This is a genomic window from Cyanobacteria bacterium FACHB-DQ100 (genome assembly GCA_014695195.1).
Lineage (GTDB): Bacteria > Cyanobacteriota > Cyanobacteriia > Leptolyngbyales > Leptolyngbyaceae > Leptolyngbya.
In genome coordinates, this window is the sequence record JACJNW010000022.1 from 113,618 (window position 1) to 171,288 (window position 57,671).

The 57,671-nt window shown below is 48.9% G+C and carries 51 protein-coding genes and 2 pseudogenes (1 of these 53 cut by a window edge); 32 read left to right on the forward strand and 21 right to left on the reverse strand.

What is annotated here, in order from left to right; translation table 11 throughout:
- Nucleotides 1-409: the 3' portion of an acyl-CoA thioesterase gene (locus H6F51_07370; GenBank protein ID MBD1822315.1), read on the forward strand. Its footprint begins 8 nt before the window's first position; only the last 409 of its 417 coding nucleotides appear in the window; its start codon lies off the left edge, out of view; it ends in the stop codon at nucleotides 407-409.
- A gap of 57 nt (nucleotides 410-466) precedes the next feature.
- Here the strand turns inward: H6F51_07370 and H6F51_07375 are convergent, their stop codons facing one another.
- Genes H6F51_07375 through H6F51_07390 form a run of 4 tightly spaced genes read right to left on the reverse strand, consistent with a single transcriptional unit; the run spans nucleotide 467 to nucleotide 2,781 of the window.
- Nucleotides 467-961: an ATP-binding protein gene (locus H6F51_07375; GenBank protein ID MBD1822316.1), complete on the reverse strand. Its 495-nt coding sequence runs from the start codon at nucleotides 959-961 to the stop codon at nucleotides 467-469.
- Nucleotides 962-983: 22 nt separating this feature from the next.
- Entirely contained in the window at nucleotides 984-1,673 is a 690-nt protein-coding gene (locus H6F51_07380; protein MBD1822317.1) for a hypothetical protein, read from the reverse strand.
- 13 nt (nucleotides 1,674-1,686) lie between these two features.
- A complete protein-coding gene (locus H6F51_07385; GenBank protein ID MBD1822318.1) occupies nucleotides 1,687-2,013 on the reverse strand; it encodes a DUF2488 family protein in 327 nt (108 codons plus the stop codon).
- A gap of 45 nt (nucleotides 2,014-2,058) precedes the next feature.
- Nucleotides 2,059-2,781 (reverse strand): pyridoxine 5'-phosphate synthase, encoded by a 723-nt coding sequence (locus H6F51_07390; GenBank protein MBD1822319.1) that lies wholly within the window; start codon nucleotides 2,779-2,781, stop codon nucleotides 2,059-2,061.
- A gap of 209 nt (nucleotides 2,782-2,990) precedes the next feature.
- Here H6F51_07390 and H6F51_07395 point away from each other — a divergent pair, with 209 nt between their 5' ends.
- From H6F51_07395 to H6F51_07415, 5 genes are all read left to right on the forward strand, one after another.
- Nucleotides 2,991-3,677 (forward strand): cytochrome bc complex cytochrome b subunit, encoded by a 687-nt coding sequence (locus H6F51_07395; protein MBD1822320.1) that lies wholly within the window; start codon nucleotides 2,991-2,993, stop codon nucleotides 3,675-3,677.
- Nucleotides 3,678-3,739: 62 nt separating this feature from the next.
- Nucleotides 3,740-6,352 carry a chloride channel protein gene (locus tag H6F51_07400; GenBank protein ID MBD1822321.1) on the forward strand — a complete coding sequence of 871 codons (2,613 nt, stop codon included), beginning with the start codon at nucleotides 3,740-3,742 and terminating at the stop codon, nucleotides 6,350-6,352.
- Nucleotides 6,353-6,515: 163 nt separating this feature from the next.
- On the forward strand, nucleotides 6,516-7,760 hold the full coding sequence (locus tag H6F51_07405) for a BMP family ABC transporter substrate-binding protein (GenBank protein ID MBD1822322.1): 1,245 nt from the start codon (nucleotides 6,516-6,518) through the stop codon (nucleotides 7,758-7,760).
- A gap of 124 nt (nucleotides 7,761-7,884) precedes the next feature.
- Entirely contained in the window at nucleotides 7,885-9,396 is a 1,512-nt protein-coding gene (locus tag H6F51_07410; GenBank protein MBD1822323.1) for an ATP-binding cassette domain-containing protein, read from the forward strand.
- 5 nt (nucleotides 9,397-9,401) lie between these two features.
- Complete coding sequence (locus tag H6F51_07415) at nucleotides 9,402-10,436, forward strand: ABC transporter permease (protein MBD1822324.1); 1,035 nt, start codon at nucleotides 9,402-9,404, stop codon at nucleotides 10,434-10,436.
- Between the two features lie 88 nt (nucleotides 10,437-10,524).
- Here the strand turns inward: H6F51_07415 and dacB are convergent, their stop codons facing one another.
- Nucleotides 10,525-11,874 (reverse strand): D-alanyl-D-alanine carboxypeptidase/D-alanyl-D-alanine-endopeptidase, encoded by a 1,350-nt coding sequence (gene dacB, locus H6F51_07420; protein ID MBD1822325.1) that lies wholly within the window; start codon nucleotides 11,872-11,874, stop codon nucleotides 10,525-10,527.
- Between the two features lie 317 nt (nucleotides 11,875-12,191).
- Nucleotides 12,192-13,151, reverse strand: a complete 960-nt coding sequence (gene nadA / locus H6F51_07425) for a quinolinate synthase NadA (protein MBD1822326.1) — start codon at nucleotides 13,149-13,151, stop codon at nucleotides 12,192-12,194.
- 83 nt (nucleotides 13,152-13,234) lie between these two features.
- Between nadA and H6F51_07430 the strand changes: the two genes are divergently transcribed.
- On the forward strand, nucleotides 13,235-13,684 hold the full coding sequence (locus H6F51_07430) for a hypothetical protein (protein ID MBD1822327.1): 450 nt from the start codon (nucleotides 13,235-13,237) through the stop codon (nucleotides 13,682-13,684).
- Here H6F51_07430 and H6F51_07435 read toward each other — a convergent pair whose 3' ends face one another.
- The 3 genes from H6F51_07435 to H6F51_07445 form a co-directional block, all read right to left on the reverse strand.
- The gene (locus H6F51_07435; protein MBD1822328.1) at nucleotides 13,685-15,268 is read right to left on the reverse strand and encodes a hypothetical protein; all 1,584 of its coding nucleotides are present in this window, start codon (nucleotides 15,266-15,268) and stop codon (nucleotides 13,685-13,687) included.
- A gap of 125 nt (nucleotides 15,269-15,393) precedes the next feature.
- On the reverse strand, nucleotides 15,394-18,915 hold the full coding sequence (locus tag H6F51_07440) for an AAA-like domain-containing protein (protein MBD1822329.1): 3,522 nt from the start codon (nucleotides 18,913-18,915) through the stop codon (nucleotides 15,394-15,396).
- A complete protein-coding gene (locus H6F51_07445) occupies nucleotides 18,912-20,243 on the reverse strand; it encodes an AAA-like domain-containing protein (protein ID MBD1822330.1) in 1,332 nt (443 codons plus the stop codon). The genes H6F51_07440 and H6F51_07445 overlap by 4 nt, the downstream gene beginning before the upstream one ends.
- Nucleotides 20,244-21,320: 1,077 nt before the next feature.
- On the opposite strand from H6F51_07445, the gene H6F51_07450 reads away from it, so the two are divergent.
- Nucleotides 21,321-23,036, forward strand: coding sequence for an EAL domain-containing protein (locus H6F51_07450; GenBank protein MBD1822331.1), 1,716 nt, complete (start codon nucleotides 21,321-21,323; stop codon nucleotides 23,034-23,036).
- On the opposite strand, the gene H6F51_07455 is transcribed toward H6F51_07450, so the two are convergent.
- The 3 genes from H6F51_07455 to H6F51_07465 form a co-directional block, all read right to left on the reverse strand.
- Nucleotides 23,033-23,704, reverse strand: a complete 672-nt coding sequence (locus H6F51_07455; protein ID MBD1822332.1) for a DUF547 domain-containing protein — start codon at nucleotides 23,702-23,704, stop codon at nucleotides 23,033-23,035. The genes H6F51_07450 and H6F51_07455 overlap by 4 nt on opposite strands.
- A 2-nt stretch (nucleotides 23,705-23,706) precedes the next feature.
- Complete coding sequence (locus H6F51_07460) at nucleotides 23,707-25,599, reverse strand: ABC-F family ATP-binding cassette domain-containing protein (protein ID MBD1822333.1); 1,893 nt, start codon at nucleotides 25,597-25,599, stop codon at nucleotides 23,707-23,709.
- 97 nt (nucleotides 25,600-25,696) lie between these two features.
- Complete coding sequence (locus tag H6F51_07465) at nucleotides 25,697-25,978, reverse strand: HU family DNA-binding protein (protein MBD1822334.1); 282 nt, start codon at nucleotides 25,976-25,978, stop codon at nucleotides 25,697-25,699.
- 151 nt (nucleotides 25,979-26,129) lie between these two features.
- Here H6F51_07465 and H6F51_07470 point away from each other — a divergent pair, with 151 nt between their 5' ends.
- The 4 genes from H6F51_07470 (at nucleotide 26,130) to H6F51_07485 (ending at nucleotide 29,658) form a co-directional block, all read left to right on the forward strand.
- Nucleotides 26,130-26,705 (forward strand): Uma2 family endonuclease, encoded by a 576-nt coding sequence (locus H6F51_07470; protein MBD1822335.1) that lies wholly within the window; start codon nucleotides 26,130-26,132, stop codon nucleotides 26,703-26,705.
- Nucleotides 26,706-26,780: 75 nt separating this feature from the next.
- A complete protein-coding gene (locus H6F51_07475; GenBank protein MBD1822336.1) occupies nucleotides 26,781-28,103 on the forward strand; it encodes a carbohydrate-binding protein in 1,323 nt (440 codons plus the stop codon).
- Nucleotides 28,100-28,780 (forward strand): capsular biosynthesis protein, encoded by a 681-nt coding sequence (locus H6F51_07480; protein MBD1822337.1) that lies wholly within the window; start codon nucleotides 28,100-28,102, stop codon nucleotides 28,778-28,780. The genes H6F51_07475 and H6F51_07480 overlap by 4 nt, the downstream gene beginning before the upstream one ends.
- Nucleotides 28,777-29,658: a 50S ribosomal protein L11 methyltransferase gene (locus H6F51_07485; GenBank protein MBD1822338.1), complete on the forward strand. Its 882-nt coding sequence runs from the start codon at nucleotides 28,777-28,779 to the stop codon at nucleotides 29,656-29,658. Before H6F51_07480 ends, H6F51_07485 begins: the two co-directional genes overlap by 4 nt.
- Before the next feature lie 364 nt (nucleotides 29,659-30,022).
- Here H6F51_07485 and H6F51_07490 read toward each other — a convergent pair whose 3' ends face one another.
- A complete protein-coding gene (locus H6F51_07490; protein ID MBD1822339.1) occupies nucleotides 30,023-31,906 on the reverse strand; it encodes a cation:proton antiporter in 1,884 nt (627 codons plus the stop codon).
- A 221-nt stretch (nucleotides 31,907-32,127) separates the two neighbouring features.
- On the opposite strand from H6F51_07490, the gene H6F51_07495 reads away from it, so the two are divergent.
- The 4 genes and pseudogenes from H6F51_07495 to H6F51_07510 all read left to right on the forward strand — a co-directional run bounded on the left by H6F51_07495 (nucleotide 32,128) and on the right by H6F51_07510 (nucleotide 35,243).
- Complete coding sequence (locus H6F51_07495; protein MBD1822340.1) at nucleotides 32,128-33,096, forward strand: protochlorophyllide reductase; 969 nt, start codon at nucleotides 32,128-32,130, stop codon at nucleotides 33,094-33,096.
- A 330-nt stretch (nucleotides 33,097-33,426) separates the two neighbouring features.
- Nucleotides 33,427-33,633: a hypothetical protein gene (locus tag H6F51_07500; GenBank protein ID MBD1822341.1), complete on the forward strand. Its 207-nt coding sequence runs from the start codon at nucleotides 33,427-33,429 to the stop codon at nucleotides 33,631-33,633.
- Nucleotides 33,621-34,991 carry a hypothetical protein gene (locus H6F51_07505; GenBank protein MBD1822342.1) on the forward strand — a complete coding sequence of 457 codons (1,371 nt, stop codon included), beginning with the start codon at nucleotides 33,621-33,623 and terminating at the stop codon, nucleotides 34,989-34,991. Before H6F51_07500 ends, H6F51_07505 begins: the two co-directional genes overlap by 13 nt.
- 174 nt (nucleotides 34,992-35,165) lie before the next feature.
- Nucleotides 35,166-35,243: pseudogene (locus H6F51_07510) on the forward strand (flagellar assembly protein H).
- A gap of 47 nt (nucleotides 35,244-35,290) precedes the next feature.
- Here the strand turns inward: H6F51_07510 and H6F51_07515 are convergent.
- Together H6F51_07515 and H6F51_07520 are read right to left on the reverse strand one after the other, a co-directional pair.
- A complete protein-coding gene (locus H6F51_07515; protein ID MBD1822343.1) occupies nucleotides 35,291-36,166 on the reverse strand; it encodes a BMC domain-containing protein in 876 nt (291 codons plus the stop codon).
- A 133-nt stretch (nucleotides 36,167-36,299) separates the two neighbouring features.
- Nucleotides 36,300-38,549, reverse strand: a complete 2,250-nt coding sequence (locus tag H6F51_07520; protein ID MBD1822344.1) for an S-layer homology domain-containing protein — start codon at nucleotides 38,547-38,549, stop codon at nucleotides 36,300-36,302.
- Between the two features lie 463 nt (nucleotides 38,550-39,012).
- On the opposite strand from H6F51_07520, the gene H6F51_07525 reads away from it, so the two are divergent.
- From H6F51_07525 to H6F51_07555, 7 genes and pseudogenes are all read left to right on the forward strand, one after another.
- On the forward strand, nucleotides 39,013-39,423 hold the full coding sequence (locus H6F51_07525) for a DUF2231 domain-containing protein (protein ID MBD1822345.1): 411 nt from the start codon (nucleotides 39,013-39,015) through the stop codon (nucleotides 39,421-39,423).
- Complete coding sequence (locus H6F51_07530) at nucleotides 39,363-40,028, forward strand: DUF2231 domain-containing protein (protein MBD1822346.1); 666 nt, start codon at nucleotides 39,363-39,365, stop codon at nucleotides 40,026-40,028. The genes H6F51_07525 and H6F51_07530 overlap by 61 nt, the downstream gene beginning before the upstream one ends.
- A 6-nt stretch (nucleotides 40,029-40,034) precedes the next feature.
- On the forward strand, nucleotides 40,035-40,973 hold the full coding sequence (locus H6F51_07535; GenBank protein ID MBD1822347.1) for a cytochrome c oxidase subunit II: 939 nt from the start codon (nucleotides 40,035-40,037) through the stop codon (nucleotides 40,971-40,973).
- A 27-nt stretch (nucleotides 40,974-41,000) separates the two neighbouring features.
- Nucleotides 41,001-42,689 carry a cytochrome c oxidase subunit I gene (gene ctaD / locus H6F51_07540; protein MBD1822348.1) on the forward strand — a complete coding sequence of 563 codons (1,689 nt, stop codon included), beginning with the start codon at nucleotides 41,001-41,003 and terminating at the stop codon, nucleotides 42,687-42,689.
- Nucleotides 42,686-43,321, forward strand: a complete 636-nt coding sequence (locus H6F51_07545; GenBank protein ID MBD1822349.1) for a heme-copper oxidase subunit III — start codon at nucleotides 42,686-42,688, stop codon at nucleotides 43,319-43,321. Before ctaD ends, H6F51_07545 begins: the two co-directional genes overlap by 4 nt.
- Nucleotides 43,322-43,331: 10 nt before the next feature.
- Nucleotides 43,332-44,834, forward strand: a complete 1,503-nt coding sequence (locus H6F51_07550) for a GMC family oxidoreductase (GenBank protein MBD1822350.1) — start codon at nucleotides 43,332-43,334, stop codon at nucleotides 44,832-44,834.
- A 41-nt stretch (nucleotides 44,835-44,875) separates the two neighbouring features.
- Nucleotides 44,876-45,684, forward strand: a pseudogene (locus tag H6F51_07555) (Uma2 family endonuclease).
- Nucleotides 45,685-45,725: 41 nt separating this feature from the next.
- Here H6F51_07555 and H6F51_07560 read toward each other — a convergent pair.
- The gene (locus tag H6F51_07560; protein MBD1822351.1) at nucleotides 45,726-46,475 is read right to left on the reverse strand and encodes a DUF1868 domain-containing protein; all 750 of its coding nucleotides are present in this window, start codon (nucleotides 46,473-46,475) and stop codon (nucleotides 45,726-45,728) included.
- A gap of 167 nt (nucleotides 46,476-46,642) precedes the next feature.
- On the opposite strand from H6F51_07560, the gene holA reads away from it, so the two are divergent.
- Nucleotides 46,643-47,629, forward strand: a complete 987-nt coding sequence (holA, locus tag H6F51_07565) for a DNA polymerase III subunit delta (protein MBD1822352.1) — start codon at nucleotides 46,643-46,645, stop codon at nucleotides 47,627-47,629.
- On the opposite strand, the gene H6F51_07570 is transcribed toward holA, so the two are convergent.
- Nucleotides 47,626-48,423 carry a Uma2 family endonuclease gene (locus H6F51_07570; GenBank protein ID MBD1822353.1) on the reverse strand — a complete coding sequence of 266 codons (798 nt, stop codon included), beginning with the start codon at nucleotides 48,421-48,423 and terminating at the stop codon, nucleotides 47,626-47,628. The genes holA and H6F51_07570 overlap by 4 nt on opposite strands.
- A gap of 219 nt (nucleotides 48,424-48,642) precedes the next feature.
- Here H6F51_07570 and H6F51_07575 point away from each other — a divergent pair, with 219 nt between their 5' ends.
- Nucleotides 48,643-49,155: a DUF4168 domain-containing protein gene (locus tag H6F51_07575; protein MBD1822354.1), complete on the forward strand. Its 513-nt coding sequence runs from the start codon at nucleotides 48,643-48,645 to the stop codon at nucleotides 49,153-49,155.
- A gap of 111 nt (nucleotides 49,156-49,266) precedes the next feature.
- Complete coding sequence (locus H6F51_07580) at nucleotides 49,267-49,413, forward strand: hypothetical protein (protein ID MBD1822355.1); 147 nt, start codon at nucleotides 49,267-49,269, stop codon at nucleotides 49,411-49,413.
- A gap of 9 nt (nucleotides 49,414-49,422) precedes the next feature.
- Here the strand turns inward: H6F51_07580 and H6F51_07585 are convergent, their stop codons facing one another.
- Nucleotides 49,423-50,490 (reverse strand): threonine synthase, encoded by a 1,068-nt coding sequence (locus H6F51_07585; GenBank protein ID MBD1822356.1) that lies wholly within the window; start codon nucleotides 50,488-50,490, stop codon nucleotides 49,423-49,425.
- A 252-nt stretch (nucleotides 50,491-50,742) separates the two neighbouring features.
- On the opposite strand from H6F51_07585, the gene H6F51_07590 reads away from it, so the two are divergent.
- The 5 genes from H6F51_07590 to H6F51_07610 all read left to right on the forward strand — a co-directional run bounded on the left by H6F51_07590 (nucleotide 50,743) and on the right by H6F51_07610 (nucleotide 53,304).
- Nucleotides 50,743-51,012, forward strand: a complete 270-nt coding sequence (locus H6F51_07590) for a hypothetical protein (protein ID MBD1822357.1) — start codon at nucleotides 50,743-50,745, stop codon at nucleotides 51,010-51,012.
- Between the two features lie 106 nt (nucleotides 51,013-51,118).
- Complete coding sequence (locus H6F51_07595; protein ID MBD1822358.1) at nucleotides 51,119-51,718, forward strand: low-complexity tail membrane protein; 600 nt, start codon at nucleotides 51,119-51,121, stop codon at nucleotides 51,716-51,718.
- A gap of 96 nt (nucleotides 51,719-51,814) precedes the next feature.
- Nucleotides 51,815-52,054, forward strand: coding sequence for a hypothetical protein (locus H6F51_07600; protein ID MBD1822359.1), 240 nt, complete (start codon nucleotides 51,815-51,817; stop codon nucleotides 52,052-52,054).
- Between the two features lie 5 nt (nucleotides 52,055-52,059).
- Nucleotides 52,060-52,530, forward strand: a complete 471-nt coding sequence (locus tag H6F51_07605) for a GNAT family N-acetyltransferase (GenBank protein MBD1822360.1) — start codon at nucleotides 52,060-52,062, stop codon at nucleotides 52,528-52,530.
- An 18-nt stretch (nucleotides 52,531-52,548) separates the two neighbouring features.
- The gene (locus tag H6F51_07610; protein ID MBD1822361.1) at nucleotides 52,549-53,304 is read left to right on the forward strand and encodes a HEAT repeat domain-containing protein; all 756 of its coding nucleotides are present in this window, start codon (nucleotides 52,549-52,551) and stop codon (nucleotides 53,302-53,304) included.
- Here H6F51_07610 and H6F51_07615 read toward each other — a convergent pair.
- From H6F51_07615 to H6F51_07625, 3 genes are all read right to left on the reverse strand, one after another.
- Nucleotides 53,301-53,978 carry an ATP-dependent Zn protease gene (locus H6F51_07615; protein MBD1822362.1) on the reverse strand — a complete coding sequence of 226 codons (678 nt, stop codon included), beginning with the start codon at nucleotides 53,976-53,978 and terminating at the stop codon, nucleotides 53,301-53,303. The two genes, H6F51_07610 and H6F51_07615, sit on opposite strands and share 4 nt — an antisense overlap.
- A complete protein-coding gene (locus H6F51_07620; GenBank protein ID MBD1822363.1) occupies nucleotides 53,975-54,790 on the reverse strand; it encodes a D-alanyl-D-alanine carboxypeptidase family protein in 816 nt (271 codons plus the stop codon). Before H6F51_07620 ends, H6F51_07615 begins: the two co-directional genes overlap by 4 nt.
- Nucleotides 54,791-54,894: 104 nt before the next feature.
- On the reverse strand, nucleotides 54,895-56,175 hold the full coding sequence (locus H6F51_07625; GenBank protein ID MBD1822364.1) for a sorbosone dehydrogenase family protein: 1,281 nt from the start codon (nucleotides 56,173-56,175) through the stop codon (nucleotides 54,895-54,897).
- Between the two features lie 269 nt (nucleotides 56,176-56,444).
- Between H6F51_07625 and H6F51_07630 the strand changes: the two genes are divergently transcribed.
- A complete protein-coding gene (locus tag H6F51_07630) occupies nucleotides 56,445-57,587 on the forward strand; it encodes a sulfate ABC transporter substrate-binding protein (protein ID MBD1822365.1) in 1,143 nt (380 codons plus the stop codon).
- Nucleotides 57,588-57,671: the final 84 nt, after the last annotated feature.

The following is a 57,671-nucleotide window of genomic DNA, read 5'->3' on the forward strand; positions in this document are numbered from 1 at the left end:
GTCGATCGTCTACTCCGAAGACCGTGAAGTTCAACCGCAGCATTGCGATGTGCAAAATCACTTGAACAATGTGGTTTACGTACAATGGATTCAGGACATTGCGATCGCTGCTTATCGGTCTAAGGGCTATTCCCGCGAATTCGATGAGAACAATCACATCATCTGGTTTGTTCGGCGGCACGAAATTGACTATTTATCGCCTGCATTTGTGGGAGATGTCGTTCGATTAACGACTTGGGTGGAGGGTGGTACGCTATCGACCTTTTTCCGACGAGTTGAATTTGTGCGGGTTTCAGATCAAAAAGCGCTGTGTCGATCGCTCACCGAGTGGTGCTACTTTGATGCCAAACGCAACCGACCTGCGAAAATTCCAAGCGAAATCAAAGCTGTTTTTCTTCCAGAATATTGACCTCTTCCGAACCGCTTCTCTCGATCGTGCAAAACTTGCTATCTGTCTGTTGAAGAGTTAGGTGCGGTGATGATGGATAACATTGAAGGCTTCATCGTCCGAAGGTTCCTGAAAATACTTCGTAATCGCATCAAACTCAGTCTCACTCGTAAACGCTGAACCCTCAGGAAGTTCCTTGCTCCGCTCCCGTAACTGTCGCTTGCACAACTCGTCCGGCACATCGACGTAATGTAACTCATGATTGGCATTCGCAGCTTCAAACAACTCTCGAAACCAAGCCCGCTGCGTTCTCGTGTTACCAGGAAAGTCAAGCACAACCGATAAACCCTGTGAGAGCAGAGCAGAAATATGCCCTGTAAGCACGCTTCGTAGCCTGGATGAATATTTCACGAAACCAGGAATGTCTGTTATTTCGCCTGGAAACAACTGATCCAGCCACTCATCCTGCACCATCAGAACGGCATTCTCTCGCCGCGCGATCTCCTTTGCAAGGGTAGATTTTCCCGCCGCCATCTTTCCACAAAAGAAGAAAAGCTTTCCTGACTGCTCCATGTCCTTTGCCTCCTAAAACGTTTTACTGACCACTCATTCCAGGGTTAGTTTGAACCACCGGCGTGAGCAATGTCACTCGATCACTCCTCACCAGCATCGCCGCAAATCCGCGATCGTTTAATCGCCGCAAAATTGCAGCCGCAGTCGCACGATCGTTGGTATGGATCGCTAGGAGATAAGGACGCTGCTCAAAGGAAGCCAGCCCAATATTTCGATTCAACACTCGTTGAATTTGTGCAGCAACTTCAGGACGATTATTGTGATCGACAATCACAGCAAAACCCCCGCGCAAGCGTTGTGGATTAAAGGCTTGAGCAGGGGTTACGTCAGGTTGATCGACTTGTTGCGATCGGGGCGCTTCGGCTTGAGCAGCGATCGCCGCTCCGGGGGGAACTGCCACGAATGCTCTAACGCGAACTGTGTCATTGAGATAATTGACCCAAGATTGTGCCGTATCCGCATCTCGGTAGCCGCCAACTCGCGTAACGGTCTGACCGAGATAACTACAAACGGAGACTTCGGCAGTGCGAGAGACGACGCTACGAACACGGGCTTGGGATTCCGAAGTTGGGGTCACAATCAGAAGCAGGAATTCGTTCGATCGTGGCGCTCGGCAATTCGGGAGTTGGGCTTGAGCAGAAGAAATTCCGGTCAGCGTTAAAGCAAGTCCAGCGAGTCCTGTAAGAACCGATTGAAGCGTCGTCTGAGGCATAGAAGTTTAGGAACTAGGAAACAGGTTCCAGAGATCCAAGCGGGTTCGGAATCGCGTCCGACTGCTGGTACTCTCCGGTGATGACATATTCTAGACGCAGCTTCAGCCAAGTAATAAATTGTTTGTTGCTGGAGACGATCGCGACGCAAGGGCGCGGACATTTTGCTTTGATTTCTGCCATTTCTGGCGCTTCTAAGAAAGCAGGTTCTTTGATTACCCAGAAATCAATTTCCCTTTTCTTTTCTTCGTAGTCGCGATAGCGTTCCCGAAGAACCTCGTCCATCGGTTCTTCTTCCAGCAAAAATTTCTGGCTTGCCAAAACGTAGTAGTAAGTTGTCATGGGGTCTTCCTATTTGATCAGTCTTTGAGTGAAAAATCCGGAGCGTTAGAGTTCGCCGCGAATGGCTTGTTTCATTTCTCGCACTGCTCGTTCAAGTCCAACGAGAACGGCGCGACTAATGATCGTATGTCCAATATTCAATTCTTCCATGCCAGGGAGTCGTGCGATCGGATGAACATTCCAATAGGTCAAGCCGTGTCCAGCGTTGATGCGGAGTCCAGCAGCGAGCGCAATTTCACAGCCCTGCGCCAGAATTTCTAATTCTTTGGCTTGTCCTTCTTCGGAATATGATCCGGCATACTGTCCGGTGTGCAGTTCGATGAATTTTGCACCCGCTGCGGCAGAAGCATCGATTTGTTCCGGGTCAGCATCGATAAACAAACTTACAGGAATTCCGGCAGATTGCAGCGTACTCACGACTTCGGTCATGCGATCGAGCGCGCCTACAATATCGAGTCCGCCTTCAGTGGTAACTTCCTCGCGCTTTTCGGGAACGAGCGTGACGTAATCGGGTTTGAGATCGAGCGCGATCGACACCATTTCATCGGTCGCTGCCATTTCCAGGTTTAGATGTGTCCGCACGGTTTGCCGCAGCAATCGGACATCATGATCCTGAATATGGCGGCGATCTTCGCGCAGGTGAACGGTAATGCCATCGGCTCCAGCGAGTTCAGCGAGAACCGCAGCAGCGACGGGATCAGGTTCGATCGTGCGTCGGGCTTGGCGGATGGTTGCGATGTGGTCAATATTGACACCAAGAGTAGGCAAGGTCTTGTTCCCAAAGCTTCAGCCAATCATTTTACCGTGTTCGTTTGAGGTTCTGCGTTTAGACAGAGACCGAAGCGATCGAGAATGCGTAATCTGAGAGCAAGTTGCAATTCTTAATTCGTTCGATTAAAAATCGTTTCCGAACGTAAAGAGCTTCATTAAGATTCTCTTAATGAAAGCAAATAATTTACTCACCACAGAACCTTGTCATGCTTAATCCTGCTTTCATTCTGCGGCGGCTCTCGACGATTCTCGCCGTTGCCATCCTTACCCTGACGCTAGTTGGTGTCACTTCTGGAATCTTGCTTGCGTTCTACTACGTCCCGACAGCGGGTGGAGCATACGACTCGCTGCAACAGATTGATCAAAACGTGCCTTACGGTTGGTTAGTTCATACCCTGCACAACTTGGCGGGTAACTTTGTCATCGGGTTGGGTCTAGTGCAGATTGTGGTGATGTTTCTGGGTGAGCGATTCCGTCGCAGTTGGTTGACGGCTTGGATTAGCGGCATTCTATTTACCTTGAGCGCGATCGGTTTAAGCTGGACGGCGATGATTCTCAACTGGAATCAAATCGGCTTCTGGCGGCTGAAGATTGAATTGGGCACGATCGAAGCGATTCCCTTTATTGGTGCAACGTTGCGCGACATCATCACAGGTGGAGCAGTGGGAGGGCTGACGGTGGCTCATTTGTATACGCTGCACAGCTACGTCGTTTCGTTGGCTGCGGTTGGCTTGTCGATCGTGCATTTAGGTGGACTGCTGTTTCAGGAGAAAGAACTGCAAGCCGAGCGCATGGCTGCACCTGTGGCAAAACCTGTTCCGCCAGTTCAGATCGAGCAATCTCAAATCGAGCCGCCTGCAATGGCAGATTCAGAAGCTCAATTTCCAGCGTAAAAACCGTTTAATCATTTAACTCTCGGTTACGATCGATCTGCATTTTCCTTAGAAGCCTCCTCATGTGGCTATCGAGATTTAGACTGAGTGCGGTTTCACCCAAGCAGCTTGCGGTATTTGAAGCCTGTTTAATTGGATTAGTATCGGGACTCGCAGCGGTTGCCCTGAAGCGCGGGGTCGGTTGGCTGGGTCAAGAGCGACTTCAAATCGCGACGGTTCACCCTGCTTGGATTGTGCTGCCTGCGATCGGGACTGTAGCGGGACTGTTAGCAGGTAGCATTATTGAGCGGCTGGCACCGGAAGCCGCAGGCAGCGGCATTCCGCAAGTGAAAGCGGCTTTGGGGGGGGTGACGAGTGCGCTCAATCTGCGAGTTGCGATCGCAAAACTTGCGACCACCTTGCTTGCCCTGGGATCAGGATTAAGCATCGGGCGGCAAGGGCCTACGGTTCAGATCGGAGCCGCGATCGCGGCTCAGTTGAGCGATTGGGTTCCGACTTCTCCGATTCATCGGCGGCAGTTGATTGCAGCAGGAGCGGCGGCGGGATTAGCAGCCGGATTTAACGCGCCGATCGCAGGCGTTTTATTTGTCGTTGAAGAACTGTTACAGGATGTTTCTGGCTTGACGTTGGGAACGGCAATTTTGGCATCGTTTGTCGGTGCCGTGGTGTCGCGTCTGTTGGGAGGAGACGGACTAAACGGCAGAACAAACTCGTTGGAGATTATGACGAGTTTTAACCTGGAGGCGATTCCGGTCTTTTTAATCGTCGGCATTGCATCAGGCTTGCTTGGCTCTCTGTTCGTGCGGGGAGTTTTGTTCAGTCTGAAATTTAATAACAAAGTGATGAAGTGGAGTTTGCCCCTGCGGATTGCCTTTGCCGGGGGAGTTTCAGGAGCTGCGATCGCAATTCTTCCCGATGCGCTGCGGGGAAATGCGAGCTTACAAGAAGTTTGGATTACCAGTGAGTTTGGCTGGCGGATTACGGCAGTTATTTTCATTACGAAGTTTGTCTTAACCCTGGTGGCATTTGGGTCTGGTGCGCCGGGGGGATTGTTCGCTCCTTCGTTGATTTTGGGTTCAGCGTTAGGGTATCTCATTAGCTTTGCGGCTCAAAGTATTGAAAATGCGGGAGTTCCATTGGGGTTAGATCTGAGTGGGTCGCTCACGACTACGGCAGCACTCACTGGAATGGGGGCATTTTTTAGTGCAGTGACTCGTGGCCCGATTACCGCGATCGTCATCGTATTCGAGATGACCACAGACTTTAACATCGTGCTGCCGCTGATGATCGGGTCTGTGACGGCTTATTTAGTGGCAGAGAGTTTGTTTAGCGGATCGATCTATAAGCATCTACTCGCATCCAGAGGCATTCATCTGCAATCGAATCCAGACTTGGAAACGCGGCTGGCTGGCTTGACTGCTGCGGATTTGATGCAGCCACGAGTCGAAACTCTATCCAGTGAGATGAGATTGGATGAAGCGATTCAAGCGTTTTCACGATCGCATCATCGCGGCTTTCCGGTGATTGATAACGGCAGGTTAGTGGGAATTGTCACACAGACAGACTTAGGGCACATTGCAGAACGGCAGCTACAACATAGCCAGCCGCTCAGCGAAATTATGACTCCCCGCCCGGTCGCAGTCCATCCAGATGATCCACTCAGCCAGGTTTTGTATTTATTAAACCGCTATAAGATTAGTCGATTGCCCGTGGTGGATCGTCGGAAGTTAGTCGGAATTATCACAAGAGCAGACATTATTCGAGCGGAATCCGACAAACTCAGCGACACCGCAAAAGTCGGGCCGCGATCGGAGCCGTCGTTTGTGGTGTATCAAACTCGTGCCCCCGAAACCGGGAAAGGTCGGGTGCTAGTACCAATTGCCAATCCTCGAACTGCCGGACGACTCCTCCAGATGGCAGCAGCGATCGCGCACGAGCGCGACTATGAACTGGAATGTTTACAGGTGATTCCGATCGCCCGCCATCGCACTCCTGCTGAAACTGGGGTTTCAACCACAATCAGCCGTAAACTTTTAAAGCAAGCCGTCTACTTAGGCAAGCAATGGAATATTTCAGTGCATACTCAAGTGCGGGTGACGCATGACATTGCTCAAGCCATCCTAGAGACGATTAAGGAACGGCACATTGATCTGATGATTATGGGCTGGAACGGCGAAACTTCTACATCCGGTCGAATTTTTGGCAGCATTGTCGATACGATGATTCGGCAAGCAAGCTGTGATGTTGTACTCGTGAAACTTGGGACTGATAAAGGGATGGCGCTCGATCGCTGGCTAGTTCCCACAGCAGGCGGTCCTAATTCCCGGCAAGCAATTCGGCTGATGCCCGCCTTGGCGCAACTCTCTAAGGCTCCAGAAGTTTGTCTGTGTCAGATACATCAGCCGCAGCGTGATCTTCCTGATCCAACTCCACTGAATGAAGCGATGCGATTTTTAAACGCACGTCTCGCCTGTCCGGTTGCTCTCAAGCCTGTTTGCGCCGATTCAGTGTCCGATGCGGTGATTGATTTGGCGCAGCAGGGTCAGTGTGATGTGATTGTGTTAGGGGCGACCCGTGAAGGGTTTCTACAACAGGTGATTCAGGGCAATATTCCAGAAGCAATTGCGCGGGGCTGTAACTGTACCGTAGTTCTGATGCGGGGCGCGATCGGGTGACGTTAAAAATTCCTGCAATTCCTACGGGATTTAGCAATTCTTGATAATTTGATGTGGTTTGGAATACATTTTACAATCGCCCGAATTCGCAATAATGCGATCGTCAGAACCCGATTCGGCTTCGCTCCCACACCTCACCTTTCTGTTTTGGTTTGTACAAAATATGACACAGTATTGGCTTTCTAGATTTCTCCAACAAGCTGGATTCGCAATCGCATTAGGCTCGATCGTGGGAGCCTGTGGTACAGGCGGCACCTCCAATCAAAATCAAACGGCAGCTTCTCCCAATGCAGCGGGTGGTGGCGATTATGTGATCGGGATGGTGTTAGTCGGACCAAAGAACGACGCTGGATGGAATCAAGCACATTTTGAAGGGATTGAAGGCGCGATCAAAAACGTGCCTGGAACGAAGTTGGAATTCGTCGATAAGGTGAATCCTGCCGACCGTCCCAACGTCAAAGGTTCTCAGGTTGCGGATGACCTAATTGCAAAAGGCGCAAAGCTTGTGATCTTTAACTCGGATGACTTTAAAGACGACGCACTCGAAACTGCGAAAAAGCATTCCGACGTGAAAGTAATTCACGCTTCTGGTGACTATGCTTGGAAAGAAGGGCAAAACTTTAAAAGTCAAGCGAACCTGACCAATATCATGGGACGGATGGAATACGGAAAAATGCTGGCAGGCTGTGCAGCGGCGTTGGGCACAGAAACCGGAAAGATCGGCTATTTAGGCCCATTGATCAATGACGAAACTCGGCGCTACACTTCTGGGGCGTTCCTGGGTGCAAAATACTGCTGGGAGAACTATCGTAAAAAACCCGCTGCGGATTTGGATTTCAAAGTCACCTGGATTGGATTTTGGTTCAACATTCCTGGCAAGACGCTTGACCCGACCAAAGTTGCAGATGACTACTACAACGGTGGCTATGATGTGGTGATGAGCGGCATTGATACGCCAGAAGCAGCCGTACAGGGCAAGAAGGCAGCAGAGGCAGGTAAAAAAGTGAAGTATGTTCACTATGACCTGGAAACAGGCTGTTCGCTGGCTCCGAATATTTGTCTGGGGGTGCCGTTCTATCGCTGGTCGCTGCCCTACACAGATGCGCTGAAAAAAGCAAAATCTGGCAACTATCCGAGCGAGTTTGTTTGGTCGGGGCCTGACTACCAAAACCTCTCTGCACCTTCAAGTGGAATGATTGGTTTCAACGTGGGGCAAGCCCTCGGAGACAATAAGAAGTTTCTCGATGAGTTTGCTAAGGGTATGGCAGACGGCAGTATCAATCTGTACAAAGGCCCGATTAAATTCCAGGATGGCTCAGATTTTGTCAAAGCTGGCGCCACAGCAACGGAGCAGCAAATCTGGTACATGCCGCAGTTGTTAGCGGGAATGGAAGGCCCAAGTAAATAAAGCGGTTCGTGTAGAGTGAATTTTCTGAGGGTGAGGAGTGGCGTTTCGCAAGAGAAGCAAAACTACTTCACCCTTTACTCCCCATCCCCTACTCCCCACCTTTTTACTGCTGTGTGAATAGCTTATGAAAATCGAACTTCAACAGATAACAAAGCGGTTTGGACAAGTTTTAGCAAATGATCAGGTGTCGATGACTGTGGAGGCTGGAAGCATTCATGGTCTATTGGGTGAAAACGGAGCAGGGAAAAGCACGATCGTTAAGGTTCTGAGCGGCTTTATCAGTCGAGATTCCGGAACAGTTTTATTCGACGGCAAACCCGCAAGCGTAAAAACTCCAGCAGATGCGATTCGATCGGGCGTGGGAATGCTGCACCAAGATCCGCTAGATTTCCCGCCGTTGACGGTGCTGGATAATTTTATGGTCGGTCGGGGTGAGGTGCTATCGAAGGGGATTTTTTCAGGACTGAAGTTTGTGAATCCCGATCGCGCTCGTCAAGAATTTCTGCGTCTCACCGAAACCTTTAACTTTTCGCTCAGTCCCAACAGCCGTGTTTCTGATCTCACCGTCGGAGAGCGGCAACAGCTTGAAATTATTCGGCTACTCTCGCTCGGCGTGAAGACGTTGATTCTGGATGAGCCGACCACTGGGATCTCTGCGGATCAAAAAATAGCCTTGTTCAATGCGGCAAGACAGCTTGCTTCAGAAGGAAAATCAGTCATTTTTGTGTCGCACAAGCTCGAAGATGTGGAGGAACTGTGCGATCGTGTCACCGTTATGCGAGCCGGAAAAGTGGTCGGCAATGTTCAGGTTCCTTGTCCTGATTCAGTGCTGATTGATCTCATCTTTGGTAAAGAGCTTGCGCTGCCGATGAAACCTGTGACCCGGCAACCTGAACCGATGTTGGAATTGCACAATGTCTTGATCAGAGACGATCGCCTAATGCTGAAAATGGGTAACTTCACTGCCTATAAAGGGGAAGTGATTGGACTTGCAGGACTCGAAGGCAGTGGACAGCAATTATTGTTACTACTCTGTGCGGGATTGATCCGAGCCGCGACGGGAACTGTGGCTGTCGATCAGGTCGATATGACCCAAAAGCCTTATGCAATGTATCTTAAGCATGGAATTGGTTATTCTCCCGCCGATCGACTGAAAGATGGATTGATTCGAGGTCTGTCGATTCACGAGCATGTGATTTTGCGGAGTCAATCGCGGCGATTGATGATCGATTGGAAAGGGACTCATCAGCAAGCAATCGACGCGATCGCAACCTTCAACATTCGGGGTAAACCGCACTCCTATGTCGAACGGCTTTCGGGTGGAAATCAACAAAGAACCCAGCTTGCATTGTTACCTGTGCCGTTGAATCTATTGTTAATGGAGCATCCCACACGCGGACTCGATATTGAATCGACGCTGTGGGTGTGGAAGCAATTGATTGCGAGATGTGAGACGGGGACAACCATCTTATTTATGTCTTCGGACTTGGATGAGATTATGCAGTATAGCGATCGAGTTTTAGTTTTTAGTGGAGGTCAGGTGTCTGCACCGATTGAAGCCTCAAAACTAACCGCTGAAAAGCTCGGACAGATGATCGGGGGTCGATTTGTTGAAGTAGAACCTGCAAGTATTTAGGAACCATGACACTAAACCGAACGCTTACTTATCAAATTGGCGCGATCGTGATGGCGCTTGTGGTGACGATGATCATCATTTTGCTTGCAGGAGCATCGCCGATCGCAGTATTTACTGAGATTGTTTCGGGTGCATTTGGCACACCCGGGCAGTTTGCGCGAGTGATTGCAACCTTAGCACCCCTATTGATTATTTCCTGTGGACTGCTGTTTACCTTTACTGCTGGATTGTACAACTTAGGGATTGAAGGACAAATCGCGTTTGGCGGCATTGCCACAACGTTTATGCTGCGGCTGACACAAGATAGCTTTCCGCCGGCGATCGCCCTGACTTTAGCAATTTTGGCGGGTGGAGTCGGTGGAATGCTCTGGGGAGTGTTTGCAGGCGTTCTAAATATCTATGGACGGATCAACGAAATCTTTGCAGGATTGGGGTTGAACTTTCTTGCCGATGGCTTGGCGCTGTATTTGGTGTTTGGCCCTTGGAAGCGTCCGGGGGTAGCTTCAATGAGTGGAACGGAACAATTTCCAGAATCATTATGGCTGCCAACTTTTGGAAATACGGATGCAAGCCCGATCGCTCTGTTGATTGCACTGTTGGCGATCGCGACGACGATCGTCGTTCTTGGTAGAACACGCTTTGGTTTGAAGCTTCGAGCGGTCGGACAAAATCTTCGCGCCTCTTATGTGTTGGGCATTCCCTCGGTGCGTCAGCTTCTAAGTTCATTTGCAATCTGTGGAGCCTTTGCCGGGATCGCCGGGGCGCTGCAAGTGGTGGCAGTGTTTCACCGATTGATTCCGAACATTTCGAGTGGATTGGGATTTCTGGCGCTGTTGGTGACGCTGCTCACGGGAATGAATGCTTGGTTATTGTTGCCGATCGCGTTCTTCTTTAGTGCGCTGAATATTGGAAGTTTGCAGCTTCCATTGGATCTGAATTTAGAATCCTCATTGGCAGGTGTAATTCAAGGAACCCTAGTGCTGTTTGTGATTTTGGGTAAGGGCTTGAGCGAGTGGAAGCGCGGGACGGTAGCCCGATGATCTGCCGTAATATTGCATTTTGCCAAATTACTAACAGAAAAGCGCGATCGCTAGATTGAAACGATCGCACTCTACCTTGCTAAGCTGATTAACAATTCCGCAATCGAGTTAAAGCAACGACTAGACTGTCTACTGAAGCTCGAACCGTTGAAGGAGAATGATTCGAGTTGACGATAATGCTAAAGACGATCGGCGAATAGTTCGGCGGGGTCACATAGCCCGAAAGCGCTACCACACCCGAAATGGTTCCAGTTTTGGCAAACACAATTCCTTGTGCTGGGGTATTCCGAAATCGATTGCTTAAGGTTCCACTCACGCCACCAACGGGGAGCGATCGTCGAAATACATCCACATCGGGTCGTTGCGCCATTGCTTGCAAGGTCTGTACCAATGCTTCAGCACTGGCGCGATTGCGACCGGCAAGCCCGGAACCATCGACCATACTGAACCGATTCGGATTTACGCCTAGCTCGGTCAGAATCGATCGTACTGCCGCGACTCCGCTGGCTGTGGAGTCTGAACTATTTGGGTCTTGCAACCGTCCCAGTGTCTTCAACAGCGCTTCTGCATAAGCATTATCGCTGTCTTGATTGGTTGTAAAGATTAAACGCGATAGGGGAGGAGAAATCACCGATGCGAGTTCAACTTCTCCGGGGGGTGCGGGTGTCCGTTTTACCAGCGTTGAACTTTTAACTTGAACGCCTGCACCCGCTAATCGTTGGCGAAACTCACCCACAAAATAATTACCCGGATTGGAAACCGCACCCTCACCGATCACATTTTGATTCAACATTAGGCTATTGACTGGAGGGGCATATGCTTCCCCGCGATCGTCTGCATCCCAAAAAAGATTGTAGTCGGCTCCCCGAAAAATGGTATCGTCTCCGATCAACTGTTGCACCTGACGAATCCCGCGCTGACGTAATTGTTGGGTGAGTGAATTGAGTTGCGCGGTTCCGAAGCTTGGATCACCTTGACCAATCACCCGCAGCGTTAATAGATCGGGACTATTGGTATTGCCAAAAACCGGAGTGCGAATTTGATGCTGTGCGCCTAATTTTGCGAGGGCTGCTGCGGTTGTAAAAATCTTGTTGTTAGACGCGGGAACCAATTGCGTAAACGGATTACGAGCATAAAGATTCTGGCGCGTACCGCGTGGTGCTTGGGTCTGCACCAACACACCCCAGTTGGCAGTTAAGCGATTAATAATTCCGTCTAAGGTTCCACCAAGTTGCGCTGGACAGATGCCCCCGTTGACCGGAGCCTGAACTGGGCGCGTCGGTGCTGGAGTTTGAGGCGGTTGAGGGAGCGGCGAGGGCTGTGTGGAAGGCGGAAATAGGGGAGCTTGAGCGCGGACAGGTGCGGTTAAACTTTCCAGTGAGACAGACAGAGCAAGCGTTGCACAAAACATTCCGTGAGACAACAGCGCGAACTTCATAGAGGGCAGTCCCGGGTAACATTTCCATCGGCATTGACTAGAACGCCGAGGAATTTGTTGCACGATCGATCCGCGAGTTAATGTCAGTCCGATTAAATTTTTGCTTCGTTGTTAGCGGATGTGTGCCCCCTAAATCCCCCACTCGTGGGGGATTTAGAAAAAAGATGTTCCCCAAAAGCGAAGGATTCCTTCACCTTCAAAGTCCCCCAGAATGGGGGATTTAGGGGGCAATCCGAGGATATAAACGCAGCAAAGACCATTTTGCTGAACTCACATCATTGAATAACTGCGATCGATCGTGCAATAAATCGCTGCCATTATACGCTCATCGCCAGCATTTTCTCGATCGGTTGTAAAGCGGCAATCCGAGTCGATTCTGGCAAGGTGATTTCAGGCGTTTTGTGTTTCATTGCTAGGTAAAGTTTTTCCAGCGTGTTTAGCCGCATATGGGGGCATTCGTTACACGCACAGTTGTTGAGCGGGGGAGCCGGAATAAATTGTTTATCCGGTGCAGCTTTCTGCATCTGGTGGATGATGCCGGGCTCAGTCACAACGATAAACGAGGTGCGATCGCTCTTTTGGCAGTATTTCAGCAATGCCGTCGTTGATCCAATGTATTCAGCATGGCGCAGAACCGCTTCTTCACATTCCGGGTGAGCAATCACTTCGGCTTCTGGATATTGCATTTTTAACTGCACCATCTTCTTTTCGGAGAAGGTTTCATGCACCATGCAGCTTCCTTGCCACAGCACCATATCGCGTCCGGTTTGCTCCATCACGTATTTACCGAGGTTGCGATCGGGGGCAAAGATAATCGGCTGATCCGCAGGAATTTGATTGACGATCTTCACTGCATTGGCGCTAGTGCAGATAATGTCGCTCATTGCCTTGATTTCTGCGGTGCAATTTATGTAGGAAATTACCAAATGATCTGAATATTTTGCTTTGAACTGCGCGAATTGATCCGGCGGACAACTATCCGCAAGGGAACAGCCTGCATTGAGATCGGGCAGTAGCACCAACTTATCGGGATTGAGAATCTTGGCGGTTTCTGCCATGAAGTGAACGCCTGCAAACACGATCACATCTGCATCGGTTTGAGCAGCTTGTTGGGAGAGTCCAAGTGAGTCTCCAAGATAATCTGCGGCATCTTGAATGTCTGGATCTTGGTAATAGTGCGCCAAAATCACAGCATTCATTTCGCGTTTGAGTTCCGCGATCGCACCCAATAAGTCACGCGGCAGGGAAGGTTTAGTCGGAGCAACAGTCGTAAACATAGCGCGATCGATCCGGTAGGGAGTTTCAATAATTATAGTCTAAACTACCAAAAATAAAAGTATCTTTATGGCTGAAACTACCAATGTCGATCGGTAAGGCGCGATCGCGCAAAGTGAGGGTGATCGTGGTTGGAGGGTTAGGCGTTTTGACGGAGGCGATTTCGCAGAGATCGACCTCCATCGACCTCAACGAGTCGATCGACAATACCGCGTCAACACACTCACATACAAACTCGTCCCCGGCATCGGGAAATCGGACTCCATTGATTCAATACTGGCGGATGAAAGGTGTTTTTTGCCCAACGATGAGCTATTTCAGTGATCCGATGCACTGTTTTAGTCCACGCGATCGCTGTTTTAGTGATCCGATGCACTATTCCAGTCCACGCGATCGCCGTTTTAGTTCACGCGATCGCTGTTTCAGTTCACCGATGAGCTATTTTAGTTCTCTGATGAGCTATTCCAGTTCACCGATGAGCTGTTTTAGTTCACGCGATCACTGTTTCAGTTCACCGATGAGCTGTTTTTGCTAATCAAGTACCTAGAGTCAGGGGCACTGGTGTTCCGGTTTCGGGGATGCGATCGAACTCAATTCGATACGTGCCAGTAAATCCTGTCCCCATCACATCAAATTCCCAACCGCCCGGAACTTGACGCATCGGAGTCGCATTCCGCATTGGATCATCGCTGGCAAACTCCTCGCTGTTGTATAAATACAGTTCCAATGAAGGCTGTAAAACAGCACGAACATAGTATTGTTTCGCGAACACAATATTGTCAGAAAAACCAACCCCAAAGAGATCGCGCTCACCGACATAAAATTCCAGTCGCATCACCAAATCGGTCTGCGACAAACTCGCTTTCAGGTTGAGATAGCCCTCCCAAATCAGCTTTTGGTCATCTGCCCAAGGCAACGACAAATCCGCATCGCTGAAGTCTCCAGTGCGGAACGGCCCGTAACAGTTTTCAGCCTCTCTACTTTGATGGAACAATTCAAAATCAACCCCTCGCGGCTTCACCGACACCCCGAAGAAAAACTCGCTCTTGCCGAAGAAGTCAAAGCCTCGTTTGACCTGTGCTCGTACTTGGCGCAGCCGAGTTCGCACATCTCCATAAAAGAAGCGGGTCGCAATCTCAAACGATTCCCGCGACGTAATAATCGAATCAAAACCACCATGCGACTTATGAATAAACGTGCGAGGCGCACCGTCGATTTGGGCACAACTCAGTTTGACTAAACCATCACTCCGGTTGAAGTTCATTCCCATTTCACCCGCGATCGGTGAAAGTCGATTCAGCAATGCCGCCGCTTGATTGTTGTAAGCCCGATAGTTTGTGCCCACCACACAAAGCATACGATCGAGCGGAAAATGTCGCGCAAAGTTCACAGCAGAAGTGGGATTGCTAGGATCAGCTTGGTTGTCTGGGTTGAAATGTTCTAGCTCGTTTGCAGACTCGATCGGCAACCAGCGCAAATCTTTTAGCAGTTGGAATGACACCCCTTTATGCGGCGTTCCGAGCGTCACAATCTTATTAATCGCTTCATCAGCCGCCGTTGCACTGCGTTTTGGATACGTGCGCTGAATCGCTTCCCGTACCACTAAACCACCCATTGAATGCGCGATGATATTGACTTTGGGTTTTGCGCCTTGAGATTTAAGCGCACAGAGCGCCCGAATAAAATCGATTAACCGCACCAGCGCTTCACCGTAAACCGGAAAGGTACGATCGCACAGATCGTAATAGCGAAACACCCACAAACTCTTCCACGGCTCATCCGATCGCAGAAAATGCAGCGCCATGGCTGGATCGATAATGATGCGACCGCTAAAGAAATGCGGATCAAAGACCTTGAGTTCCTCTGGAATCACAGGCGGCGTTGCCATTTGGCTCGGATAGTAGCCGACTACATTGGTGGCATCGTTGTAGCGCCAATCCGATTTGATAAACCGCAAAACCATTCCTTCGTAGATGTAGTTCTCACCCCGTTTCTGTGGATAGACACTGCCATCATTGAATCCCTGATAAGTTAATCGCCGTTCGTCTGCACTATCCCCCGCCGCAAATCCACGAATCATAATGATCGGTAACGGTTGACGAGTTGGATCAGACCACATCACATTAGACATCACAATCAATTTGCCCTCTTCTAACTATGGGGAAAAGCCTGTGATAGTTATGTCTTATCTTGCAGGTTTTGCACCCCTTTAATTCAGAGGGATCTACAAGCAAGGGCGATCGATTACGGATTGTGGCTACAGAGCGATCGAATCGATTCACTCAAGGCAGTGTTTGTCGAGAGATAATTCGCCACCCAGCCACAGGCTGAGGCTGAGGGATGCGTCTTCAAGACCTGCTCAAAGTTCCAGAGTATGACCGTGTGATCGCGGCTTCCGGAGGCTAACAACGTTCCATCCGGATTAAAGGCAACGCTGTGAACGCCATCGGTATGACCGCTCAAGGTTGCGATCAATTCGCCTGTGTTCGTCCAGATTTTGATCGTTTTATCTAAACTGGCTGAAGCGAGTAGGGTTCCATCTGGACTAAACGTCAGACTGTAGATTTGATCTTGATGTCCCAGTAACGTTTTGATTAGGGTGCCATCGAGCTTCCAAAGTTTAATCGTGCGATCGAGTCCACCCGTCGCCAGAATTAAACTCGAGAACGCGATCGCTCTAACTTCCCCATCATGTCCAACGAATGAAGTTAAGAATTTTCCGGTGTCGGCTTGCCAGAGTTTGACGCTGCCATCTAAACTCGAAGACGCGATCGAGCGACCATCGGGACTAAAAGCAACCTTTTGAATCGGCGCGCCGTGGGCAACCCAGGATTTCACAACGCCTCTTCGCAGATTCCAGATTCGCAAGCGTTTATCCTGTCCGGCAATGACAAGAAAAGTGCCGAGCGGATGATAGTCTAAGCTTTGGATCGCACCAATGCTGAGATTTGGGATTGGTTTAATTGCTGTACCATCTAACTTCCAGCGCTCTACTATCCCGTCTAATCCAGTTGCGATAATCTCTTCACCCGTTGGACTAAATTTTGTATCCAATTTCCAACCGCCATCACTCTTCAAATCCCGGATAAAATTACCGCTTTGTGACCAGAGCTTCACCGATCGATCCTTGCTTGCCGACACCAGCCAATTCCCGTCGGGACTAAAAGCAACTTGATTCACATCACTTTGATGTCCTTCGAGGCGCGTCATTAACCCGTTGTTGAGTTGCCAAATTCTGGCAGTTTTATCCGCACTGCCAGTGACGATCGTTTGTCCGCTTGGGTGGTAGGCTGCTGCCCAAATTCCATTTTCGTGTCCTGGCAGCGTTCGCACTAATGTTCCATTGCGCTGCCATAGCTTTAGGGTTTTATCAAATCCAACCGAGGCAAAGGTTTGCTGATGTCGATTCCACATGACGCAATTGACACCATCGCTTTGCGCTTCAATTCTGCGAATCAGGTTTCCCGATCGACTCCATAGCCCGATCGTATCGTCGAGGCTCGCTGAAGCAATTTCGCTTCCGTCTGGACTAAAGGCAACCGATCGCACCGAATCTTCATGCCCCGATAAGGTTTTGATCAAGCGACCTGTGCGCGTCCAGAGTTTGATCGTGCGATCGGCGCTGGCGGTTGCAATCAACTCGCCATCTGGACTAAACGCGACCGCATTTACCCCTTGTTGATGCCCGTTCAGCGTCTGGATGAATTGACCCTGGCGCGACCAGAGTTTCACGGTACGATCGGCGCTGGCAGTTGCGATCGTGCGATTATCGGGACTAAATGCGACTCCATAAACTGTGTCCTCATGTCCGCTCAGCCGCTGTATTTGCCAACCATCATGGCTCCACAACTGCACCATATTATCTGCACCCCCGGTCGCGATCAGTTCCCCATCAGGACTAAACGCGATCGCAAACACACTTCCGGTATGCTGCTTTAGGGTTGTAACCGGAGATCCATCTTTGTGCCAGAGCTTGACGGTTTGATCTTCAGATGCCGTGGCAATAAAATCTCCATCAGGACTAAAGCTCACGGCGCGAATTCCGCCGGTATGACCCGACAGCCGATTCGACTCAGCCGCCGTGTAAACAGCTTGCCCCAACACGCGATCGACTTGGGCCAAAACTTCACGATCCTGAATGTGCGATTCTTGCGCGATTGCACGGGCACGGAGCGCTTCGATCATGGCATCTAATCCATGCCCTAGAGCGTAAAGCAACTCGGAATTGCTGGTCATCGCGATGATGCTGCTCCGAGTTGCCTGCTGATACTGCACAGACGCGATCGACCCCAGCGCGATCGCGATCACTAATACCGCGCTCAGCAACACTAAAAGTTGGCGCTGGAGCTTTGTATTTCTGCGCTCTAGTACCAGTCGTGCCGCGATCACTTGAGCGCGATCGGCTTCAAGATCGCGCAGCGTGGTCTGTTCTTGCAGCGTTTGACTGGCAGAGAGAAAGCGGTAATCGTCGTCACTGAGTTGTTTTCCGATCGACCAGTTTCGCGCATCGATTAGCGCTTGTCCCCGCAACAATCGCGATTCATCTTCATAACCGGAATTTTTCCACTGTGTCAGTGCCTCGGAATACGGACGCAATTTGGCAAATTGTCGATCAATCCAGCTAAGATTAAACACCGCTTCATACACGGGATTCTTAACGCGGAGATATCCGTCCGATCGCTTAACTAATCCAGACAGCAGTAAAGCGATTTGTTCGACGCTGTTATCGATTTCAATACCCTGATGTCGTTGCTGAAATAAAGGATAGTTTTGATCGATATCGAGCTTAGGCGATCGTAGAATTTGCTGATACAACTCCAATAGCCGTCCAATTCGGCCTTGATCAGCGACAATGCGATCGCGAATAGTTTTCAGATGTTCGGGGCGATCTTGCGCTTCCCAATTGTCGATCGCGCGCAGTTGAAACCAATACTCCAGCGTCAGTGGGGAAATCGCGACAGTTTCGCCTGGTTCTGTAGACTGCTCGGAAGCCTCGCGCACTACAATCTCGCAGAACTTCTGAGTCAGAAACGGCTGTCCGCCTGTCCACCTTAGAATCTGGTGCAGCACCAATTCTGGATTTTTCACCACTCGCCTTAAGCCTTCGATCAAAGGAGCTGATTCAGAAAACTGAAATCCTGCAAGCTCGATCGCTCTGCCAATATTAAACGGCGTTCTTTGTTTGTTGCTGATTAGTTCGGCAGGCGTTGTCACTCCAAACAGCGCAAAACTCAACCGTCGAAATGCAGGATTTTCCGATCGCTGGTGATAACAAGAGCGAATCAACGCAAAAAAATCATCAGCGGGAAACTTGAGTGCCAGCACACTATCAATTTCGTCGATTAAAATTGCAACGTTTTGCTGGATCTGCGCGAGCAAAACCGTCTCCAAAAACTGTTCTAACCGCTTCACAAACGTCAAATGCGCGCGATCGCGCCACCACCGCCCAAGCTCAATTTCTAAGTCAAAACTACTGACTAGCGCCGCCGCGATCGAGGCATACCACTGCTCTGCGCTCACCTGCTGCACGCCAATTCCAGTCATATCGATCGTGCAGCACTGTACCCCTGCTTGCCGCAGCCGCTGCATCGATCGCACCCGCAAGCTCGACTTTCCCATCTGCCGCGAATTAAACACATAGCAGAATTCACCCGCAAGCAGCGCTTGATATAGCTCCTCATCGGCTTTGCGCTCGACGTAACACGCCACATCCGGCGGCAAACTGCCCCCCACCTGATAGCGCGAATTCGAGCCTTGAACAGTCACAGTGTCGAAAGTGCTTGCTGAAAGAATTGACGATACAGTTCGCAGCTTGGCGAAATCAGAGAATTCTTCATTCGCACTAACCCTTTGCTCTGAAGCTTAAAGGCTTGAAGTGGTTCCACTTCTACGGGCGCGTCCGAGAACACCACCCGCCTTAATGCTGCCATTAACTCTGGATATTTTTGCAGATCCCACAAAAGATTCCGTAAATGATTCCCATATACGCCATCACTGCTGGTCGATCGCAATAATTCCTCAAGGCTAACGCTCTGAAGGCTCAAGTGATGCAGACCCACCTGCACCAAATAAGGATTGCCGCCCGTTAAGTTCAATAGCGCCTCTGCCGCAGTTTCGAGATCCTCAAACCCATAGCGTTGCGCCAGATCAAGCACCTGTTCTGCATTCAGCGTTGGTAGCTCAACCAGCAACCCCGCATTAAACGGCGATTGATTCAGATGCAGCGGGACATAGACTTCAATCGAGTGAATCAGCACCAGCCGTAGTTTCTGCCAAAGTTCACTTTTCGCATCGCCATAGCGCGATTTTTCATACCATGCCCGCAACATTCCAAAAAAATCAGCCGCGATTTCTGGATGCTCAAACACAGCATCCACTTCATCGAGCGCCAGCACGATCGGCTCGGTAATCTCGGTAAGAATGTAATTTTCAAAGTAGTTGGTGCAGTTGTAGCTGTTGCCAAACAAATCATCCCAGTGGCGATCGAGGTGATTGTGCAAGCCGAAATTTTGCGACACGATCGCGCAGAACCACTGTAAAAATCGCCGCAAATCCGTTAATACAGACGCATCGGCTAGCTGCAAGCTAATAATCGCAGTGTGATAGTGCTGCTCTCTGAGCTGGGTGAGGACTCTCGACACGAGCGAGGTTTTTCCCATTTGCCGAGGCGCTTTGACGCGCACCAAGGCTCCAGGCTGCATCAACGCTTCATAGCACAGCGCTTCGATCGGCGGACGGTAGACGTAAAACGGCGAATCGATCGGCAACTGCCCGTTTGCAAGCAGGCTCTGTCGGTTGAAGGGCGGACTGTCTGCATCAGTATAGTCTTCGGGGCTGAGCCTCAGGTCAAACGCCCGAAAGTAGTTCTCTAAAGTATGTTGATCAACGGCAACCTTGCGGCTCCGCACTCGTGCTAAGGTGTTTGGACTCAATTCCGTTCGTTCGCTTAGCTCTTGGAGTGTGTAAGGCTTACCAGAATGTTGCTGTTGATTGAATCTCGCTTCAGCAGCTTGGAGGCGTTGCCAGCCGCGAGCGCTAAGGATAACTCCTCGTTTGCGCTTCGCGGGCTGGCGTGGAGACGGTGCATTTGACATGGATAGACATTAACCTGACAAATAGAATAGGCTTTGGAAATACACATAAGCAATAACGTGATTTCTAGCTTTTTAAGTAGAATAAAAGATTTTACCGGCAAAAAGCTTGCCGCTGAGTTAATTCAGTGAAAGGACTTCGGACTAGATGATTGGATTCAGTCATCTCTAGCCAGTATAAGTTTGTCTAAAATTCTTGCCGCACAGCAAATTCACAAATTACTTTTTTTGGATTCATTTTAACGACGAAAATCTAAATCATTATGCAAGTTTGCAGTGTAACTTTTGTGTATCCGCAAAATGGCGTGATTTGATACGGCAAATGGATGAATGATGAATCTGAACCAATTTCAGCGAATTAGAGGTGAAGTAGTAAAATAATAAGCGCTCTGGCGCTTGACAGCTGCGCTATTCAGGCTATTTTCCGTAAGCGCCCAAATCGTTTAACTGTTGCTCAATCCCCCGATCGCAGCATTTTCGGCTTAAGTGGTGGACTTAAGTCGTGATCTTCAGTAGCCAATCGGGGTATTCAGAGGCAAACTAAGCAAAGGTAAAGTCTGCATTGCATCCGTATTTTCCCGGTTAAGTAGGATACGCAGTGCTGAGGCTCTTAGAGGTGAGTAAAAAGGCGATTCTGCTTCGATCCAGATAGTAGAAATATTCAAATAGAAAATTACTTAATTCCGACTTAGCTGAAATTAAGTAATCAGGGTGCATGAGGGATGAGGATATGATGTCAACCCTATCTAGAACTTCGAGACAATGTTAATCCGAAACAAAGCGTTAACCCGAAACAAAGCGACCGAACTTAAAAGCCGCAGAGTTGAGGCGATCGTAATTGATGGACAATCTCGCGTAAATAGGATAGGTTCTTGTGAGGTTAATTGCGGCCCTGCAAACTATTACACGGCTGATTAGTGCAGTTCGGGACTGAACAATTCTTTAGTTCCTCTCCACAATTTTTTGCCAGATAACGCTTTACAGTTTATTTTTACCTTCATACACTGCCCCATTACAATCTCGTTTGACATTCGTTTTTATTCGATCAGTTGATGAGTTGCGTAGGCTGATTTACTTCTAATGAAGACCATTCTTGTAATCGAAGACGATGAGCTGATCCGGAACAATCTGCTTGAAATTCTGGAACTCGAAGGATTCCGGGCGATCGAAGCAGAAAATGGTCAAGTCGGAATTCATAAAGCCAATGCCTATCTTCCGGATCTTGTGCTTTGCGATATCTGTATGCCAGAGCTTGATGGCTATGGTGTTTTAGAGTCGCTGCGATCGACTTCGCAGACTTCGACCATTCCGGTTGTGTTTCTGACAGCAAAAAGCGAACAGCGCGATATGCGCTATGGAATGAATTTAGGCGCAGATGACTATCTCGTTAAACCGTGTTCGGTGAATGAGCTAGTCGGCGCGATTTCAACCCGCCTGAAGAAGCAGGCAGCCTTCATTCAACGGTATGCTGCTCAACAACATCAGGCAACCGCAGCCTTCCGTCGCGGTGCAATGCTCGATCCGTTGACCAACTTACCGACTCGCGGCTTGTTGTATCAGCATCTGCAAAACCTACTGACTCTGCAGTCTGATACTCAGTCTTCTATTGCAGTGCTGTGTCTGAATCTGCGGCGCTTCCATGTGATTAATTCCAGCTTTGGGCACACGGTTGGCGATATCGTGCTGCAAATGATTGCTAACCGTCTGAGCAAGATTGTGCAATCGAATGGATTTTTAGCGCGGCTCAATGGGGATCAGTTTGGGATTGTGCTGAGAGATGTGTCGGGAGTGGAACTCGAAGCCTATGCTCAGATGCTGCTCGATCGCGTGACGCTGCCCTGTGTGATCGACGGTCGCGAGATTCGATTGAACATCAGCCTTGGAATGACCTGGACGGATCAGGCGGAGGGAACGCCGCAGGACTTATTAACTCAAGCGGAAACAGCCCAACATTGGTGTCAGCAGCCCACTATATCCGCTTATCGGCGCTATGATGCTGAGTTGGATGCGCTGGAGATGGAGCGGCGCTTGATCGAGATGGATTTGGTCAAAGCGATCGAGCGGGCTGAGTTTCGGGTGTATTATCAGCCGCAAGTGGATTTGAGGAGGGGGCAGATCGTTGGGGTGGAGTCGCTGGTGCGGTGGCATCATCCAACGCGAGGCATTGTATCTCCGGACACGTTTATTCCGATCGCGGAAGAGCTGGGTTTGATTGTGCCGCTAGGGGAATGGGTGCTGAGAACGGCGTGTCAACATGCAAAACAGTGGCAAGACTTCTATTTGCAGCCGCTGCAAGTGTCAGTCAATTTGTCGATGCGACAGTTTCAGCAGCAGGATCTACCAAAGCGAGTGGAAGCGATTCTGGAGGAAACGGGGATTGATCCAAAATTGCTGATTTTGGAGTTGACGGAAAGCTGTGTGATGCAGGATGTGCAGATGACAATCTGTACTTTAAAGGCGCTCAAAGCATTAGGAATTGAGATTTCGATCGATGATTTTGGTACGGGCTATTCGTCGCTGAATTATCTGTATCAGTTGCCGATCGATGCGTTGAAGATCGATCGAACGTTTGTGAAGCAAATTCATTCGAGCGAGGGTGCAGTTGCGATTTCTGATGCCATTATCAGCATGGCAAAAGGGTTAAGGTTGCACATTGTGGCGGAGGGAATCGAGAACCAAAATCAGTTGGAGTTCTTCCGCGATCGAGGATGTGATGCAATTCAAGGATATTTCTATAGTCCGCCGATTTCGGCAGAGGAAATGCAATCTCTTCTGAAGAAAGATCGACGACTTTAATAAGTGGGGATTTGATTTAGGCTCCAGTCATAATCCAGATAAGAAATTCTGGCGTTTTTAGGGATTGCTGGGTTAATGTATTCGGCGATCGAGGGGGCAACGTTGAGAAAATCTTGGCGATACCATTTGAAAATTTTGCTACAGTGCAAAACATTGCGATCGGCATCGTATTTTACTTTTTCGGGGTTTTGAATAAATCGATTTTTGTCGGCTTCAAGTTGCTGATTCACGCGATTGGGAAAATAGGCTTCATTTCTTAACAACGGGCAGCCGATCGAGGCGCAGACGATCGCAAAATGAATGCGCGGATCTTGAAATTGTTTTCTCAAGCGTTCGTTTTCGATTTGTCCTAAGCTGAATTTCTGATTGAATGCAGTGCGATCGCGATTGAAAAAGAATTGAAAAAAGGCAATCCAATTGGGAATGCCGAGAATTTTAGGCTGAATTGATCGGATCGGATAGCGCGGCAGAATTTTTTCAATGACAAAGGCATTGTAGAGGTTAATCCACAAACTTAATTGCTCATCGGGTGTGGGATCGCTCCATTCTAGAGATGAGATCCATTCTGTGACTGCGTTAGGCTGTTCTTGTTTCCAACGAACGTAATCGACTTGTCCGCGATCGTTTACATATGTCTGTAAGAGCTTGTTCCAGGGTTCAAAATCCATTGTTATCCCTCAATTTCAGAGAGTTCCATCCAGCGAATCGTAGACGTTTCGATTTGTTCTTCTAGCTTTGCTAATTGTTCAGAAAGTTTCTGAACTTCGGTAAATCCAGCGGGTGGATTGTTGTAGAGTTTTTTCTCGATCGCTGCTTTTTCCGCTTCGAGTTCAGGAATTTTCGTTTCTAGAGTTTCAAGTTCGCGCTTCTCTTTGAAAGATAATTTACGCGGTTTATTAGAAACAGATTTTGCTGCGATTGGCTTCGGTTCTGGTGCTTTTTCGACAGTAACTTCTTCATCCTTTTTGTAATCTAGATAAATCGAGTAATTTCCTGGATACTCGCGCACGTTGCCGCCTGATTCGAGGGCGAAGATTTTATCAACGGTACGATCGAGAAAATAACGATCGTGCGACACCACTATGACGCAGCCGTTAAAATCTTCTAGATAGTCTTCTAAAACCGCTAAAGTTTGCACATCTAAATCGTTAGTCGGTTCGTCGAGAATTAGAACATTCGGTGCGCTCATCAATACTCGGAGTAAGAATAAACGCCGTCTTTCTCCACCCGATAACTTATTGATTGGCGCATATTGCTGATTTGGTGGAAACAGAAAGCGCTCTAACATTTGAGACGCGGTGATCACTTCACCTTCTGAGGTTTTGACTAGTTCCGCCACGTCTTTTAGATACTCGATCACGCGCTGATTTTCGTTGATCAAAAGATCGTCAGAATGCTGATCAAAGTAGCCAAAATGAATTGTACTTCCGGTTTCGATCGTGCCCGAATCCGGCTCAAGTCTGCCTGTAATTAAATTGAGAAGCGTCGATTTTCCTGCACCATTTCCGCCGATGATCCCAACTCGATCTTCAGGGTTGAAATTATAGGTGAAATCTTTGATTAGGGTACGATCGCCAAACCCTTTCGCGACGTGATCCAGTTCAACAACCTTTTTACCAATGCGCCGTCCTGCAGTTGAGATCTGCACTTTAGTCTGAGCTTGTCTAAACTCAGTTTCCTGCATATCGTGAACGCGATCGATCCGGGCTTTCTGTTTGGTGCTGCGGGCTTTGGCTCCTCGTTTGAGCCATTCTAATTCTCGTCGTAATACGCCTTGATGCTTGCGTTGTGAACTCGCCTCAGAAGCTTCTTGCGCGGCTTTCTTCTCCAGATAGTAAGAATAATTGCCGTTATAGCTGTAGAGTTCGCCGCGATCGAGTTCGATGATTCGATTGGTGACGCGATCGAGGAAATAGCGATCGTGCGTTACGAGGAGCAATGCACCCCGAAATCTGCTGAGATAGCTTTGCAACCATTCGATCGACAGTGCATCTAAATGGTTGGTCGGCTCGTCCATTAATAAGACATCCGGCTCTGATAACAATGCAGTCGCCAGCGCAATTCGTTTCCGATAGCCTCCGGAGAGCTGTTCAATTTTGGCGTTGAGATCTTGAATTCCGAGCTTCGTTAAAATGATCTTCGCTTTGGTTTCCAGTTCCCAAGCGTTGAGCGAATCCATCCTCTGCGTCACCTGCGACAATTGCGCCATAGTCGCATCAGAATTGCCGTTTGCATGGGCTAACTGCTCAGATAGCTGCTCGTATTCTTTCACCAGCGACATCTGATCGCCGCTATCTGCAAAAACTTGTTCTAAAACCGTTCGCTCTGGGTCAAGATCAGGCTGCTGCGGCAGGTAGATCATCCGGCTGCCTGAAGTTTTCGTCAGCTCGCCTGCGTCGATCGATTCCAATCCGCCGATCATCTTCAGCAAAGTCGATTTTCCTGATCCATTCGTTCCAATCAGTCCGACTTTTTCGCCTGCTTCTAGCGTAAAACTGGCATCGCGCACAATTTCTTTGATGCCGAAATCTTTTTTGACCGATCGTAGCGTTAGAACACTCATGATTGATTGAACGAAACCCGCTCATCAACGGTAGCACTGATTGAGGTGGGGAGTGGGGAGTAGGGAGAATTAACAATCTACCCCTGCTCCCTACTCTCTACTCTTGCGGTGCCACTCGGTCTTTGAATCCTTTTCCTGCTGCAAATACCGGAACTCGTGTCGCTGGAATTTGAATTGCCGCCCCGGTTGCCGGGTTGCGTCCTTCACGGGCTTGACGTTCCCGCGCTTCAAAGCTACCAAATCCTACGATCGTCACTTTATCCCCACTGGCAACAGTTTCCAAAATGGTATCGACCATCGCCGTTAAGATTGCATCTGCTTCTTTCTTAGTTACGCTTGCCTTTTGAGCGATCGCGTCTACTAATTCACCTTTGTTCATTTGTGTGTCCTCACAATAATTCCAACGTAAATTCCAACGTAGATTCCAACATAATCCGCTGCATTGTAGTGCAAGATTTTGCAAAGTTCAATCGTACTATGCAATTTCCTAACACAAAGTATCATTAGAGTGTAGAACTCAAGTGTCAGTTATGCTGCTTTCAGCGTTCGATCTTAAACCCGTGATTGATCTAACCGACGAGCAGTTTTACCAACTCTGTCGGGCAAATCCCGATGTCAAGTTTGAACGGGATGCAACCGGAAAGATTTTAATTATGTCTCCTTCAGGCGGAACCACCGGAAATCGTAACTTTGAGATAGCTGCTGAATTCGGTATCTGGAATCGTCAAGCTCAGTTAGGTGTTTGTTTTGATTCTTCAACGGGATTCAAGTTGCCGAATGGAGCAACTAGAGCGCCCGATGTCGCGTGGATTGAGCGATCGCGTTGGGATGCCCTCACCCCTGAACAGCAGGAAAAATTTCCTCCGATCGCACCCGATTTTGTGCTGGAACTGATGTTCCCGTCTGACACTTTAGAAGAAACTCAAGCCAAGCTGCGAGAGTACATCGAGAATGGCGTGAGATTAGGTTGGTTGATCGATCGTAAAACCCGCCGCGTGGAGATTTATCGCTCGGATCAATCGGTTGAAGTGTTAGATAATCCGACTTCACTAGAGGGTGAAAATGTTTTACCGGGATTTGTGCTGAATTTGGCGATCGTCTGGTAGGGTCTATTCTTGAAGCATTTTGGCAAGTGAAACATGGTTGTACCCGCGACGTGCCAGCCCGGAATTGCGGCAGGAATGGCAGCTTTACAGATGTTTTACAACACGGGTACGGGCTTGTGGGATACCTCGAACTGGTGGAATGCGGCAAATGCGCTGGAAGCAACGATCGAATATTCGCGCCTAACCGATTCCCTCACGTATCGCGGCAATATTTTTAATACGTTCTATCAGAAGCCGAGGTATGCGAATTTTATCAATCCTTGGTTTCGGGATGATGATGGCTGGTGGGCGATCGCTTGGATTCGAGCCTATGATCTCACAGGTGAACAGAAGTATTTAGACCAAGCCAAGTTCATCTTCTGGGACATGACCAAAGGTTGGGATAACGTTTGTAATGGCGGATTGTACTGGCACAAACGCGAGTTAAATTACAAAAATGCGATTACTAACGGATTATTACTTTCGGTTGCAGCAAAGTTAAATCTACGTGAACCAAACGATAAACGCTATTTAGAATGGTCGCAAAAGATTTGGAACTGGTATCAGCAAAGCGGAATGATCAATGCTGAGAACTTAGTGAATGATGGTTTAGATAGCAACTGCCGCAACAATGGAAAAACAATCTGGACATACAATCAAGGCGTTTTGATCGGTGCATTAGTGGATTTGTATCGAGGCACAAAAGATGCGGAGTTATTGAAGCAGGCGGAAGCGATCGCGGATGCGTCGATCGTAAAACTCGCCCGCAATGGCATTCTGCGCGAACCTTGCGAAGACAACAATGACTGCGGCAATGATGGGCCGCAATTCAAAGGAATTTTTATGCGGAATTTGACGGACTTGTATCGCGTCAGTCCCAAGCCAGCTTATCGCGAATTCATTGCCAGAAATGCAGAGTCGATCTGGGCAAATCGCAATGCGAAAAATCAGTTTGGTTTGAATTGGGCAGGAACGATCGATAAAGCCGATGCAACTCGACAAACAAGCGCGATCGATGCTCTGAATGCTGCAATTTCACTTTCGACCGCAAGAACTGTTCAAGCCGAGAATTTCGTCGCAACTAGCGTTCAGCCAAATTATGTAATGAGTCAGACTGAGAATGATTTGACTCGGTTTAAGGTGTCGATCGGTTGTTCGGGTCGGTATGATTTGGTGTTTCGATACGCATCCCCCCAAAGCGCAGTTCGGTATGTCTATGTGAATGGTCGAAGTTTGATCGATCGACAAGCGTTTCCAGCAACAGGTGGCTGGAATCAGTGGCAGTCGATCAAAATCGAAAATGTCTGGCTAAATGCAGGTGATAATTCTGTTTCGGTGATTTTCAATTCGAGTAAAGGCAGCCAGAATCCTTTAGCGCTGGATGCTTTATCGATCGATGTTTCTCGTAGTTTGAAATGAATGTGATTCAGAAAGTTACACATCGCTTAAATCAGATTAAATCTCTGAGCGTTTACGGTTTTGATCTGATTCAAGAGCGAATGACTGATTTTTCTCAGTTACAGCACTATGATCAAGCCAATACTAAATTGATTCCAGATTTCGATCGCGTCATTTTCTTTGGTGATTCAATTACTGATTTTTGGGATTTACAGAGCTATTTTCAAAATCAGTCTTATGTCAATCGCGGAATTGCTGGACAAACGACACCGCAGATGTTGATTCGGTTTCGTTCAGATGCGATCGCGCTTCGTCCCAAAGCCGTGATTCTTCTCGCTGGAACGAATGACATTGCAGGCAATACAGGCAGCGCGACGATCGCTCAAATTCAGGATAATCTGATGTCGATCGTCGAGCTTGCAAAATATCACCAAATCCGCGTGATTCTGGCTTCACTACTCCCAGTGAGTGAACTGGTTTCCGCTACTCGTCCTCTCGACAAAATTGCGGCACTCAACGATTGGATTCAGAACTATTGCGCAGAAAATGACTGCGTTTATCTCGATTACCACAGCCAGATGGTAGACGATCGAGGTTTCCTACAATCTCATCTTTCGGTTGATGGGTTACATCCAAACGACGCAGGTTATAAAATCATGGCTCCACTCGCAGAAGCCGCAATTCAAGGGGTGATATGACGATCGAATTCAGTTTAGATGCCAACCGTGAAGCGATCGATTGGATTCGATCTCTTTTAGCAACGGTTAATTTTGAAGGGAATCTACAAATCGAATCCGCTTCTGAGCCTTGGGCATTCCATGTTTGCTTTTATTTGCCGAACGACGATCGCAGCAAAATTAATCAAATCGAAACAGCATTGTCATCGCTTCATCGCACTGGAATGACAACAGAATTAGAAATGATGGTCGTTGAACAAGAATCAGAAAACATCGTTACTACACATCGAATCGGTGATAGATTTGTGATTGTGAATGGAAATTATGAAGCACAATCAAATGAAATTGCCTTAAACATCGAGGAAAGCCTAGCATTTGGTAGCGGCTTTCATCCCACAACAACACTGTGTTTACGATCGATTGAACGCCACGTTAAGCCAGACTTAGAGATTTTAGATCTGGGTTGTGGAACTGGAATCTTGAGTGTGGCAATGGCGAAATTAGGCGCACAGGTTCATGCGATCGATAACGACGCGATCGCAGTTGAAGCTACTGAACGCGCGATCGATCGAAATTCGGTTGATGTTAAAGTCGATCGCGCCAGTCTCGGCAAAGGCAGCGATTTAGGGCATTGGATGGGCGGCGAGGCTCCGGAAACATTGTCGATCGAGCCTGCTCAGAACTTTGATCTGATTGTTGCCAATATGTTTGCTCGAATCCTGATTGACTTGAGCGAAGATTTGAAAGCAGCACTCCGACCAACGGGACGATTAATCTTATCGGGATTCACGATCGAATACGAAGAAGAATTAACCGAAACGCTCACACCCTTGGGATTTGAACGAATCGATCGAGAACAACTCGGAGACTGGATTGCGATCGTCTATCAGCTTCATTGAGTTTGACAAGAAGAATTCGCTTCGATGCTGAAACCAGGATCGCTGCCTAAATTCGCCATATAGAGGGGCTTTGAGTGATACCGAATCAATTTATTAATGCGACAGATCCTTCGCCCCCTAAATCCTCCATACTGGGGGACTTTGAGAATCCGAAACAGATTTGGCTTGAAGTCCCCCACTCGTGGGGGATTTAGGGGGCTTCCAAGATCTGTAGCACTCAAAAATCAATTTGGTATTACACCTTGCACAAGAGGTAGATACTTTTCATCAATCCGATGCGATCGTAGACCTTCACCTCTAGAAACTGCTTGGCTAGGTGAAACCAATCAAACCAAAGCGAAAAAACCTCACACCGGCACCCGCCTCAAACCAAATCAGAATTAACTTCCAATTCTTCTGGAATTTCCTCAATCTCAGGCAGCTTTTCTAACGTTAATCGCGTTTGATTCGAGCCGCCCAAGATCTTGAGCAATTTCGGTTTTGGATCATGCAGTAAGTAAATTAATCGATCGCCCACTTGCCAAGTTAGATCTGCGAGACAAACCTGTAAACTCTGATCACGCTCCAACAATACAGGCAACAGCGTTTCTGCTTCAGCCATTGCTCTAAGTCGGGCTTGCTGCGCCTCAAAATTCTCTGATTTGAACTCAGTTTCACCCAGCTTAACGGCACTGTCTGACAAAAATTGATTCCAGGTTTTCAGGTTAAATTGTGGGGTAAATGCAGGCTGAATCTTCACTGAAGCGGCAGAATCCGCCGGAAAAACCGAGACAACACGCGGCGGCGCAAACTCTTCGATCGCCCGTTGCGCCAGCACTAAATTCACTTCACCATTGTTCGTCATCGCTAGGAAGGTTCCCACAGATGCCAGTCCCGCTTCTTCTAAGACATCGGTATCTAACGCACTGCTGATAAATACTCTGAGATCTGCATCGGTGGGATAAGAGTCAGGATCAGTATCAATCAGCGCAACAGACTCACCCCGATCGCGGAACAATCGCGCAATCAGCAAACTTAGCGGACTACACCCAACAATCACCGCACCTGTTGTATCTTCTGCGGTAATTTTTAATAGGTTCGCGATCGTTTGTGCGCTCACAGACTGCAATACGACCGTTAATATAATCGTCAAAAATACCAGCGCTTTAATCGAATCACCGCCGTTAATTCCTCGTTGCGTTAACAAAATTGCAAAAATCGATGCCACAGAAGCCGCAATAATTCCACGAGGCGCAACCCAACTGAGAAAGATTTTTTGTCGCCAATTCAAATCGCTATTCCACGTACAAGCAAATACATTCAAGGGGCGCACAACGAACATCAGCACGAATACCGTTAACAATCCACCCCAACCCAGCGCAAAAATCCCTGGAATGGATAAATCTGCTGACAATAAGATAAACAATACCGAAACCGCTAGCGTGGTTAACTGTCCCTTAAATCGCTTGAGCAATCGTTCTTCCGGTAGCGCAAATGCACGTAATACAATCCCTGCAACCACCGTCGCCATCAATCCCGCTTCACCGCGAATCGTTTGCGCTAACCCAAACAACCCCCACAATCCTGCTAGTACCACCAGCGTTTTGAGATCGTCGGATAAAAATGTCGCTCTCCTCAACAAAGCGCCCATTAATCCTGCCCCAATCGCCCCAATTCCCGCCCCAATCCCCAACCGCACAATCAAATCGATCGCAACACCGATTAAATCGGACTGCCCATTCAGCACCACATTCAGCACCACCACTGCTAGAATCGCGCCGATCGGATCAATCAACACCCCCTCTCCTTCTAAAAGCGTTGCCACCTGTCGATCGACTCTCACATACCGCAGTAGCGAGTTAATCACCACAGGCCCCGTCACCACTACTAATGCCGCATACACAAACGCGATCGACCAGGGAAATTCACTCAACGTATGTGCTGCGATCGCGCCCCCCAAAATCGAAATCAGCACCCCGATCGTCACCAAATTCCGCAAGCTGCCCGACACGCGATCGAGTTCCCGCAATTGCAGATTAAACCCACCCTCAAACAAAATCACCGCCACTAACAGCGCGATCAGCACCTCTAATCCGGTGCCCAACTGATCCGGGTGCAGCCAATTCAGCCCACTCGCCCCCAGAATTACCCCAAACAGCAGCAAAAACACGATCGCTGGAATTTTTAGCCATTCTGCCACCACCTGAGCGCCAATTCCCGCCATCACGGTCACGACGATCTGCAAAGTAAGTTCAAGCGTGGCATCCATAGCGGCAGAAAAGGGGGACAAAATAAAAACGTTTTCCCGAACTTCTGTCCTCATTGTGCGACCAACGTGACGCAAAAAGTTGCCGCGATCGCAAATTAGATTGCGAAATTGCAACGAAATCGCGGGTTTTACTCAATATTTTGTAACTGCTCGACACGAATTCGGCGATCGCGCTTTATGGGAACATGAAGGCAGTCAACGATTCACAAAGATTTAAGAAAATGGCACAAGATCAAAAACCGACCGTGGTGATTACGGGTGCTTCCTCTGGAGTCGGCTTGTACGCTGCAAAAGCCCTGACCCAAAAAGGCTGGCATGTGGTGATGGCTTGTCGGAACTTGGAGAAGGCAAACAATGCTGCACAGTCTTTGGGGATGTCACCCGATAGCTATACTCTGATGCACATTGATCTGGGGTCACTCAACAGTGTTCGCAAGTTTGTTGATCAGTTTCGCCAAAGTGGAAAGTCTCTCGATGCGCTGGTTTGTAATGCAGCCGTGTACTTACCTCTGCTCAAAGAACCACAACGCAGTCCCGAAGGGTATGAGATCAGTGTGGCAACCAACCATTTTGGACATTTTCTATTGTGCAATTTGATGCTGGAAGATCTGAAGCATTCTGCTCACTCTGATCCCCGCTTGATCATTTTGGGAACGGTTACGGCGAACTCGAAAGAACTGGGCGGAAAGATTCCAATTCCGGCTCCGGCAGACTTAGGGAATTTGGAAGGCTTCGAGGCAGGGTTTAAAGCTCCGATCGCAATGATCGACGGCAAGAAGTTTAAAGCAGGCAAAGCTTACAAAGATAGTAAGTTGTGCAACATGATCACAGTGCGCGAACTGCATCGCCGCTATCACGATTCCACCGGAATTGTATTTAACTCCCTATATCCGGGCTGTGTTGCAGATACGCCATTGTTCCGCAATAGCTTACCTGTGTTCCAAAAAGTCTTCCCGTGGTTCCAAAAGAACATTACCGGGGGCTATGTGTCTCAGGAACTTGCAGGAGAGCGCGTGGCACAGGTGGTTGCTGATCCTGAGTTTAAGCAATCGGGTGTGCATTGGAGTTGGGGCAATCGCCAGCAAGCCGGACGCGAATCCTTTGTGCAAGAGCTTTCTGAAAAAGCAAGTGATGATGCAAAAGGTAAGCGGATGTGGGAGTTGAGCGAGAAGTTAGTTGGTCTAGCGTAGTGGATAGTAGGCGATCGCTAAGATGCTTTTTGTGTTTTGGCGATCGCCCTTCATAATTAGCTTAGCGATCGATGCCGAGTTAACATACTCATCATTGAGCTAGTTCCTAGCATTGGAACAATGGGACTCCACAAGTCAAGGGGAGATTGGGGGAGGGCGCGATCGTGCCTATGCTAAAGGTTTGTTGAAGAAATAGAAACGCTCTTCACCAACGAGGCTATTATCAAGCAGTTGTTCTGGATGATGTACTAATTTGGGAGAAGTCATAGCTTCTCCAAGATTCGGATTCATGCTGAACCATACTCTGACAAGAAATGTTGAACAGTTAGTATGCTTGATTTTGATGAGATTTTAGTTAGCATAAGAAACCCGCAGATTCAGAAATACGTAGAAGAAGCCATCAAAAGCTACCGAATTGGCAATTACCGCAGTGCGATCCTCGCAGTATGGGTCGCAACAATGTTTGACCTTGTTAAGAAGTTTGAAATTTTGGTAGAACAGCGTAAACCTAATGCTATCCAAAAATGGGGGACCTAGAACCCAAAATAAGAAACCATCAAAATTGGGAGCAGGCACTTATTCAGGCAGCTAAGGCAGTTGCCATGATTAGTCGATATGAAGCAGATACCTTGGAATCCCTTAGTAGAACTCGAAATCGTTATGCACATCCTTCATTTGATGAAGTAGGAGCTTTATTTGATCCAACACCCGAAGAAGTTCGCTACTTTATTAGAACACTTTATGACATTGTTCTTTCTCAACCTGCTCAACTAGGCGCATTCTATGTTAACCAACTACTTGAATTGATAAAAAGTCCCACCTTCTTTTCTAATCAACCATTTTCAGATGAGCTAACACAATTAAAAGTTCATGTAGTCGAGAAGGTAAATCGAATAAATTCTAAGCAAATTCCACGCCTCACTAAAGAACTCTTTAAAGCTCTTAGTTCACCTATTAATAAAGAACATGAACTTAATATTCTTTGTTTTCTAGTTAATGTGTGGGGTGCAAAAGCTGAATTACAACTTTCGGCTGAACTCTCTACACATTGGGATGAGTATGTTCTAGAGCAAGGGCTAAATTTTACTACTCTAGAAGGAATTTTCAACTATCCAAACTGTATTAATGAACTTTCTGAACAAGCTCAACGAGTAGTTAGTTCAGCTTTTAGAGACGAAATCTTCAGGCGGGGAAGAACATCAGAGCCAGTCATCAAATTCCTCGCGTCTGCGGATACTGTTCCTCTTGCCCAGGCTCTGTTAAATGAAGCACCAAACTTAATTCCGCTAGATAAGGTAATTGAAAAAAGCTCGCATTACGCAGATTTGTTTGGAAATAACTTCACAGAACTATTTGGTCAAGATATTCTTAAAGAGACAAGGCGAGTGCTGAAGACACGAGATGGATATCAGGTAAATCCTAAACTTGCTACTCTTCGTAAATGCCGGATTTGGGATTTAGCAAATGCTCTTCCAGAACTAGAACAAGTAAACTTTGCAAATGAATTAATTGAATCGCTTAATTCAAATAGCTGGGAGACTATGAGCTTATTAAGCTTTGATAATCGAGAAGAAATTCCTATTAAATGGGTGAGACTATTGCTCAAGCAATGGTCAAACAGTTTATCTAACAATTCTCAATCTCAGAGAAGATCGCTTTCTTATCTAGAGCACTATTTGGGCTTAGTTGAGCGTTATACCTGTGAGCTTGGTAATGATGAAGAATTGAAGGAAGCTGTTAAAACTATTGTTGAATTAGTCAATCAGCACTTTCGTGATTCTCAAATTATTGCAGAGCCAGAGATTGACGACGAGCTTGCGAGGGCATTTTGGCAAGACCTACTTACAAGGTATAACGACGAGCAGTTGCATAATGAACCAGTTGGCTCGGATTGATATGAGATTGAATACGAAATTGTTAGCGTAGAAGCAAAAATTGTTGGCAGCCGCTCAACCACGCTATGAAGGCTGATGCTACAAAGTTGGCTGTATTCTTGCGTAGCAGATCGATCAATGATGCTTCAAAATCATCCCCAGAAACCCTCGTCGTCGTACAATCTCACTATTTCCATGTACGACGACACCTGCCGTTTCCTTGCCGAACACTTTTCTGCTGACTTTGCCAGTTGGCTGCTTGGGGAATCGATCGAAGAAGTCCAACAACTACAACAACAGCTACCCGATTCCGAACAAAGTTAAGCCTGCTCGTTGTTCTCGTCGAATGGCTCCGCTTCCAATTCAATTGCTTTTTCCTCAGTAGGCTCGATCATCTGTTCAACCTCGATTGCTTCCTTCTCCTCTGGCTCAAACTCAACTGCTTGTGCTTGCGGTAATGCCCTTTCAACCTGTGCAGGCAACTCTAACGGCTGAAGCTCGACCAACTCTGGCAAAGCCACCAGCGGCTTCTCGACTTCTTTGACCGTGATTGGAATTTGGAGCGGTTTGAGTTCCTCGACCCAACAGGTTGCGATCGGTAACGTCTGATCCAAATCGTCCAGCGCTCTCGGAATCACCATCACAGAATGCAGTTCTCCGACTCGTTCCGCCTCTTGCATTCCGACCTCGACCGCCATCGCCACGTTCGCCACGGTTCCGCGAATGATCGCAGTACACAAGCCATCGCCGATCGTATGATATGCCGTCAAAGTCACATCGGCAGACTTGAGCATCGCGTCGGCTGCCGCCACCATCGCCGGAAAGCCGCGAGTTTCAAGCAGTCCGACTGCGAGATTACTAAACTGATTGGTACTATGTTTGCCAATCATTGCGGCAAGCTTACTGCCGATCGGTAACACTTCATCCAAATTTGGCATCGGGCGCGGAATAATCACCGTCGAAACCTTCATGCCGAATTGCTCAACGGTTTCGGCTCCCACTTCCACCGCCAACCGCACATCCGAAATGCCGCCGCGCACCACCGCCGTACAGTAACCGCCGCCGATCATTTCATAGCCAACCAGCGTCACACCGGATGACTTCAGCATCATGTCAGCAGTGCCCACGATCGCGGGGAAGCTTTGGGTCGAGACAAGCCCAAGGGCTGAATCGAGAAACGGGTCTTGGCGGTTCATTGGCACAGGGAGGTAACTGTCCCTTTCATCTTACTCTGTCGGAATTTCCTTGCAAGCGCCAACCTTCCGGTAACAAGGCTGTAATGCAGTTAAAGCGGCGAGATTGGGCTTGCTCAATCTCGCCACTCCCGGTTTATGCCGTCACGATGTACGGAGAATCGACTGATGCAACTCGTCCATCTCTGAGCAACGTTTGATAAACCATTGCCGAAACATCGGCGCGGGTCGCTTCTCGGTTCGGGTTAAACTGCTTCTGATTTGGATAGTTCACGACGATATCTGCCTGAACTGCTGCGGCTACTCGGTCTTGCACCGATTGCGGAATCGCACTGCGATCGTCCAACACCGCCAAGATATTTGCATTGGCAGACGGAATGCCAAACCCACTTGTCAGCGACAAGACTAATTGCAGCCGCGTGACATTTTGATTTGGCTTGAAGGTTCCATCTGGGAAGCCGGAAATAAATCCAGCGCGGTAAGCTTGGTCGATCGCACTCCTCGCCCAAAAATCTCCAGGCACATCCGGGAAGCTGACTCCTGCTCGCTTTGGCGCTGGATTGAATGCCCGCGCAATCAAGGTGGCATACTGAGCGCGAGTCATCGCTGCATCGGGCTTAAAGGTGCCATCTGCAAATCCTTGAATCAAGCTCTGATTGGATAAGCCCAGAATGAAATCTTTTGCCCAATGATTGGTTACATCAATAAAGGCGATGTTGGTTGCATCAGGATTGACAATGTAAGCGGATGCGATCGTCGGTGCTTGACTCAGTGCCACTAGCGATTGATAAATAAACGTCGTCACTTCAGCACGGGTAATTTCCTGCAAAGGGCGCAGTTGTGACAAGTTTGGGTAGTTCACCACTAAGCGGCGCTGCGTTGCGGCAGCGACTTTATCAGTGGCAAAGCTCGGAATCTGAGCGCGATCGCTATACAGTGCTAGCAGATTTTGCGTTCCACCAGATAGCCCTAACCCATTGACAAGGGCAACGATCGCTTGCGTCCGAGTGAGATTTAAGCCAGGTCGGAAAGTCCCATCTGGGAATCCAGTAATAAAGCCCATGCGATTCGCTTTTGTGATCGCTTCTGCTGCCCAGAAATTTGAGGGCACATCAGAGAAGTTTGTTGCAGGTTGCTTCAGCGGCAGATTAAAGCTTTTCGCCACGATCGCAGCAAACTGAGCGCGAGTTAATGAATTCTCTGGCTTAAAGGTATTGTCTGGAAATCCAGTGACCAGATTTCGACTCACGAGCGATTGGATAAATGCTTCTGCCCAATGCCCTCTGATATCCGTCAATCCAGCCGTCGGGGTTGGAGTCGGAGTCGGTGTGGGACTGGGAACTGGCGTGGGAGTCGGAGTCGGTGTGGGACTGGGAACTGGCGTGGGGGTCGGGGTTGGAGTCGGAGTCGGCGTGGGAGTGGGAACTGGCGTGGGAGTCGGACTCGGAGTCGGGGTTGGAGTCGGAGTCGGCGTGGGAGTTGGAGTTGGGGTTGGAACTTGACTCACCACGAAATCGACTGCGCCTTGAACTCTCGATGCATTTAATTGATTCCCGACAGAGACGATCGTAATTTGGGGATTCGTCGCATTCTGAAGATCGAACTCGCCGTTATCGCGGATGGTATTACCGCCGGGATCTTGACTGCTGCCTAAATTCGGGGCGCTGCTTGCTAAGATGACAACGCCGGTTTCGGTATTTCGCTCGATCGTATTGCCCCGCAACACTGGACGCGCTGCATTACTCAACACGATACCGGCGCGGTTCTGAAACACTCGGTTTTCAAGGATTAATGGTGCTGCATCATCGCCGATCGCAAGTCCAAACCCGGTGTTCTGACAGACATTGCGCCGGAATTCCCCTTTGGCATTGCGAGAAAAAGAAGCACCATTGGCATCGTTTTGTACAAATACGCAATCGGTCACGATCGGATTTGCCGTTCCCGTAGCAAACACACCCTCACGTTTGCAGTTAGTGAAGGTGCAATTGGCGATCGTCGGAGCCGTTGATTCTACCCAAGCGCCTGTTCCGCGTGAATTCGGATTTGTCACCGTCACACCGCGTACCTGAGCATTGGTTTCGAGCCGGAAGGTGATATTCTGTCCTGCCCAAGACGGACTCAAGAAGTTCCCGCCTCCTTGAACTAAAATCCCACTGCCTTTATTCGACTCGTTGCCGATCACCGTCACTCCAGACGGGATCACGATCGGGAAAAATTCACCGCTTTCTGTGCTGTAAGTTCCGGGAGCGAGTTGAATCGTAGTGCCAGAGCGGGCTTGTTGAAGAGCGCGGGCGATCGTTTTGAGCGGAGCCGATGACGTTCCGGCAGCACCATCGTTACCGCTACTAGGATTGACAAAGAGAATGGGAGAGCCTGCTTGAACCATAACGTTTTAAGCGTGAATAGGTAATCTTGTGAAATGCAACAGAAAGTAAATCAGCGATTCCAGGAAGCTTCAAAAGTAATTCATGATACTCATTTGCGCCCAAGTCGCACACAGATTTGTTAAGAAACTTCGAGTAAGAGAATATTGAAGTCAAATCTGCACTTCTCTGCCTTTCTCTAGATGGATTTTTGGATCAAATGCTTACGTTATGGTTTTGGGGCACTTGTGATTTTCAAACCACGGAATTTTCAAACCACCGAATTTTCAAACCACCAATTAACTCATAAAGATTAAAACATTGCTAAGGAGCGCACAACTCCAGCGCGATCGCCTTTCAAGTTATTCCTAGTGTCGTTTGTACCTTTGAGAACTCGTGCTTGACTCTCTTCTCCCACCGCTCAACGAGCATAATTTGCCGTATCCCGATACCATCCATCCGATCGTGGTGCATTTTGTCATCGCGATGGTATTGTTCGCGTTCGTCTGCGATACGGTTAGCTACTTCACGCGCAATCCAAAATTGGCAGAGGTCAGCTGGTGGAACTTGGTATTTGCTACAGTCTCTATCTTTATTGCAGTCATTTTTGGACAAATTGAAGCGGGACTTGCAGAGCCTTATGATGCAGCCGTCTCGACGTTGAATCTACATTCCATCCTGGGTTGGTCGCTGTCTGGAGTTTTGGCAGCCGTGACCGGATGGCGCTATGTCCTTCGACTGCAGAACAAACCCCAGCTTCCAACCCCTTATATTGTTGCCAGTGTTGCGCTGGTGGGACTGGTCATTGCTCAGACCTACTTAGGGGACTTATTGGTATGGGTTTATGGGCTCCATTCTGTTCCCGTCGTAGAAGCCACAAGAGGAGGACAACTGTGACGACCAAAACAGAACTCCTAGATCAAATGGCGGGTCAGCTAGGAGCGAATCATTTACCGTATGTGATCCCAATCCATCCCAATCTGGTGCATTTAACCTTGGGACTGTTCATTGTGGCGATTTCGTTTGATATTGTCGGGGTGCTATTTCCGGTGGATAAAGCCCTATTTAAGTATCTGGCGATTCCGGTCACGCGATCGGGCTTGTTTGATGTGGGTTGGTTCAATATGGTAGGAGCGGCTGTGATTACCTTCTTCACCGTTGCTTCTGGCTTTTATGAAATGCTGCTCGCTGATCCGATCCCCGATGTTAAAAGCGTTTGGGGGCTACAGGCACTCGAAACAATGGTCTGGCATGGCGTGGGTGGCGTATTGCTGCTGACTCTGATCGTGGGCATGACCGTGTGGCGAGGATTTCAGCGCTTCGCTTGGCGAAAAGACATGGCGCGCCAAGTGCAGTGGAGCTACATTGCGGTGGGTCTTCTGATCTTTCTGATTATGTTTGTTCAAGGAACATTGGGAGCGCACTTAGGCGGCGAATTTGGCATTCACACCACAGCGGATCAATTGATTAAAGCAGGCGAAAACCCCGATCTTAAACTGTAGAAGCTCATGAAACTCCGCCCGATTTTAGTAATTAGTGCCTTTGTCGCTTTTCTAACGACTGCCAGTTTCTGGATGGCAAAGCAGGCGTACTCCTGGTTTCCGCCGCAGGCTTCGGCTGAGGCAAAACTGTATGATGGACTATTCAGCATTCTGACGGGGATCGGAACGTTTATTCTGCTCGGCATTTCGTTAGTTGTGTTGTATTCGGTGTTGTTTCAACGTGCCGAAAAGTATGACTTTAGCGATGGCCCGCACATTGAAGGCAATACGACGATCGAAATCGTCTGGACAGCAGCTCCCTTACTGTTAGTGCTGTGGATTGCAACCTATAGCTATCAAATCTATGATGCAATGGCAATTCGCGGCCCGATGGAACTGGTGCATCTTCACAATCCCATGGAGATGCAAGCCGCTTATGCTATGAACTTGAATGAAGTGAAGCCAGCGCTCCCGACCGAGAACATTGATGTCACTGCGAAACAATGGGCTTGGGTGTTCCGCTATCCCGATCAGAACCTTACTAGCACAGAGCTACACTTGCCTGTCGATCATCGCATTCATCTCACCTTGCACTCAGATGATGTGCTACACGGATTCTATGTGCCTGCATTCCGGTTAAAGCAAGATGTGATTCCGAGTAAAACGATCGACTTTGAGTTCACGCCGATTCGAGTTGGTAAATATCGATTGCGCGATTCGCTCTACAGTGGCACTTACTTTGCCTCGAATCAAGCCGATGTTATGGTTGAATCCCAGGAAGACTACGATCGCTGGTTAGCCACGGCTGCGAGTCAATCTCCCACTCCCGCCTTTAATCCCGCTGCCGCAGAACACGCCCGCAGTGCTGAGAAAAATGTGGTTCGAGGTTGGAAAACGGTAGAACCTGCGCCGCCTCCGGTTGTGAACTTTGCACCCAAACAAGAACCGACTAGCCCTGCTGCTTAGCAAATTAAAATAACTGGATAAATTGCGATGACGAATGTTCCTGTAGAAGCGATCGAGGTCGCCCGCCAGCAACCGTATCCTGGTGCGCCCGATAACTGGAAGCGATTTTTCACCTTCAGCACCGATCATAAGGTGATTGGGATTCAGTACATTGTGACAGCGTATGTCTTCTTTTTGATCGGCGGATTGCTGTCGATGATCATGCGCGGTGAATTGATTACACCCGAAGCAGATTTGGTCGATCGAACAGTCTATAACGCATTGTTCACGATGCATGGTTCGATCATGCTATTTATGTGGACGTTTCCCGTGTTGGTGGGATTGAGTAACTATCTGGTGCCATTGATGATCGGGGCGCGAGATATGGCATTCCCAAGGCTGAATGCGGTTTCGTTCTGGATGATCCCTGTGGTTGGGATTTTGATGATCGTCAGCTTTTTTGTTCCGGGTGGCCCCTCTCAATCCGGCTGGTGGGCTTATCCGCCTGTGAGCTTGCAGAATCCGACTGCAAATCTGATTAATGGGCAGGTGTTATGGATTCTTGCGGTCGCGATTTCGGGTGTGTCCTCGATCCTGGGCGGCGTGAACTTTGTCACGACGATCGTGAGAATGCGTGCGCCCGGAATGACTTGGTATAGAACGCCTGCGTTTGTCTGGTCAGTGTTAGCTGCACAGCTCATTCAGCTTTATGGACTGCCTGCCCTGACTGCCGGAGCCGTGATGCTCTTGTTCGATTTAACTTTGGGAACGAGCTTCTTTGCGCCAGAGCGGGGCGGAAATCCATTGCTGTACCAGCACTTTTTCTGGTTCTATTCCCATCCTGCCGTGTATGTCATGGTGCTTCCCGTGTTTGGGATATTCTCCGAGGTGCTTCCGGTTTATGCGAGAAAACCTTTGTTTGGGTATCGAGTGATTGCCACTTCATCACTCATGATCACCTTCATTAGCGGCTTAGTGTGGGTGCATCATATGTATGCCAGCGGGACTCCCGGATGGATGCGAATTCTGTTTATGTTTACCACGCTGCTTGTTTCTGTTCCAACTGGAATTAAGGTTTTTGGTTGGGTGGCAACGATTTGGGGTGGAAAGCTGCGGCTGACGACTTCGATGCTGTTTGCTCTCGCTGGAATCACAAATTTTGTGTTTGCTGGCATTACTGGAGTGATGTTGGGATCAGTGCCGATCGATATCCACGTCAACAATACCTACTTTGTCGTCGCGCACTTTCATTACGTGATTTACGGCACGATCGTCTTTGGTATCTATGCAGGTTTGTATCATTGGTTCCCGAAAATGACCGGGAGAATGTATTACGAAGGACTTGGAAAGCTACACTTTGCGCTGACTTTCATTGGTACAACCTTATGTTTCTTCCCGATGCACTTTGCGGGACTGATGGGAATGCCGCGCCGAGTTGCTTCTTATGATCCTGAGTTTGCGCTGTGGAATGTGATGGCAAGTATCGGTGGATTTTTGCTCGGAATCTCGGTGTTGCCCTTCATTCTGAACGTGGTGAGTTCTTGGATTCAGGGGGAAAAAGCACCGAACAATCCGTGGCGTGCGATCGGTCTCGAATGGCTCACTACTTCCCCGCCTCCGGTCGAGAACTTTGAAAAAATTCCTGTGGTGATTTCACCGCCTTATCAGTACGGCAAAAGTCAACCGCTTATCGAGAATCAGTCCGAGATTGTCCCCGCTGATGGAGTAACGACATGACCGCAGAAAGTTCGTTTAGCGCAACGCGCAACGCCGACGGCACCGCAAAATCTATAGAAGCCGAGATTCGCTCCGAGCAGGCACATGAGGAAGCAGAAAATAGTAAGTTCGGCTTTATTGTGTTCCTGCTGTCTGAGAGTGTGATTTTTCTCAGCTTCTTTGTTGGCTACAGTGTTTTCAAAACCAGTAATTCTGATTGGTATCCGCCTGGAGTCACTCATCTAGAGACAAGAGAGCCGTTGATCAACACGATCGTTCTTGTTTCCAGTAGCTTTGTGATCTATGTCGCTGAACGATATCTGCATGATAAAAAGCTCTGGGGCTTTCGACTATTTCTGCTAGCAACAATGGCAATGGGGGGTTACTTCCTTTATGGTCAAGCCGTTGAATGGAGTCAACTGAGCTTTGGACTGACCTCTGGCGTATTCGGTGGATTGTTTTATCTATTAACCGGATTTCATGGCTTGCACGTTCTCAGTGGAATTTTGCTGCAAACGGTGATGATTGGTCGATCGTTTATTCCCGGTAACTACGACAGTGGTTACTTTGGCGTAGAAGCGACCTCTTTGTTCTGGCACTTTGTCGATGTCATCTGGATTATTCTGTATGTTCTGATTTACGTCTGGCAGTAGGAGCAGCGCCATGATTATTGATGATCAATTCTATGATGTGATTATTGTCGGCACAGGCGCAGGAGGCGGCACTCTGGCGCGTAAGCTTGCTCCTACAGGCAAAAAGATTCTAGTTCTAGAGCGTGGCTTTTTCCCGGTGCGAGAAAGCTCCCAAACTCAGGACATCGAACTGTTTAAAAAAGAACAGTTTCACGCCCCGGAACAATGGTACGACGAGAATGGAGAGCCGTTTTATCCGCAAACCAGCTATTGTGTCGGCGGTAATACAAAGATCTATAGCGGAGTCTTGATGCGAATGCGCGATCGAGACTTTGAAGCCGTTGAACATCAAGACGGCATTTCTCCAGAATGGGGCGTAAAATACTCAGACTTCGAGCCTTACTACACCGAGGCTGAAAAGCTATACCAAGTTCACGGCAAGCTAGGCGACGACCCGACAGAACCCACGCACAGCGAAGACTATCCATTTTCTGAAGTTGCACATGAATCGCACATCCAAACCGTGTGTGATGGACTTTCCAAACAAGGCTTACATCCCGCTTATTTACCTCTGGGCATCAATCAGCAAGGGAGAACTGATGCCGAAGATACAGGGATTACTCCGATTCTAGACTATGAGAATGTGACGCTGAAGACTTCTGCTCAAGTTGTTTGTTTACATACCAATCCTTCTGGCACAGAAATCAAAGCTGTTGAAGCTAAGGTTGGTGAACAATCGTATCTCTTCCTTGGGCATATCATTGTGTTGTCTTGTGGTGCGATCAACTCTGCGGCATTGCTATTACGATCGCAAAACGAAAAGCACCCAAACGGCATTGCGAACCATTCCAATCAAGTCGGACGCAATCTAATGAAGCAACAGCTATCGGTTGTGGTGCAACTGATGGCAGACGCGAACTCTGGACTATTCCAGCGCACCCTTGGAATCAATGATTTTTACTGGGGCAATGGTGATTACACCTATCCAATGGGTCATGTCCAGAACTCAGGTGGCATCTTGCAAGATGTGATTTTTACCGAAGCACCTCCGGTTCTCTCTGCGATTTCGCGAGTGCTGCCCGGATTTGGAATTCGCCAATTGGCAACGCGATCGCTCGGTTGGTGGTTACAAACTGAAGACTTACCGAATCCCGACAATCGCCTCCGCTTTGTCGGAGATAAGCTGCACATCGACTACACCGCCAACAATGTCGAAGCACACGATCGCTTAGTCCATCGCTGGATTGATGCGCTCAAACAAGTCGAAGCTTCCCAGCCTTCAATGTTCAATCGTGCTGCCCATCCTCGCAGTGATATGCCGATTCAGGTAGTGGCGCATCAATGCGGCACCTGTCGATTTGGCGAAGATCCCAATACTTCCGTGTTAGATCTCAACTGTCGCGCTCATGAGGTTGATAATCTCTATGTTGTTGATAGTAGCTTCTTTCCATCGAATGCGAGTGTGAGTCCGTCGCTTACTGTGATGGCGAATGCGTTGCGAGTGGGCGATCACCTGGTTGAGCGGTTGAAATAACGATCGCGCCATAATAGTCCTATCGAGTTGGGGAATTGTCGATGTCTCAAGATCTGCTAAACGACGAAGACATCATCACGGAACTGGACATCAGCCATCTGACGATCGAGGACGATACCCCGGTGGACAACTTTCAATCTGAAGAACAGCAACGGCTCTTAGTCGAACCGCTCTATAGTTCCAGAGCGCTGTCCGCCCCCTTCCTAGCGGCTGCAAATGTTGGATTATTCTACAAGCTCAAGGGCGATCCGATCGTACCGGATGCGATGCTTAGCCTCGGAGTCCAACGTGCTGACTTCTCCGAACGGCGAAACCGCTCCTACTTCGTGTGGGAGTTTGGTAAAGTTCCCGAAGCTTGCATCGAGATTGTGTCTAACCAGGAAGGGGATGAAGTCACCCTTAGCCAGAAGTCTCGACAGAAAGGGAAAACGACGGCGAAAAAAGATATTTATGCTCAAATCGGTGTTCGTTGCTATGTGGTGTTCGATCCGCTTCAACAGATTCAAGCTGATATGAATGGGGCATTGCTGCGCGTGTGGGCGATCGCACAAAGCGGTTATGTGGAATTGACCCCCCGGAGGGACTCTCCCAGCCGGGGCAATTTGTCTGGCTAGAAGCCGTTGGATTGGGTTTGTCGCTCTGGGAAGGACAGTTTGAAGACGAAGTGATGCGGCTGTGGTTGCGGTGGTGCGATCGTTCTGGTCAGGTGATTCCGACGGGAGCCGAAGGTCTAGAAATCGAGCGTCAACGCGCCGAAATCGAACGCCATCAAGCCGAAGCAGAACGCCAACGTGCCGAACGACTAGCTGAGCGACTCCGGGCACTAGGGATTGATCCCGATGAAGGCTAGGGAAGAAGTAGCGATCGCACTCACGATCGCTACTTCCCACCTCAAAACTGAAACGTCGCCCAATCTGGCTCTCGTAAATATTCCGCCATGTTATTAAACTTGCGGAACTCTGCTTGATGAATCCAGAACTCATTATCGGGATAGTTGTCTAACCAGTCTTGGTTCAACTGATCAAACGTTTGACTTAATTGAGCGCGATCGAGATCCGGTGGCAGCTTGCCAAAATAACCCAGCGTAATATGTGGCGTAAAGTAATATTGCTGCTCGATGCCAATCTCGATTAGGTCTGGATTTTGATAAATGGATCGCCGGAATTTCAAAATCCGCTCGTATCCTGAACTATCCACCGTTGCCAGACAAACCGCGATCGCTCTTGCCATCACCATCAATCCGACCACCTGGAATCGAATCGCCTCTCCGATGCCAATCGGCTGAGACTGACGGAAACTACTCGCCACACGATCACGCAATCGCTCATCAAATCCCGGCGATTCTGCCGCATGAAGATATGCGCCATTCCAGATAAGATCCGCGACCGTCACATGAAAACTGTCTGCTGGAATCGGCGCAAACATCTCAGCCCCTAGCGTTTGGGCAATCCGATTCTGGTAATGTTTCAGAGACTCATAGAGACCCCGATTTTTGCCGTCTTCAGATCCAGGCGGCGTAATCACCGTGTAGCCGGGAAACGCAGTCGGAAGCCATACACCCTCCGGGGAGCGCTGAAACTTTGGGGACTTTTGGATGTGCTGCACCTGAGACTTGTAAGTGTCCGGCAGGGTTAACCGCATCACGCGATTGAGGAAAGTTTGATAATTCTCGTCCAATGTGCGATCGCCTCGCGCCGTAAATCGATAAATTAGAAATCCATTCTTAAATCTAACGGTAAAGTGTCATCCTACTACGAGAGATTTAATGATCGGGTATTACTCTAGGGCAGCGGGAAGCGAAGATCAGTATGGGGATTTACTTTTATTGGGGCGAGGATAGCTTTGCGCTCTCTCAAGCCGTGAAGCGCTTGAAACAAAAGACACTTGACCCAATGTGGGAAAGTTTTAATTTTGATAAATTCTCGTCGGATCAAAGTGATGCGATCGCTCAAGCGCTGAATCAGGCGATGACTCCTCCATTTGGTGCGGGGAATCGCCTCGTCTGGCTCTCAGAAACAACTCTAGCGCAACGCTGCCCTGAAGATGTCCTAACTGAACTCGATCGCACCCTCATCGCCTTGCCTGAAACGACAACGCTTCTATTGACCAGTTCGACCAAACCCGATGGACGACTAAAATCAACCAAACTGCTCCAGAAGTACGCGACCCTTGAAGAATTCGCCCTCATTCCACCTTGGAAAACTGAACTAATTAGCAAACAAGTGCAGCGAGTTGCACAGGAATTAGATCTGAAACTCACGCAAGGCGCGATCGACTACATTACCGAAGCTGTCGGCAACGATACGCGCCAACTTTACAGCGAACTCGAAAAGCTCAAAATGTTCGCAGGTGAATCCAAAAAGCCGCTGAATGAAAGCGCGATCGCGCCGTTAATCACTGCCAGTACACAAAGTTCACTGCAACTGCTGACAGCAATTCGGCAGGGAAAAACAGCAGAAGCATTAGAGCTGGTGAGCGATTTACTGCGGCAAAATGAGCCAGCTTTGCGAATTGTGAGTACGCTGGTTGGGCAGTTTCGCCTGCGACTCTGGATCAAGCTGATGCTGGAATCAGGAGAGCGAGACGATCGAGAAATTGCTAAAGCTGCGGAGCTAAACAACCCAAAGCAGCTTTACTATCTCAAACAAGAACTCTTCTCAACTTCACTCACCCAACTGCAAAGCGCTCTACCCTTGCTGCTCAATCTAGAATTCAGCCTCAAGCGGGGTCACGATGAAACGATCGCCCTTCAAACCAAAACGATCGAACTGTGTCAAATTTTCCGAAGCCGCTAAACTTCATCGGGATCAATTCCCAGTGCTCTCAGGCGCTCTGCTAAGCGTTGCGCTTTTGATTCGGCTTCATCTGCTCTCAGACGCTCGTTTTCCGCTCGCTCTGCACCTGTCGGAATCACTTGCCCAGATCGATCGCACCACCGCAACCATAATCGCGTAATCTCTTCCTCAAACTGTCCTGACCAAAGCGTGAGACCTAATCCCACTTCCTCTAACCAAATCGACTGTCCGATCTGGGTGATTCCTTGCGGTGGTGTTAATTCCGTACACCGACCTGCAAAATTTGACCAGATTCGCAGTAAGGCTCCATTCATTTCGGTTTCACCCTGAATTTGTCGGAGCGGGTCAAACACCACATAGTAGGGAATGCGGATTTGGGAATAGAGATCTTTTTTAGTCATCGTCTTTCCCTTCTGCTGCGATTTTCGACTCAGAATCAGTTCATCGCCCTCTTGATTCGAGACAATTTCGATGCAAACTTCTGGCAGCTTGCCAAACTCCCACACAAAATAAGAGCGGTTCTCTTTTTGAGAAAAGTCCTCAGCACATTGCACATCTAAACTGAGCATGACATCGGGAACGACTGGGTCGCCCTTCAGCTTATAGAACAGCCCGACATTCGCCGCCACAAAAAACGGGGACGGTAACGCTTTAGAACTGTAGAGCGGCTCGACTAACAGCCGTTGCTGTTTTTCAGATTGAATATTGTCCACCGGCATATCGTCCTCGATCGTCAAATGGCTAATGTCTAGCTCCGTGACGATTTCATCCGTATTGAGAAGTTGACCCGTCATGAGTAGTCATCAAACTCGATAATTCATTATTGTCCAATCCTGACTGTAAATCGGGCGCATCTGAAAGTTGGGCAGTGAAGATCCGGGTGAACGGCGACAAAAATCATGGGAGTAGAGCCATCCGCTCGAACTTTTTTAACCTTCTTCCCGTTTTCTGGAACTTCTTGCAAGTAAAATAATTCAGATTCCTTGTACCTCTCTTGTGTGCTAGTTCCCCGAATGTCACACCGTCTTATGATGAACCGTGATCTCTCTTCTCTCTCTCGTTGGTTAATCAAACGCTCGATCGTGTTAGGAGCATTCTCCTCGATCGCAGTTTTAGCAGGCTGGGCACCGAATCTATCGGCTCCCTCGATCGCCCAGATGTTTGATTCTTCCGCATCGGCTCAGGAATCTTCATTCACTCGATATGTCCGTTCTGCAGTTGCCCTAGAACAACGTAGACAAGCCCTGCAAAGTCAACTCCAACAAGCCACAGGCGGAAATGTGCCCAGTGGCGTTTGCCAAAACATCAATCAAGTCAACGGAGGGGCGCGGGATCGAGTTCGTGGCTTGTGTCAGCAGTTTCGCCAGAGTTTTTACGATATTCTCGCAAGCCAAAATCCCAAACTCACGCCGGAAGAATTTAATTCGTTCCAAAGCCAAGTTGGAAGTCGTCAGATGTGCGATCGTGTTGCCCAAGAAGCTCGTCGCCTAAAGCTTGGTGAGATTAGCTGCAAAGACGCAAAATAGCAAACCTCTTTATCACTAAACACGGTAGAAGAAATCCCCTTCTAGCGTGTTTTGTATTAATTTACACGCCGTGGTTTAAATCGGAGTACGATCGCAGCGGCGATTCGAGCAATGCAGAATGAAGACAGCAAAAACGGCGAAGCTGGAATCATTCACACAGCACCGAAAGCTGGCGTAAAAATATCACCCGACTTAGAAGCTTATCTAAATCGGGTGGAAGATGAGATCGAGCTTATGGTTGCTCGACCACTAAAATAGGTACTTTAATTAGAATCCCATTGCTCCCGCAACCGCACTTAAATCAGGGTCAATTCCTTGCTTGAAGTTATTTTCGCTGAACTTGATTGCTGAATCCGGGTCTTTCAAACCGTTTCCAGTCAGGACACAAACGACAGTTGCCCCAGTTGGAACTTGATCTTTCACCTTTAGCAATCCTGCTACTGATGCAGCACTCGCAGGCTCACAGAAAATGCCTTCATTTGCTGCCAGCATTCGATAAGCTGTCAGAATTTCTTCATCAGTCACGGCATTAAAGCTACTTTGGCTTGCATCTCGAACCGCGATCGCTCGATTCCAGTTCGCCGGATTCCCAATCCGAATCGCCGTCGCTAAGGTTTCTGGATGCGTAAATGGTTCTCCCTTGACCAGCGGAGATGCACCTGCCGCTTGGAACCCCATCATTTTTGGCAATTTCGACGATCGACCTTCCTGGTGGTACTGACAAAATCCCATCCAGTACGCGCTAATATTTCCGGCATTGCCCACCGGAATACAAAGCCAGTCGGGGGCATCACCCAAGACATCAACGACTTCAAATGCCGCCGTTTTTTGTCCTTCCAGACGATAGGGATTTACCGAATTGACCAAAGTAACGGGATAATTCTGAGACATTTCGCGCACGATTTCTAAGGCGCGATCGAAGTTGCCTTTAATCGATAAAACTTCGGCTCCATATAACAGCGCTTGTGCCAGTTTACCCAAAGCTACATAGCCATCAGGAATCAGTACAAACGCCCGCATTCCACCGCGACGAGCGTAAGCTGCCGCCGCTGCTGAAGTATTTCCGGTACTCGCACAGATCACCGCTTCTGCCCCTGCCTCCTTCGCCTTTGAGATCGCCATTGTCATACCGCGATCTTTGAAGCTTCCCGTCGGATTTAAGCCGTCGTACTTGACAAAAACTTGCACCTGACGACCGATCGCTTGCGAGATTGCAGGCACCGGGATCAAGGGCGTATTGCCTTCGTGCAGGGTCACAACAGGCGTTTGATCGGTTACGGGCAGGTAGCGTCGATAGCCGTGAATTAAACCGCGCCAGGGTTGGACTCTAGGCAGTTCTTCAGAGGGAGAGGGATTTGCAAGAGACAGGCGTAAGGTCACAGGAATCAATCTTTAGAGGGTGAAATACAGTGGCAATATTCTAGTGTACTGTGTTTAGCGGCTTCAAATGCAGCCAGATTTTAATCGTTAATCACCAGATTCTGTGATTTCGGAATTTCTTCTGGAACTGAGGGAATCTGCTATCGTCTAAAAGTGGATACCAGAATACAAACTTCTGTTAAGTTTGAGTTAAGATCTTCTGGTGGTGTGAGTAAGTACAAATTACTAATCAATATGAACGCTTCAAACGGACAACTTAGTAACACTGCGGTCTGCGGTTCTCAGCGGGGTGCATCTGAAATCACGAACACGTACTCGTGTAGCGTGGCTATCGCGCAGGAGAAGATCAAATTGCTCTATCCTGTTGATCAACAAGCCAAGTTCTTCGACCTGCAAGCGGAGGCTGATCTGCTCCTCAAACAGCTTCAAGCCCTCAAACAGCAGCGAACAGAGCAACCGGTTAGCCCAGTTTCATAGAGTTCCGAAGAGGTGAGAAATAGAGAGAAACTGTAACACTCTCTATTTCTCACCTCTTCCACTTTGAACGATATACTGATTCAGTCATTACTACGAACGTTTTAATATGCGATCGTTTTGGGCTGATCCGTATTTGTGGATTCATCTTGCAGGGATTGCAGCCGTGCCGCTGTCCCTGCTTGTTTGTTTATTAGGGTTGGCAGCAGGTGATCCGATTTTGCCGCCTTGGTTGGAACTAGGACTCGTTGCGATCGCGGGCATTGCGCCGATCGCCTGGATGCAGCTTCAAAAACCCTTCTATATCTATAGTCTGCTAGCAGTGGCGCTCCGTCCTTCTCAGCTAACCGAAGCACAAAGAAAGATTTTGGCAATGTTTGTCGCTCGTCGCAATCCGATCGCGGTTGGAGTTGCGGCGTTTGTTTTATTTCTGGCACTGAAGCAGATTTACGCAATCGCGCCGATCGCAGAAGCAATCACCCCGATTCCAGCTAGAGGCTCAGGGCTAATTGTGGCAGCGCTTGGATTTTTTGCAGCTAACTTATTTCTACAAGTGCCGCTTAGCGTTCTGCTGGTGATGCTATCGAGCGAGGCAGAAGTGGCGCAGATTCAGCCGATCGAGGTTGATCAGATTCCCAACCGTCTCTTCGTGTTCGGATTTCCGGTTAATGCGATCGTCCCGCCGCTTAGAGTGGATTCCACGACTTAAAAAGATCGTCTGGATTAGAGCAAATCGACTTAGGATAAAGAAAGGAACTTTACAGCAAAGCTCCGGCTCTATCCGCGATCGTCTCTGCTTAAAATCATGGCTTTTTTTCGTCAATACATTGCCCCGCTGATTGTCGTTTTGGTGTTTGTGTTCTCGCTGGTTGTCGTCAGTGCGCGGATTTTCCTGCCGAATGATATGGCAGCCCCCGCTCCGATCGAGGAAGCGAACCCGGCCAGCGATAAGGCTCAGATTCCTGATGCCGATGCAGTCGCAGGGTTACCGCCGAACCTTGCACCCTTTATTCAAGGGTTGCCCAACGATCCGACCCAACTCTAAAGGCAGTGACGGAATTCATTCCAGGGTATTCGCTTGAACGCGGCACAGGCTCTAGACGCGAACGTGATCGTCTACTAAGCTTTATGCAGTCTACCTATCGTGAACTCTTCAAGGGTGAATTTTCTCAGCTTGAAGACGCGATCGACCGATTTTTTTCACCCGAAACGCCGCTCGTCTGGGTGCAAGGATCGAATGAATCAAGCTGGAACCCGATCGCTGGACTGTGGCTCGGAAGCGCGATCGATCAGGGCAGTGGTGATCGACAGGCTCATATTTTGTTGCTGTATGTCATGCCAGATCATCGACGGAAGGGAATAGGAGCGGCGCTAGTGCGCTACGCTGAAACATGGGCAAAGTTACGCGGCGATCGGCAAATCGGGCTGCAAGTGTTTGAAACAAATTTGCCTGCACTCGGACTTTACCGCGTTCTGGGATACGAAACTCAGTCGCGGTGGATGACCAAATCGATCGAATAGCTGGATAAAATACTTCTTATGTATAGCGATGACGATTTAACCGTTCTAGATATTGAAGCGGATTTGGAAGACCCGTTGGATCACATTCCGGCAATCGCTGATGAAGTCACGCCGAAACCGGATGCGGATGCGATGTTGCCGTTGCTGGACGCATCCGATATTCAGCAGCGAATGCTAGCGGCGCGGGTGTTTTGCGATGTGCAGGACGATCGGGCGATTCCGCAGTTAATTACGCTGTTAAGCGATCCCTGTCCGCTGGTGCGAGTAAGTGCAGCGTATGCGCTGGGTCGAAATCCGAGTCCTGATGCGGTTGAGCCGTTAATCGATCGCTATCGTCAAGATTGGAATGGCTATGTGCGAAAAGGAATTGTCTGGGCATTGGGAAATTGTCGCGATCGCCGATCGCTCGATACGTTAATCGAGGCGCTGAAAACGGATATCTCTGCGGTTAGGTTGTGGGCGGCGAGTTCTTTGGCACAGATGGCAACGTTGGGATATGAGGTTGTAGTTGCGGCTGTACCGCCATTAATTGAGGCGTTGCGGCGCGATCCAGTGGCGGCGATTCGCAGTAATTGCGCGTGGTCGCTGGGTGAGTTATGCCGCGAAATGCCCTCGAATGTGGTATACGCAACCGCGATCGATGCCTTGATTGAAGCGTTTGCGGAAGACGAAGATAGCGGAGTGCGTGAGGATGCAAAAGCCTCAATGCTGAAGGTTGGCGATGCACGAGGCTTGCAGGTGATTGAGACGCTAGAGCAAGAGGATTGGTTCTAGTCTGCGTTTTGAATCGCGCGGCAGCACTGTTCGATCGATTGCCTTTCCCGCAGTGCTGTCACAAGCGCATCGTAAGCCGCTTGATGGTTCTGCAAAAGCTCTTTGGCTCTGAGAATCGATAATCGCTCACGTTGGGGCAGCTCAGAAGCGGGAATGCCTAACTTCACTAACGTCTGACGAAATTTTTGGCGATCGTCCGTCCCGCCCTCAGAATTTCCAAAGGCTAACTGCTCTGCCGCAATTCCCGCCATCCACACCGTACAATAACGCTCGATCAGTTGAGCCGACAGCTTGCCTTGCTTTAATTCCGATTCAAGTTCTTGCGTGTCAAACTGCACGCCGCCTTGCCCGGATCGACCTTGTCGAAAGGCTTCCCAAGCGTTCAAGGTATAGCTCACAACCGGAATTTCAAGCTGTTGCGCTGTAAGAAAATGTCCGGCTTCGTGGCGTAGAACGCGATCGCGATATTCTGGTGAAAAACTGGCGAACCAGTCGAGCGCGATTGAGCCAAATTTCCCCTGCAATTGAAACGAATCCAGCGTCGCCAGTCCCAAAATGCTGAAGGCTGCGATCGCGGGAACCGCAGGTGGAATGTGCAGCAGTGGACTGAGCAACGTCGAAAGCGTCATGCCAAAAATACCAATGGCAACGAGATTTAGAGCCGTTTGATTCATGGTGAGGGACTGGGAGAAGGGGAAGCTTGCTGTTGCTGAAACTCTTTCGATTTGTAGAAGGTTTCTAAACTGGCTTTATCTCCGACAAACCGCCAATGCCAGGGTTCATAAGTTACCCCCTGCTTGTTTCCTTTGGGAAAAGACAACTCAAAGTTAAATCGGGTAGCATTCTTGCTGAGCCACTGAAACGCGGGCGTTTTTTCAAAATCTGGACTGAGATTCGTGGCAGGAACATTGCCATCCCCGATGTCGATCGCATAACCCGTGTGATGTTCACTGTATCCGGGTGGGGCGCTCACTAAAGCCCGCTCCTGTAGCGTTTGCGATCGCTCTGCTTTGATCTCGAAATAAATTTGCTGTTGTGCGCTAATTGATCGAAATGCTGAAATCGGATTCAGAATGACTTCTTCTGCACTCGCTGCTGCCGCCATCTCTCGAAACGCTCTTGCAGCAGGACTCCGCATCTTCATGGCTCCATCGGCGCTGATGGGTTCTAACTCAGATTTTGGCGCTTCAGGATAGGCAAAATGATTGAGAAGGCGCTCATCTGCGGATTGGGGACTGAGCGAAGCAGCCGGAGAAGGAGATGCTGCGACAGTGGGATTGCTGCGAGTTTGTGCAGCTTGATACGCAAACCAGCCGCCGCCAGACAGCAGCGCGATCGTACCGAATCCCCCCAGCCCCCATAGCCAGGGAAGCAGTTGAGATTTCGGTTTAGCTAATTCAACCACCGTTTCACGTTCCGCGATCGGGATATCGTCAAACGATGGCGGATCCTGCTGCGACTTTCCCGGTTGGCTGGCGTTACTCAAAACGTCATCTCCTCAACGTTACTTTACATAGTATGTCAGGTGAACGAATGATCGCACATTAGAGACGCGCCAAGAAGCCGTAGTTCCCCGTACAACGCTGCCAATTATTGTCCTGTATACTGAACCCGATAAATTCGATTGTTTGCTTCGTCGGTAAATAAAAGACTGCCATCATTTAGAACGAGCAATCCAACCGGCCTACCCCAAGTCGTTGGGATTTTTGGATCAAGTAGAAATCCAGTGAGAAAGTCTTCGTACTGCCCTTGAGGCCGACCCTCGCTAAACGGCACGAACACGATTTTATACCCGGTTCCTTGTGAACGATTCCACGATCCTCGGAAGGCGACAAACGCACCGTTGCGATACTTTTCTGGAAAGGTATTGCCTGTATAAAAGCGCAGTCCTAATGCAGCAGAATGCGCCTCAAATAAAACATCAGGAGTGCGAGTCTTTGCCGCGAGATCAGGACGAGTGCTCTTACCATCGGCTTTCAGGTGACGGGGATCTAGACGATCGGGGCTGAGATAAGCGTAGGGCCAGCCGTAGAATGCGCCCGCTTCGACCTGAGTGAGATAATCGGGGACTAAGCCATCTCCGAGGTTGTCACGTTCGTTTACCGTGGCGAATAATGTTCCAGTTTGGGGGTTGAAGTCGAGTCCAACTGGATTTCTCAGCCCAGCGGCAAAGGTCTGCCGATCGCTCCCGTCTAAATTCATCACCTGAATCGAGGCGCGGGGTAAAGGTTCTTCATCGGCATTTGATCGCGATCCGACAGAAACGTAAAGCTTCTGTCCGTCAGGGGATGCTACAACATTTCTCGTCCAGTGCTGGTTATACCCTTGTCCTGGAAGCTCTGTAATTTTTTCGCCTCGTCCTGAAATTTGATTATTTACGTAGGGAAACCGTAGAACTGCGTCAGTGTTGCCGACAAAAAACGAATCACCTGCAAACGTCATTCCAAGCGGTAAATTTAATCCGTTTTCGGCGGTGGCAAAGGGTCTACGGCTAAACACAGCACCATCTCGGTGCTGAAGCAGCATAATCCGGTTTTGGCGAGTTTCAGTCACCAAGACCTCGCCGTTCGGAGTAAGTGCTAGCCAGCGCGGTCGATCGAGTCCTTCGGCAAAGACATTGACCGTGAATCCTGCCGGAACCCGCAGCACCGGATTGTCTGGAACGGGCACGACAGATGGAGGCTTTGAAGCTCTATCTGGCTGACTCGGCGGTGGAAGTTGCGCCAAATTCACTCGGAGCGGCTGCGGTTCAAGCACTTCTGTGCGAATTGTGCGGCTTGGGGTAGAAGAAGCCTGTGCGGGTCGAGGCTCGCTTCCCGTTTCAGAAGGTTGCGTTGTGCAGGCACTTAATGCTGCGATCGCCAGCAGCATTGCAGCGAAGGCACTTTTAGAAGAACGAATCAGCATGAAGGCAGGAAAACAGTGCAGTTTCTAGCGTACAGATAGAAACACAATTTGACATCTTTGACGAGGTAGATGTTGCTAATCCTGAAGCCTTTTGCAGAACTGATTGGGAATCGCACATAAACCGCTCAACAAAGTGGGGATTCTTCTTGCATTCTTGCCGGTTCCCCGATACGATGAGAATCGAAGAAAAATACGTAAACATTAGCGACAAACCGTAGAATAAGGAGAACACAATGAAGGGTTGGCGGTTCCAGACACAGTGGGCGAAGACTGCCCAAAGATTTCAAGCATTTTGGACACCTCGATCGCTACGCAAATCAGTCTCACTCTTTGTGATTGGGGTGAGCTTGAGCTTTGCGATCGCGGCTTGCGGGGGTGGCAATGATGCTTCAACGCCTGCTGCTGGAGGAAATGCCAGTCCGGTTTCCAATTCAGCAAAAGATGTTGAATTGACGCTAGTAAGCTACGCGATTCCGAAAGCGGCGCACGATGCAATTATTCCTAAATTTGTCGAGCAGTGGAAAAGAGAGAAAGGTCAAAACGTTACCTTTAAGCAAAGTTATGGGGGTTCTGGTTCTCAAACCCGCGCGGTGATCGACGGTTTAGAAGCCGACATTACGCATTTGGCGTTAGCCGCCGACACCGAGAAGCTGGTCAAAGCTGGACTGGTGAATTCAGGCTGGGAAGCCAGAGTGTCGAATAATGGCACGGTGGCGAAAACGGTAGCAGCGATCGTCGTGCGTCCCGGCAATCCCAAAAATGTTAAAACCTTCCAAGATTTGACCCGCGATGATGTGAAATGGGTCACGGCTGATCCGAAAACCTCAGGTGGCGCACGCTGGAATTTCCTAGTGTTGTGGAATGATGCCCTCAAACGCAACAATAATGATGAAGCGAAAGCGAAAGAGTTTGTGACTCAGGCCTACAAGAATGTGGCAGTGTTGGCGAAAGATGCTCGCGAATCAACTGACGCTTTTGCGAAACAAGGTCAAGGGGATGCGTTGATTCAGTATGAAAACGAAGTCATTCTGGCGAAGCAAAAGGGAGAAGCGCTCGATTATGTTGCGCCCGACGTGAATATCTCGATCGATACTCCGGTGGCTATCGTGGATAAAAACGTAGACAAGCATGGAACCCGCGAGGTGGCTGAAGCCTTTGCAAAGTTCTTGTTTACTCCCGAAGCCCAGGCTGAATTTCTCAAGCTCGGCTTCCGTCCGCTCGATAGTGCTGCTGGAACGAAAGCGGATACGGCAAAACTGCCTCCTGTAACGAAATTGTCATCCATTCAGGATTTTGGTGGCTGGAGCAACGTGCAGACGAAATTCTTTGAAGATGGCGGCGTATTTGATCAGACGCTCGCTGCCTCCAAACAATAGTAGAGTTGATAGTTGATCCGCGATCGCGAAGCGTAGTGTAACTCTCGCTCTTGACGATCGCGGAATTTCTCATTTGGAGTGATT

Bases quoted from the DNA above. Each gene is read 5' to 3' on its own strand.
- H6F51_07375 (MBD1822316.1), bottom strand. From the start codon at position 961: ATGGAGCAGTCAGGAAAGCTTTTCTTCTTTTGTGGAAAGATGGCGGCG.
- H6F51_07380 (MBD1822317.1), bottom strand. From the start codon at position 1,673: ATGCCTCAGACGACGCTTCAATCGGTTCTTACAGGACTCGCTGGACTT.
- H6F51_07385 (MBD1822318.1), bottom strand. From the start codon at position 2,013: ATGACAACTTACTACTACGTTTTGGCAAGCCAGAAATTTTTGCTGGAA.
- H6F51_07395 (MBD1822320.1), top strand. From the start codon at position 2,991: ATGCTTAATCCTGCTTTCATTCTGCGGCGGCTCTCGACGATTCTCGCC.
- H6F51_07400 (MBD1822321.1), top strand. From the start codon at position 3,740: ATGTGGCTATCGAGATTTAGACTGAGTGCGGTTTCACCCAAGCAGCTT.
- H6F51_07405 (MBD1822322.1), top strand. From the start codon at position 6,516: ATGACACAGTATTGGCTTTCTAGATTTCTCCAACAAGCTGGATTCGCA.
- H6F51_07410 (MBD1822323.1), top strand. From the start codon at position 7,885: ATGAAAATCGAACTTCAACAGATAACAAAGCGGTTTGGACAAGTTTTA.
- H6F51_07415 (MBD1822324.1), top strand. From the start codon at position 9,402: ATGACACTAAACCGAACGCTTACTTATCAAATTGGCGCGATCGTGATG.
- dacB (MBD1822325.1), bottom strand. From the start codon at position 11,874: ATGAAGTTCGCGCTGTTGTCTCACGGAATGTTTTGTGCAACGCTTGCT.
- nadA (MBD1822326.1), bottom strand. From the start codon at position 13,151: ATGTTTACGACTGTTGCTCCGACTAAACCTTCCCTGCCGCGTGACTTA.
- H6F51_07430 (MBD1822327.1), top strand. From the start codon at position 13,235: ATGTCGATCGGTAAGGCGCGATCGCGCAAAGTGAGGGTGATCGTGGTT.
- H6F51_07435 (MBD1822328.1), bottom strand. From the start codon at position 15,268: ATGTGGTCTGATCCAACTCGTCAACCGTTACCGATCATTATGATTCGT.
- H6F51_07445 (MBD1822330.1), bottom strand. From the start codon at position 20,243: ATGTCAAATGCACCGTCTCCACGCCAGCCCGCGAAGCGCAAACGAGGA.
- H6F51_07450 (MBD1822331.1), top strand. From the start codon at position 21,321: ATGAAGACCATTCTTGTAATCGAAGACGATGAGCTGATCCGGAACAAT.
- H6F51_07455 (MBD1822332.1), bottom strand. From the start codon at position 23,704: ATGGATTTTGAACCCTGGAACAAGCTCTTACAGACATATGTAAACGAT.
- H6F51_07460 (MBD1822333.1), bottom strand. From the start codon at position 25,599: ATGAGTGTTCTAACGCTACGATCGGTCAAAAAAGATTTCGGCATCAAA.
- H6F51_07465 (MBD1822334.1), bottom strand. From the start codon at position 25,978: ATGAACAAAGGTGAATTAGTAGACGCGATCGCTCAAAAGGCAAGCGTA.
- H6F51_07470 (MBD1822335.1), top strand. From the start codon at position 26,130: ATGCTGCTTTCAGCGTTCGATCTTAAACCCGTGATTGATCTAACCGAC.
- H6F51_07475 (MBD1822336.1), top strand. From the start codon at position 26,781: ATGGCAGCTTTACAGATGTTTTACAACACGGGTACGGGCTTGTGGGAT.
- H6F51_07480 (MBD1822337.1), top strand. From the start codon at position 28,100: ATGAATGTGATTCAGAAAGTTACACATCGCTTAAATCAGATTAAATCT.
- H6F51_07485 (MBD1822338.1), top strand. From the start codon at position 28,777: ATGACGATCGAATTCAGTTTAGATGCCAACCGTGAAGCGATCGATTGG.
- H6F51_07490 (MBD1822339.1), bottom strand. From the start codon at position 31,906: ATGGATGCCACGCTTGAACTTACTTTGCAGATCGTCGTGACCGTGATG.
- H6F51_07495 (MBD1822340.1), top strand. From the start codon at position 32,128: ATGGCACAAGATCAAAAACCGACCGTGGTGATTACGGGTGCTTCCTCT.
- H6F51_07500 (MBD1822341.1), top strand. From the start codon at position 33,427: ATGCTTGATTTTGATGAGATTTTAGTTAGCATAAGAAACCCGCAGATT.
- H6F51_07505 (MBD1822342.1), top strand. From the start codon at position 33,621: ATGGGGGACCTAGAACCCAAAATAAGAAACCATCAAAATTGGGAGCAG.
- H6F51_07515 (MBD1822343.1), bottom strand. From the start codon at position 36,166: ATGAACCGCCAAGACCCGTTTCTCGATTCAGCCCTTGGGCTTGTCTCG.
- H6F51_07520 (MBD1822344.1), bottom strand. From the start codon at position 38,549: ATGGTTCAAGCAGGCTCTCCCATTCTCTTTGTCAATCCTAGTAGCGGT.
- H6F51_07525 (MBD1822345.1), top strand. From the start codon at position 39,013: ATGGTATTGTTCGCGTTCGTCTGCGATACGGTTAGCTACTTCACGCGC.
- H6F51_07530 (MBD1822346.1), top strand. From the start codon at position 39,363: ATGGGTTTATGGGCTCCATTCTGTTCCCGTCGTAGAAGCCACAAGAGG.
- H6F51_07535 (MBD1822347.1), top strand. From the start codon at position 40,035: ATGAAACTCCGCCCGATTTTAGTAATTAGTGCCTTTGTCGCTTTTCTA.
- ctaD (MBD1822348.1), top strand. From the start codon at position 41,001: ATGACGAATGTTCCTGTAGAAGCGATCGAGGTCGCCCGCCAGCAACCG.
- H6F51_07545 (MBD1822349.1), top strand. From the start codon at position 42,686: ATGACCGCAGAAAGTTCGTTTAGCGCAACGCGCAACGCCGACGGCACC.
- H6F51_07550 (MBD1822350.1), top strand. From the start codon at position 43,332: ATGATTATTGATGATCAATTCTATGATGTGATTATTGTCGGCACAGGC.
- H6F51_07560 (MBD1822351.1), bottom strand. From the start codon at position 46,475: ATGCGGTTAACCCTGCCGGACACTTACAAGTCTCAGGTGCAGCACATC.
- holA (MBD1822352.1), top strand. From the start codon at position 46,643: ATGGGGATTTACTTTTATTGGGGCGAGGATAGCTTTGCGCTCTCTCAA.
- H6F51_07570 (MBD1822353.1), bottom strand. From the start codon at position 48,423: ATGACGGGTCAACTTCTCAATACGGATGAAATCGTCACGGAGCTAGAC.
- H6F51_07575 (MBD1822354.1), top strand. From the start codon at position 48,643: ATGTCACACCGTCTTATGATGAACCGTGATCTCTCTTCTCTCTCTCGT.
- H6F51_07580 (MBD1822355.1), top strand. From the start codon at position 49,267: ATGCAGAATGAAGACAGCAAAAACGGCGAAGCTGGAATCATTCACACA.
- H6F51_07595 (MBD1822358.1), top strand. From the start codon at position 51,119: ATGCGATCGTTTTGGGCTGATCCGTATTTGTGGATTCATCTTGCAGGG.
- H6F51_07600 (MBD1822359.1), top strand. From the start codon at position 51,815: ATGGCTTTTTTTCGTCAATACATTGCCCCGCTGATTGTCGTTTTGGTG.
- H6F51_07610 (MBD1822361.1), top strand. From the start codon at position 52,549: ATGTATAGCGATGACGATTTAACCGTTCTAGATATTGAAGCGGATTTG.
- H6F51_07615 (MBD1822362.1), bottom strand. From the start codon at position 53,978: ATGAATCAAACGGCTCTAAATCTCGTTGCCATTGGTATTTTTGGCATG.
- H6F51_07625 (MBD1822364.1), bottom strand. From the start codon at position 56,175: ATGCTGCTGGCGATCGCAGCATTAAGTGCCTGCACAACGCAACCTTCT.
- H6F51_07630 (MBD1822365.1), top strand. From the start codon at position 56,445: ATGAAGGGTTGGCGGTTCCAGACACAGTGGGCGAAGACTGCCCAAAGA.